Below are 56,391 nucleotides of genomic sequence, written 5' to 3'. Positions count from 1 at the left end.
GCTCGCCGATCAGCCGGCGGTCGGTTTCGAGCTGGGTTTCACCGGGGCCGCGCAGGCCGATACCGCCCTTTTGCCGCTCCAGGTGAGTCCACGCGCGAATCAGGCGGGTCGACAGGTATTGCAGCTGCGCAAGCTCGACCTGCAGCTTGCCTTCGTGGCTGCGGGCGCGCTGCGCAAAGATATCGAGGATGAGACTCGTGCGATCGACCACCCGCCTGTTAAGCGCCTGCTCCAGGTTGCGTTGCTGAGCCGGTGCCAGTGCGTGGTTGAAGATGACGATTTCGACGTTGTGTGCGTCGCAGGCAAGCCGGAGTTCTTCGGCTTTGCCGCTGCCGATGAACATCTTGGCATCGGGACTGGCGCGACGACCCGTGAGGGTGACGGCGGGACGGGCCCCCGCACTGGAGGCGAGAAGACTGAGTTCTTCGAGACTGGCTTCGAAATCGGTCTTGCCGAAGTCGATGCCGACGAGCGCTGCGTTGATCAAATTATCGGGTGTCAAGATGAGGCGGCTGGCATCGGTCGCTCGCGGCGACCGGATGCCGGCCGCTGCGATAGGTTAGGACGTGGTCGCTTCCGCGTCCGGGTGGAAATTCACCGGGCGCGCCGGCACGACCGTCGAGATGGCGTGCTTGTAGACCATCTGGGTCACCGTATTACGGAGCAACACGACGTACTGGTCGAACGATTCGATGTTCCCTTGGAGCTTGATGCCGTTGACGAGATAGATCGAAACGGGAACGTGCTCTTTGCGCAGTGCGTTCAAAAACGGGTCTTGTAACAATTGCCCTTTGTTGCTCATGGCGTACTCCATCTTTTTTTGCAGGTTGATCTGAATTGGCACCGAAGAAAAAGAGATCCGGCGCCAATCGCTACACTATAGCTGATTTTGCCTGCCCCGCCCGGCAGCAGGCCATGCGGCCTATGCCTTGCGGGACGTGCGTGGCAGGCATGTTCAGCCCTTGTCCGCGTACGGATTGTTCGACGAACGGAACTCTATGCGCAATGGAGTCCCGGTCAGGGAGAAAGTTTCGCGGAATCGGTTTTCGAGGTAGCGCTTGTACGTTTCGGTCACCGCGTCGAGCGCGTTGCCGTGGATCACGATCAGCGGCGGATTCTGCCCGCCCTGGTGCGCGTAGCGCAGCTTCGGACGCACCGGACCGCGGCGGCGCGGCTGCTGGAACTCGACGGCCTCGATCAGCGCGCGCGTGAGCTTCGGCGTCGGCAGTTTCGCCATGGCCGCCGCGTACGCGTCGTCGACCGAGCGCATCAGCGCGCCGATGCCCGTCTTCTTCGCGGCCGAAATGTAGTGCGATTTCGCGAAGTCGAGGAATTTCAGCTTGCGGGTCAAATCGGCTTTCGCACGATCGCGCGCGTGGTCGTCGAGACCGTCCCACTTGTTGACGCCGATCACGAGCGCGCGGCCCTGTTCGACGACGAAGCCGGCGATGTGCGCGTCCTGGTCGGAAATGTCCTGCTGCGCATCCAGCAGAAGAATGACGACGTTCGCGTCGGAAATCGATTGCAGCGTCTTCACGACCGAGAATTTCTCGATCGCCTCGAACACCTTGCCGCGGCGCCGCAAGCCCGCCGTGTCGATCAGCGTGTATTTCTTGCCGTTACGCTCGAAGTCGACGTAGATCGAATCGCGCGTCGTGCCCGGCATGTCGAACGCGATCACGCGGTCCTCGCCGATCAGCGCGTTCACGAGCGTCGACTTGCCGACGTTCGGGCGGCCCACGATCGCGATCTTGATGCCGCGCGACGGATCGTCTTCGTCCGCTTCCTCGGGCTGGCCCGCATACGCGACTTCCAGCGCCTCGTTGATCATGTCGGTCACACCGTCGCCGTGCGCGGCCGAGATCGCGCGCGGATCGCCGAGACCGAGCTCGTAGAAGTCCGTCGCGACCGCCGTGTACTTCATCCCCTCGGCCTTGTTGACGACCAGGAAGATCGGCCGGCCGGTCTTGCGCAGGTAGTCGGCGATCGACTTGTCCTGCGGCGCGAGCCCGTTACGGCCGTCGACGATGAACACAACGACGTCGGCTTCCTCGACGGCCTGCCGCGTCTGGCGCGCCATCTGGTGCAGGATGCCGTCCTTCGCGACGGGCTCGAAGCCGCCGGTATCGACGACCAGGTACGGCCGTTCGCCGACCCGCCCTTCGCCGTAATGGCGATCGCGCGTGAGGCCGGGCAAGTCGGCGACCAGCGCATCACGCGAGCGCGTGAGCCGGTTGAACAGCGTGGATTTCCCCACATTGGGGCGCCCAACAAGGGCAATGACCGGTTTCATCTGTGTTTTCTACGGTGATGCGCAGCAGCGGGAGGCCCGCTGCTGCGGGCGGCTGCGCTGAATGAAAATATCACGAATTCGCGCCGCGCCGGATGCGCGCGCCGGGCGCGCGTTGCACGCCGTGGTCTTTCGTTTCGAACTGCCTTTCAAATACCGAGCGGCCGGGGACACCGGCCGCCTTCGTGTCGCGCGACCGCGGCGCGCGGGACCAGCCCGCCGCGCCGCGATTGCGCCTGTTGCGTGCGCGTCAGCGCGGACGGAACCCGTACAGGCCGCCGTCCTTCGTCTGCACGACGAGCGTATTGCCCGCCAGCACCGGCGCCGCGGTAATCGCGCTGCCGTCCGTCTTCATCCGGGCGATGAAGCTGCCGTCCTCGCGCGACAGGAAGTGCACGAAACCCTTGTAGTCGCCCATCACGACCGCATGGCCAAGCAGGTAAGGCACGCCGACGTCGCGGCTCTTCAGCTTGTCGTTGCGCCAGAGCTGGTTGCCGCTCGCCACGTCGTAGGCCGTCACGACCGACCAGTCGTCGCCGCCGGCGACGACCGAATCGTCCTGCGCGAGGCCGCTGCGGCTCGAGAACGACTTTTCCCACAGCGGGCGGCCCGAGTTCGCGTCGAAGCAGCCGATCTGCCCCTGGAACGTGACCGCGCACGCTTCGGCACCCACGAGCGTCGGCGGACCGCTGACGTCGTTGATGCGCTCCACTTCGGTCACACCCTTCGGGAACGACACGGGCGTCTGCCAGAACGGCTCGCCCGTCTGCAGGTTGATCGCAACGAGACCGCCGCCGGGGAAGCCCGCCAGCACGGCCGCATCGCCCGCGAACGTCATGCCGGCCGACACGCGCAGGTTCAGCGGCACCGCGCGGTTGCGGTAGTTCCACTTCTGCTCGCCCGTCTGCGCGTTGAACGCGATCACCTGGCCGTCGATCGTGCGCACGATCACGAGGCCGTTGCCGACCAGCGGCGGCGAGAAGATCTCGCCCTGCACGCTCGTCTTCCACAGCAGCTTGCCGTCGGGGCCGAGGACGAACACGCCGCCCTTGAGCGCGCCGACCGCGGTCAGGTTGCCGTCGCTGCCGACACCGGCCGACAGGTCCGAACCGACCTTCGCGCGCCACAGCGTCTGGCCCGTCTTCGCGTCGATCTTCTCGACCGAACCGTTCTCACCCGCGGCATAGACGGCGTCGCCCACGGCCACCGGCGTGAACAGGTAGCGCCCGCCCTTGCCGACGCTCGCCTTCCAGACCTGTTGCACGTCCATGACGGGCTTGAACTCGGTGAGCGGCGTCGGCACGCGGCGCGCGTCCTTCGACGACGAGCAGGCCGCCAATGCCAGGACAGCCGCCGCGCAGGCAACGGGCACAGCGTAACGTTTCAGCAAATTCATCGGTTAGCGAAGCAGAGTTAAGAGGTTGAGGGGGCTGGAATCAGCCGCCGAGCGCGTCGAGCTTGAACTGCACGAGCTGGCGCGCGGACTGGTCGTCCTGCGACAGGCCGTCGAGCGCGAGCTTGTACGCAGCGCGCGCGCCGTCGGTCTTGCCTTGCGCGGCCAGCAGATCGCCGCGGCGATCCGCCACGACGCCCTTGAATGCATCGACCGGCGTGCCGGACAGCAGCGCGAGGCCCGCATCGTACGCCTTCTCGTCGAGCAGCAGCGACGCGAGACGCAGCTTCGCGATCTGCTTGTACTCGTCATCCCTGGCGTGATCGACAGCCCATTGCAGCTGGGCCTTCGCGCCGGCGGCGTCGCCTGCCGCGTAGAGCGTCTTCGCGGCCGACAGGGCCGTCATCTGCGCATACGGCGTGCGGGCGAACTTGTCTTCCATGTCGGCGGCCGCGCGGGCCATCGTCGCCTTGTCGTTCGCGGCGGCGGCCTTCTGGACCTGCTCGTACAACCCGGAAGCCTCGGCGGCCTGACGGCGCTGCCAGTAATTCCAGCCGTTGAAACCGGCCGCGACGACCAGCGCCGCGAGCACGATCCACGTGGTGAGGTTGCCCCAGCGGGCCCACCACGCCTTGAGACTTTCAATCGATTCTTGTTCGTCGTGATAACTCATCGGCGAGCGATTCCTTCCTGTTCAGGCTTTTTCTAGTCGAGCGAATGCCAGCGCGATCAGTCGTCGCCGTCTTCGGCGGATGCAACCATCGCATTGATTAGGAATTCGGTCAAGCTTTCGACCGGTACGGTCTGCTGAACGTTCTTTTCCCCTTCCTCGCCTGCACCACGCAGCGCTTTCACGCCCACCGTGCCGTTCGCGACCTCTTCTTCGCCGAAGATCACCGCGAACGCGGCGCCGCTTGCGTCGGCCCGCTTCATCTGCGACTTGAAGCTTGCCGGCGCGCCGTCGGCGCTGCAGTGGAAAATCACGTCGAGGCCCGTATCGCGCAGGCGCTCGGCCGCGATGAACGCCTGTTCGCGCGCCGTCTCGCCCTGGTGCACCACGTACACGTCGACACCTTCCTGCTCGGGCGCGAGATCCTCTTCCTTCAGCAGTTCGAGAATGCGCTCGATGCCCATCGCCCAGCCGCATGCGGCGGTCGGCTTGCCGCCGAGCTGCTCGATCAGCGGATCGTAGCGGCCGCCGGCCGCGACCGTGCCCTGCGCGCCGAGCTTGTCGGTCACCCACTCGAACACGGTCAGGTTGTAGTAGTCGAGGCCGCGCACGAGACGCGGGTTGATCTTGAACGGAATGTTGTTCGCGAGCAGCAGGCGCTGCAGCCCTTCGAAGTGCGCACGCGATTCGTCGCCGAGGAAGTCGATCAGCTTCGGCGCGTTCTGTGCGATTTCCTGCAGCGCGGGATTCTTCGTGTCGAGCACGCGCAGCGGGTTCGTATACAGGCGGCGCTTCGCGTCCTCGTCCAGTACGTCGGCGAACTGCTCGAGGTACTTGATCAGTTCGACGCGGTGCGCGGCCCGCTCTTCCGCGAGGCCCAGCGAGTTGATCTCGAGCTTGATGCCGGTCAGCCCGAGGTCGTCCCACAGGCGCTGGCACATCATGATGATCTCGGCGTCCGCATCCGGGCCCGCGAAGCCGAGCGCCTCGACGCCGACCTGGTGGAACTGGCGATAGCGGCCGCGCTGCGGACGCTCGTGACGGAACATCGGGCCGATGTACCACAGGCGCTTCGGGCCGTCGTACAGCATGTTGTGCTCGATCGACGCGCGCACGACGGCCGCGGTGTTCTCCGGGCGCATCGTCAGGTTCTCGCCGTTCAGCGCGTCGGTGAAGCTGTACATTTCCTTCTCGACGATGTCCGTGACTTCGCCGATGCCGCGCGTGAAGAGCTGCGTGTGTTCGACGATCGGCGTACGGATGTTCTGGTAGCCGTACGCGCGCAGCAACGATTTCACGGTGGCTTCGAAGAACTCCCACAGGCCGGCATCCTGCGGAAGGATGTCGTTCATGCCTTTGACGCCGGTGAGCTTCTCGATCTTGCGTTTCTGTTCAGTCATCGTGTGTGTGGACGAATTAATTCAGGGCCTCGGTGCGGCCGTAGTTGCGTGCGACGTAGTCGCTGACGATCTGCTGGAATTCCTCGGCGATCCGCTCGCCGCGCAGCGTCTTGACCTTCTCGCCGTCGATGAAGACGGGCGCGGCCGGATTCTCGCCCGAACCCGGCAGGCTGATGCCGATGTTCGCGTGCTTCGATTCGCCCGGGCCGTTGACGATGCAGCCCATCACCGCGACGTTCATCTTCTCGACACCCGGATATTCCTTGCGCCATACGGGCATCTGCGCGCGCAGGTACGTCTGGATCTGCATCGCGAGCTCCTGGAACAGCGTGCTCGTCGTGCGGCCGCAGCCCGGACACGCGATCACCATCGGCGCAAACGAGCGCAGGCCCATCGTCTGCAGGATTTCCTGGCCGACGATCACCTCGCCCGTGCGGGGCGCGCCCGGCTCCGGCGTCAGCGAGATGCGGATCGTGTCGCCGATCCCTTCCTGCAGCAGCACGCCGAGCGCGGCCGTCGACGCGACGATGCCCTTCGAGCCCATGCCGGCCTCGGTCAGACCGAGGTGCAGCGCGAAGCCGCAGCGGCGGCCGAGTTCGCGGTATACGGCGATCAGGTCCTGCACACCGCTGACCTTGCACGACAGCACGATGCGATCACGCCCGAGACCCAGTTCGACCGCACGCTCGGCCGAGCCGATCGCCGACTGGATCAGCGCCTCGTACATCACGCTTTGCGCGTCCCACGGCTGCGAACGCGCGCCGTTCTCGTCCATCATGCGCGCGAGCAGGTCCTGGTCGAGGCTGCCCCAGTTCACGCCGATCCGCACCGCCTTGTCGTACTTGGCCGCGGCTTCGATCATCAGCGCGAACTGCGTGTCGCGCTTCGCACCCTGGCCGACGTTGCCGGGATTGATCCGGTACTTCGACAGCGCCTCCGCGCAGCCCGGGTAGTCGCGCAGCAGCAGGTGGCCGTTGTAGTGGAAATCGCCGACCAGCGGCACGGTCACGCCCATCCGGTCGAGCTGCTCGCGAATCGCCGGCACGGCGGCCGCGGCCTCCGGCGTGTTGACGGTGATGCGGACCAGTTCGGAGCCCGCGTTCGCGAGTTCCTTGATCTGGATCGCCGTGCCGATCGCATCGGCCGTGTCGGTATTCGTCATCGACTGGACGCGCACCGGCGCATCGCCGCCGATCGTCACGAGCTGCCCGCCCCAACGAACATCCACCGCATGCGACACGCGACGCGGCTGATGCCCGCCGAACACCGGCTCGGTTGAACAAATCTGACTGCTGCGTGGGGATTGAGCTTCGGATTGCATCGATAGATCCATTTACGCGGAATGCGCCGCGAAGCGGCGCATGAATTGAAAAAGCGCCGTGCCCTCGCGGCCTGTCCCGGACAGGCCCTCGCCACGGCGCTTGACGTCAGGGCAACGTGAACCGCGCCACGTTACCCCGCGCTGCCGAATATTTTGCCGGATCGACGGGTTTTCCGTCGAACGCGACCGCGTCCATGCCTGCCTTGTTGCCGATCGTGACCTTGAACGGCCCGTCGCCGGCGACCTGCTTCGTCTCGCCGGCCCGCACCAGCGCCGAGAACAGCTCCTTGCCGTTCTTGTCGCGCACGCTGAACCAGCAATCCTGCTTGACCTTCAGTTCGACCATCGACTGGCCTGCCGCCACCACGACGCTCGCGGGCTGGGCCGGCACGGCCGCGCCGCTCGCCGCGGCCGTCACGACGGGTTGCGACGCAGGCGCCGCGACCGCGGGGGCCGGAGCCGGAGCCGGCGCCGGCGCAGCCGATGCAACGACCTGCGGCGCCACGGCGGATGCCGCGACCTGCGCCGGGGCATCGTTGCCGGCTGCCGCCGACGCGCCGCCGCCCGCGGCCGTTTCTTCGACCGAAGACGCCACCGGCGCGCTGGCCGCCGACGCAGGGCCGGTGTCACCGCCCTTGAAACGCGCGAGCCAGCTCGACGAATCGCCGCCAGTGTGCCACATGAGCACCGCGACTACCGCGACGACGACGATCGCCGTCCCCCACAGCCACGGATGGTGGCGCGACGAACCGCCGAGCGGAATCGACACGCGGCCGCGCGGCAGATCTTTCCCCGACGACGCGGGCATCGACAGATCGACTTCCGGCACGCCGCGCTCGCGGCGCAACGCCTGCGCAAACGGCTCCGGATCGACGCCGAGCATCTTCGCGTAGCTGCGCACGACGCCGAGCGCGAACGTCACGCCGGGCAAATGACTGATGTCGCCTGCCTCGAGCGCACGCAGCTTCTGCGGGGCGACCTTGAGCCGCGCCGACACGTCATCGACCGTCCAGCCCTTTGCTTCCCGGAACTGCGCCAGCCGGCTGCCGACGGCCGCCAGCGTTTCCAACCCCGCCGGTGCCGGCTTCGCGGCATCCGTCTCTGCGCCGTTTGTCGGCTGCGGCTCACTCATCCTTGTCCTCGCGTCGATTCTTCTTCACTGGCGAGCGCCGCCGGCTTGCGCCGGCCGGCACCCGCAACTGTCCATATCATGCGCGGCGCCAGGGCGCCGCGACCGATCGCTATTCGCGTGTTGTACCGCCAAGAGGCTCGGGCATCCGGGCCAGGCCGCCCCGACCTGGCACCCCGTCAAATTGCCCGAACTTCGATGATTTTTGCTGCTGCGCCCGTTCGCTCCGCCAGGCGCGTGCGGTCCTTCACGGCGCCGGCCAGCTGGCCGCACGCGGCGTCGATGTCGTCGCCGCGCGTCTTGCGCACGGTCGTGACGACACCCGCGTCGATGAGGACCTGTGCAAAGCGCTTGATCTGCTCCGGCTTCGAGCGGATGAGCCCCGATTCCGGAAACGGATTGAACGGGATCAGATTGAACTTGCATGGAACGTCACGCGTGACGGCCAGCAGTTCGCGCGCATGCGCTTCGGTGTCGTTGACGCCGTCGAGCATGCAGTATTCGAAAGTAATGAAGTCGCGCGGCGCGACTTTCAGATAGCGCTGGCACGCGGCCATGAGCTCGCGAAGCGGATGCTTCTTGTTGAGCGGCACCAGCTCGTCGCGCAGCGCATCGTTCGGCGCGTGCAGCGAAACGGCGAGCGCGACCGGCAATTCGGTGCCGAGGCGGTCCATCATCGGCACCACGCCAGACGTCGACAGCGTGACGCGGCGGCGCGACAGGCCGTACGCGTTGTCGTCGAGCATCAGTCGCATCGCGGGCACGACCGCACTGTAGTTCAGCAGCGGCTCGCCCATGCCCATCATCACCACATTGGTGACGACCCGTTCGGCCTTGCCGTTCGGGCCAGGCGCGCGACCCAGTGACGCACGCAGTGCAAATTCGGCCATCCGGAGCTGACCGATGATTTCGGCTGTCGACAGGTTGCGGGAGAAGCCCTGCTTGCCCGTCGAGCAGAAGCGGCAGTTGACCGCGCACCCGGCCTGCGACGACACGCACAGCGTGCCGCGCGTCTCTTCCGGGATGAACACGGTCTCGACCGCATTGCCGTTTCCGACGTCGATCAGCCACTTGCGCGTGCCGTCGGTGGAAACGTGATCGCTGGCGATCTCGGGCATCACGATCGACGCACGGCCCTTGAGCTTTTCTCTCAGGGACTTCGCGAGATCGGTCATGCCGTCGAAATCGCCGGCGTTGTACTGGTGGATCCAGCGCTGCAACTGCTTGGCGCGGAACGGCTTCTCGCCAAGGCTGCCGCAGTACGCGACAAGACCCTCGGCATCGAAGTCGAGAAGATTGACGGAAGTTTCGCTCGTCATGATGTGCTGCCTTGCCGCTTGCGCTGAATCCTGCCTACTTGTTGCCAGCCAGGGCTTAGCGCGAGTAGACGTTCATTTCCGGGAAGAAGAACGCGATTTCGACCGCGGCCGTTTCGGCAGCGTCCGAGCCGTGCACGGCGTTCGCGTCGATGCTGTCGGCGAAGTCGGCGCGGATCGTGCCCTTTTCCGCCTTCTTCGGATCCGTTGCGCCCATCAGGTCGCGGTTCTTCAGGATTGCGCCTTCACCTTCCAGAACCTGGATCATCACCGGGCCCGAGATCATGAAATCGACGAGGTCCTTGAAGAACGGACGTGCTGCGTGAACCGCATAGAACTTCTCTGCGTCGGCACGCGACAGGTGAGCCATGCGCGATGCGACGATCTTCAGGCCGGCGCCTTCGAAACGGCTGTAGATCTGACCGATCACGTTCTTTGCCACCGCATCCGGCTTGATGATCGACAGGGTGCGCTCGATTGCCATAAAAACTCCAAAAAATTAAGAAGTTACAGGTTCAAATGAATCCGCTATTGTAGCACGATCCCGTGTATCATTGCGATTGAACCCTTACACGAATGAAAGGTTTCGAATCCATATGTTTTTTGCGCCGCACGCATTGAAACCTGGCGGCGCGGAACGTATCTTAGCCATAGCTGCCCCGGTTTGCTGCGCCGCACCTCGCGCGCGCCGAACCGGCCCCGGACGCCCACGCGTTCAATGTTAGGAGAAACCATGAACGACTATCCGTACAATTTCGGCCGCGGCGGTTCCGTCAGCACCGCCGAAGTTCGCAACCGCGTGCTGCGGAACACGTACTGGCTGCTCGCGCTGTCGATGGTGCCGACCGTGCTGGGCGCCTGGGTCGGCGTCGCGACGGGCTTCTCGCTGTTCGCGGCCACGAGCCCGATGATGAGCCTGCTCGCGTTCTTCGCGATCGCGTTCGGCTTCATGTTCGCGATCGAGCGGACGAAAAACAGCGCGGCCGGCGTGTTCGTGCTGCTCGGCTTCACGTTCTTCATGGGCCTGATGCTGTCGCGGCTGCTGAGCTTCATCCTCGGCTTCTCGAACGGCCCGTCGCTGATCATGCTCGCGTTCGGCGGCACCGGCATCATCTTCGCCGCGATGGCGACGATCGCCACCGTCAGCAAGCGCGATTTCTCGGGGCTCGGCAAGTGGCTGTTCATGGGCGTGATCGTGATCCTGCTGGCCTCGGTCGCGAATATCTTCCTGCAACTGCCGGCGCTGATGCTCACCGTGTCGGTGCTCGCGATCGCGATCTTCTCGGCCTACATGCTGTTCGACGTCCAGCGCGTCGTGAACGGCGGCGAGACGAACTACATCTCGGCCACGCTTGCGATCTACCTCGACCTGTACAACGTGTTCACGAACCTGCTCGCGCTGCTCGGCATCTTCGGTGGCAACCGCAACTGACGTTCGCCGCACCCGATGAAAAACCGGCCCGCGGGCCGGTTTTTTTACGTCCGACGCCCGCCCGCTCAGTCGCGCTCGAACAGCGCGATCGATTCGACGTGCGACGTATTCGGGAACATGTTCACGACCCCTGCGCCCTTCAGGCGGTAACCGGCCTCGTGCACGAGCAGGCCGGCGTCGCGCGCGAGCGTCGACGGGTTGCACGACACGTAGACGATCCGCTTCGGCAGCGGGCCTTCGCCGCTCTGCGCGATTTCGGCCAGCGCCTTCGACACCGCAAGCGCGCCTTCACGTGGCGGGTCGACCAGGAACTTGTCGAATGCGCCGAGCGCACGGAGGTCGTCGCCCGTCACTTCGAACAGGTTCCGGCACGCGAACGTCGTGTGGCCATCGACACCGTTTTCGCGCGCATTCGCCAGCGCGCGCGTCGTCAGCGTTTCGCTGCCTTCGATGCCCATCACCTCGCGCGACAGTCGCGCGAGCGGCAGCGTGAAGTTGCCGATCCCGCAGAACAGGTCGAGCACGCGATCGTCGCGCGACGGCGCGAGCAGGCGCAGCGCGCGGCCCACCAGCACGCGGTTGATCTGATGGTTGACCTGCGTGAAGTCGGTCGGCTTGAACGGCATGCGGATACCGAACTCCGGCAGCGTGTAGTCGAGCGGTACGTCGAGCGGATAGAACGGCGTCACCGTGTCCGGGCCCTTCGGCTGCAGCCAGAACTGCACCTTGTGCTCGTCCGCGAACGCGCGCAGCAGCGCTTCGTCGTCCGCATTGATCGGCTCCAGCACGCGCAGCACCAACGCCGTGACTTGCGAACCGACCGCGAGTTCGATCTGCGGCATCCGGTCGCGGATCGACAGCCCCTCGACCAGCCGGCGCAGCGGCACGAGCATTGCGGACACATGCGGCGGCAGCACTTCGCAGCTCGTCATGTCGGCGACATAGCTGCTCTTCTTTTCGTGGAACCCGACCAGCACGCCGCCCTTCTTCGCGACGTTGCGCACGGTCAGGCGCGCACGGTAGCGGTAGCCCCACGACGGGCCATGGATCGGCGCGAACACCGTCTCGGGGCGCAGCTTCGACAGGTGCCACAGGTTGTCCTCCAGCACCCGCTGCTTGATCGCCACTTGCGCGCGCATGTCGAGGTGCTGCATCGAGCAGCCGCCGCAGGTGCCGAAGAACGCGCATTTCGGCTGCGTGCGCAGCACGCTCGGGCGCAGGATGTCGACCACGGTCGCCTGCTCGTAGCTCGGCTTGCGACGGTAGCTCGAATACGTCACGCGCTCGCCGGGCAGCGCGCCTTCGACGAAGATGACCTTGCCCGGCGTGCCGTCCTCGGTCACCGTGCGGCCGACACCGCGCGCTTCCATGTCGAGCGATTCGATCTCGAGAACCGGGGCAGGCCCGGGCGCGACGGGCGCATTTTTCGATTTGCGCGCAGAAGTGGGGACGGCTTCGGACACCAGCTTTTCCTGACAAACGTTGAAGAAGGCGAGATTGTAGACGACGACAGCCCGCATCGCCCGCTTTCATGGCGCCCGTGTCGATACGAATGCATCCACCGCGCCGCATGATGCACAAAGGGCCCGCGGCGCGGCGTCTTGCCAGCCAACCGGCGGCACAAGTTCTGCTCGCAAGAGGCTCTCTGCTCGCAGGAGATTCGACCATGCGACTGATCGACTGGAACGTTCAATGGGGTCGGGACGCGGACGGCGTCGTCGACCTCGCGGGCACCATTGCCGCCGGCCGCCGGCTCGGCGACTTCGACGTGCTGTGCCTGCAGGAAGTCACGCGCGGCTTCGGCGCGCTGCCCGGCCAGCCGGGCCCCGACCAGTTCATCGAATTGGCGGCGTTGCTGCCCGGCTATACGATCGTCGAGGCGATCGGCGCCGACCTGCCGGCACTCGAACCCGGCGCGCCGCGCCGGCAGTTCGGCAATGCGATCGCGACACGGCTGCCGGTCGGACGCGTGCTGCGCCAGTTGCTGCCGTGGCCGGCCGACGCCGGCGGGCCGTCGATGCCGCGCGTCGCGCTGGACGTCGAGCTGACGACGCCATCAGGCGCGCTGCGGATCGTCACGACGCACCTCGAATTCTATTCGGCGCGCCAGCGACTCGCACAGGTCGATGCGATGCGCGCCCGGCACCGCGAAGCCTGCGCCCACGCCGACCAGCCCGCCCCGGCGGAGAACGCCACGGGACCGTTCACCGCGACCGGCCAGCCGCGCGACGCGATCATCTGCGGCGATTTCAATAGCGCGTTCGGCAGCGATGCGTACCGGCGCCTGCTGGAGCCGATCGCGGACGCGCCGTCGTTCGTCGATGCCTGGGTCGCCCGGCACCCGGGCCAGACGCCGCCGCCGACCGCCGGCGTCTACGACACGGCGCAATGGTCGGATGGGCCGCTCGCGTGCGATTTCGTGTTCGTGACCGACACGTTGCTGCCGCGCGTCACGCGCTGCGAGATCGATGGCGACGTGCGCGCGTCGGATCACCAGCCGGTCGTGCTCGAACTCGATTGATCGCGGCCGCGACGCGGGCCGCCCGCGTCACGCGTCGAAGCCGGCCAGGTATTCGGCCCAATGCGACGCGGGCTCCTGCGCAAGCGAATTCTTCACGAGCAGGATCTCGTCCGCATATTCGCTCGGTGTCAGGCCGCCGCGCATCAGCTGGAACCGGCAATACAGCAGGTAAGTGTTGACGACGTCGGTTTCGCAGTAGTTGCGGATTTCCTCGATCCGCCCTTCCTGGAACGCCGGCCACACCTGGCTGCCGTCCATCCCCAGCTTGCCCGGAAAGCCGCACAGCTTCGCGAGCGCGTCGAGCGGCGCGTTCGCGCGCGCCTGATACATCGCGAGTACGTCCATCAGATCGGTATGCCGCGAGTGATAGCGCGCGATGTAGTTGTTCCACTTGAATTCGCGGTCGTCCTCGCCCAGGTCCCAGTAGCGCGTCGCGGGAATCCCGTGCACGAGCGCACGGTAATGGAGCACCGGCAGATCGAAGCCGCCGCCGTTCCACGACACGAGCTGCGGCGTGTATTTCTCGATCACGCGGTAGAACGACTGGATCAGCGTCGCTTCGGTGTCCTGCGGCGTGCCCAGCGAGCGCACACGGAAACCGTTGTTGTCGCGGAACACGCAGGAAATCGCCGCGATGCGCTGCAGGTGATGCGGCAGGAAATCGCCGCCGGTCTTCTCGCGGCGCGCGGCGAACGCATGTTCGGCCACCGCGGCATCGTCGAGCGTCGCGGGCAGATCTTCAAGACGGCGAATGCCGTCGACATCGGGAATGGTCTCGATGTCAAAAACGAGAATCGGAGTCATCAGTTACAGAACGGCGTCCTTGCGCACGCCATTGGAGGCAAAGAACCGCTTGAGGCGCACCAGTGCTTCCTGCTGGATCTGCCGCACGCGCTCGCGCGTGAGCCCCATCTCGTCGGCCAGCTCCTCGAGCGTGGCCGGTTCGATGTGGTTCAGCCCGAAGCGGCGCTCGATCACATGGCGGTGCTTGTCGGACAGCCGTGACAGCCACGCGCGCGTGAGCGTCTCGAGTTCGCGGTGCTGCACCTCGGCGTCGGGCGACTGGCTCTGGTCGTCGGGCAGCAGGTCGAGCAGGCTGCTCGCGGGATCGAGGTCGAGCGGTGCGTCGAGCGATGCGGTGTGCTCGTTGAGCGCGAGGATGTCGGTGACTTCCTCGGCGGTCTTGCCGGTGAGATAGGCGATGTCGTCGATGCTGGCTTCGCGGCGCTCGGCCGCCTCGCCCGTCGACATCGAATTCTTTTCGAGGTGGCGCTTCGCGCGCAGCACCTGGTTCAGCTCGCGGATCACGTGCACGGGCAGGCGCACGGTGCGCGCCTGGTTCATGATCGCCCGCTCGATGCTCTGGCGGATCCACCACGTCGCATAGGTCGAGAAGCGAAAGCCGCGCGTCGGATCGAATTTCTCGATCGCGTGCATCAGGCCGAGGTTGCCTTCCTCGATCAGGTCGAGCAGCGGCACGCCGCGGTTCAGGTAACCCTTCGCGATACTGACGACGAGACGCAGGTTGCGCTCGATCATCACCTGCCGCGCCTCGAATTCGCCGGCCTTCGCGAGACGCGAATAGCGCTGCTCCTCCTCGACGGTCAGGAGCGGCTTCACGCTGATGCGGTTCAGGTAATGCTGGATCGTGTCGGCCGTGAGCTCGGCCTGCAGCAATGCGCGGAAATCGTCGACATCGGGAGCCGCTTCCGTACGGCCTTCGCGCTCGCCGTCGCCGTCCGCTTCGGCGTCGCTTGCCTCGATATCACGTTCGTTTTCCGCGACGTCGTCTTCGTCGTCCTTCGAAGCGCCAGCTCGCTCCACCGATGCTTGCGTGGCACGACTGATCTTCTCAGACTCGGCTTGCGGCTCGTGGCGCTTCGATTTCGGCATGGTCGTCTCGGTTATTGAGGCGGCAAATACTTCAGCGGATCGACAGGTTTACCCTGCCGGCGAACCTCGAAATGCAGCATCACGCGGTCGGCATCGCTGTTACCCATCTCGGCGATCTTCTGCCCCTTCGTCACCGCGTCCCCCTCTTTTACCATCAAAGCGCGATTATGTGCATACGCCGTGAGGTAAGTTGCATCGTGTTTGATGATAATGAGGTTGCCGTAGCCACGCAGGCCATTGCCCGAGTAGACGACGCGGCCATCGGCCGCCGCCTTCACGGGTTCACCCGACGTGCCGCCGATATTGACACCCTTGTTCTTCGCGTCGTCGAAACCGTTCAGCAGCGGGCCGCGCACGGGCCATGCAAACGTCACGGGGCCGCTCGGCGCTGCTGCCGCATCGCTCGATGCGGAGGCGGCAGCCGGCGGCGTGACCGCGGACGACGACGAGCCTGCGGCCGGCGTCGCGGGACCGCTGCTGAGCGGCGCGGTCGCGACGGCGGCGCCGCCGATCGGCGCGGCAACCTGCGAGCCGGCAACCGCGGCGCCGCCCGGCGGCGCGACGCGCAGCAGTTGATCGACTTCGATCTGGTTCGGGTTGGTCAGGTTGTTCCACGCGGCGATGTCGCGATAGTTCTGCCCGTTCTCGAGTGCGATCCGGTACAGCGTGTCACCCGGTTTCACCCGGTAGAAGCCGGGCGGCGGCGGGCCGAGCGGCACCGCCGGCTGCGCGGCAGCGGTCGTGCCGAGCGTTCCGGAGCGGTCGACGACGGGCGCGTTGTCGAGCCGCGTCGCACAGGCGGCCAGTAGCGTGGAGAATGCAGCCACACAGATCGCGCGCTGGGCGAACGTGAGCGGTTCCCTGGTTCGGTTGTTTTGCATCGCGCGCAACATACTCATCGGTTTCAAATCACTCCGGATTTTAAAGGGACAAAGAAAACGCGATCAAGCCGGGACTCTCGCCATTGCGCGGGCGCGACGCGCTCGACCAGCGTGAGCACCTGGTGCTGCCCGCTCTGCGCGCCGACCGGCGCGACGAGCCGCCCGCCGATCGCGAGCTGCTCGAGCAGCGCCTGCGGCACGTCGAGCCCCGCCGCCGCGATCACGATCGCGTCGAACGGGGCTGCGGACGGCAGGCCGACACGCCCGTCGCCATAATGCAAACGGATGTTCGGCACGCGCAGCGGCCGCAGGTTCAGCTTCGCGCGCTCGTAGAGCGGCTTGATGCGTTCAATCGAATACACGTCGCGCGCCACGTGACTCAGCACCGCGGCCTGGTAGCCGCACCCGGTGCCGATCTCGAGCACGCGCTCGAGCGTGCGGCCGGCCATCGCGAGCTCGATCATGCGCGCGACGACCGACGGCTTAGAGATCGTTTGCTGGTGGCCGATCGGCAACGCGGCATCCTCATAGGCCTGCGTCGCGAGCCCCGGATCCACGAACATGTGGCGCGGCACCGCGGCCATTGCATCCAGCACGCGCGCGTCGGTCACGCCGTTCGCGCGCAGGCGTTCGACCATGCGCTCGCGCACACGTTCCGAGGTCAGCGCGAACGCGCCGGCAGGCGCGACGCTCGGCGCGGCCGGCTTCGGCGAGGCCGGCTTCGGCATCGCGGGCTTCAGCACGGTCGGCTTCGGTGCGGTCGCAGGCTTGGCGGCGCCCGTGCCGGGCAGCGCGCGGGCGGCGCCCGTCTTCGCCACCGGCTTGAGCACGGCAGCGGGCTTGTCGGCGGCCTTCGGCACCGCGATCGCCGCATGGCGTTCACCGGACCCGGACCGGACTTCCGATTTGCGTGGCGCTCGCTTGAGATCTTCGAGCGCGAGCGGGAACCGCTTCGCGCGCTCGCCGCTCATGAAGCCCGCCCGCCTACGCGCGCCCATTCGCGCGTTGCAGGCAGCATTTGCGTATGCGTGAGATCGAGCTGCAGCGGTGTGATCGACACGAAACCGTTTGCGACGGCGTGGAAATCGGTACCTTCGCTCGCGTCCAGCGCCGCACCCGCGGCACCGATCCAGTAAACCGGCTCGCCGCGCGGGTCGGTCTGGCGAATCACCGGCTGCGACGGGTGACGCTTGCCGAGGCGCGTGACCTTCCAGCCCTTCAGTTCGTCGTACGGCAGATTCGGAATATTGACGTTCAGCAGCGGCTGACCGGGTAGCGGATGCGCGAGGTAATGCTCGACGATTTCCGCGGCGACGCGCGCGGCGTCGGCCAGATGCGCCCAGCCCTTGTCGGCCAGCGAGAACGCGATGGCCGGCACGCCGAACATGATGCCTTCGGTGGCGGCCGCAACTGTCCCTGAATAGAGGGTGTCTTCGCCCATGTTCTGGCCGTTGTTGATCCCCGACACGACGAGGTCCGGACGCTCGTCGGCCATCCCCGTCAACGCGACGTGCACCGAGTCGGTCGGCGTGCCGTTCACGTAGAAGAAACCCGTATTCGTCGCGCGCTGCACCGACAGCGGCCGCGACAGCGTGAGGGAATTCGACGCGCCGCTGCAGTTCTGCTCGGGTGCGATCACGGTGAGGTCGGCCAACGGCCGCAGCGCGTCGCTGAGCGCGGCGAGACCGGGGGCGAGATAGCCGTCGTCGTTGCTGAGTAGGATTCGCATCCGGCGATTGTAACCGAGGAAAGATGGCGCGAGAGCGACAGTCCGGCGGCGTCTGACGGGCCCGCACGCAGCTCGCGCATGCGGTGCGCCGCCGCACTGCGCGGCGGCGTTCCGCACACTCGGGAAAACGCGCGGCCACCCGTAGTCAGCCACCCGGAAGAAAGTCCCGTCGGGAAAACCCGGCGCGCGTCGCCGGGCTCGGGACGCTCAGATCGCGCCGGCCTCGCGCAGCGCGGCGATCGCCTGCGCATCGTAGCCGAGGCCGCGCAGCACCTCGTCCGTGTGCTCGCCGAGTTCGGGCCCGAGCCAGCGCGTTTCGCCCGGCGTGCCGGACAGCTTCGGCGTGACGTTCGGCAGCGGAATGTCGGTGCCGTCGGCCAGCTTGAAACGCTGGATCATCTGTCGCGCGACGAACTGCGGATCGGTGAACATGTCGGCGGCGCTGTAGATGCGCCCTGCCGGCACGTCGGCCGCGTTGAGCACGGCCAGCGCGTCGTCGATCGTGCGCGGCGCGAGCCACGCGGCGATCGCGTCGTCGATTTCCTGCGTGCGCGGCACGCGTCCGTCGTTGCGTGCGAGTGCGGGATCGTCCGCGAGGTCGTCGCGCTCGATCGCCTTCATCAGCCGCTTGAAGATCGGGTCGCTGTTGCCGCCGATCACGATGCTGCCGTCGCGACACGCGTAGGTGTTCGACGGCACGATGCCCGGCAGCGACGCGCCGGTGCGCTCGCGCACCATCCCGTACACGCCGTATTCGGGCACCACGCTTTCCATCATGTTGAATACCGCTTCATACAGCGCAACGTCGACCACCTGCCCCGCGCCGCCATTCACGTTGCGGTGATGGAGCGCCATCAACGCGCCGATCACGCCGTGCAGCGCGGCGATCGAGTCGCCGATCGAGATGCCGATGCGCGGCGGCGGCAGATCCGGATAGCCGGTGATGTGACGCAATCCGCCCATCGATTCGGCGATCGCGCCGAAGCCGGGCCGGTCGCGGTACGGGCCCGTCTGCCCGTAGCCGGACAGGCGCACCATCACGAGACCGGGGTTGTCGGCCGACAGGATGTCGTAGCCGAGGCCGAGCTTCTCGAGCAGGCCGGGGCGAAAGTTTTCGACCACGATGTCGGCCTCGCGCGCGAGCTGCCGCGCGATCGCCCTGCCGGCATCGGATTTCAGGTTGAGGGTGACCGATTTCTTGTTGCGGGCCTGGACCGACCACCACAGCGACGTGCCGCCCTGCTCCGGATGCAGCTTGCGCCACTTGCGCAGCGGGTCGCCGCCGTTCGGATCCTCGATCTTGATCACTTCCGCGCCGAATTCGGCCAAGAGGCGCGACGCGAACGGCCCCGCGATCAGCGTCCCGAATTCGAGCACTTTGACGCCCGCGAGCGGGCCCTGACTGGTGCTCATGTGTCTCCCTGACATGAGGACGGCGCCGCTCGCCGGCGGCGCCCCGCTTACATCGTGCGGCGGTCGAGCATCGCGCGGGCGATGGTGCCCGCGTCGACGTATTCGAGCTCGCCGCCGACCGGCACGCCGCGCGCGAGGCGCGTGACCGCGAGCCCGCGCGCCTTCAGCGTCTGGCCGAGGTAGTGCGCGGTGGCTTCGCCCTCGTTCGTGAAGTTGGTCGCGAGCACGACCTCCTTGACGACGCCGTCGGACGCGCGCCGCACGAGGCGGTCGAAATGGATTTCCTTCGGGCCGATCCCGTCGAGCGGGCTCAGCCGCCCCATCAGCACGAAATACAGCCCGCGGTACGTCATGGTCTGTTCGAGCATGATCTGGTCGGCCGGCGTCTCGACGACGCACAGCAGCGTCGGATCACGCTCGTCGTCGCTGCACACCTCGCAGATCTGCGCTTCCGTGAACGTGTTGCACTTCTCGCAGTGCTGCAGGTGCTCGGTCGCGAACAGCAGCGACCGGCCGAGCCGCTCCGCGCCCTCCCGATCGTGCTGCATCAGGTGGTACGCCATGCGCTGCGCGGATTTCGGCCCGACGCCGGGCAGGACACGCAGCGCCTCGACGAGCGCGGACAGGGCGGACGGCTGTTTCATACGGCGGCTGGAGGCTGAACGGGCTGAACGGACGCTGCGCTCAGAACGGCAGCTTGAAACCCGGGGGCAGCGGCAGGCCCGACGTCATGCCGCTCATCTTCTCCTGCGACGTCGCTTCGGCCTTGCGGACGGCATCGTTGAACGCGGCCGCGACCAGATCCTCGAGCATGTCCTTGTCGTCCGCGAGCAGGCTCGGGTCGATCGCCACGCGACGCACTTCGTTGCGGCACGTCATCGTCACCTTGACGAGGCCGGCGCCCGACTGCCCTTCGACTTCGATCTGCGCAAGCTGCTCCTGCATCTTCTTCATGTTTTCCTGCATTTGCTGCGCTTGCTTCATCAGTCCGGCGAGGTTGCCTTTCAACATGGGAATACTCCTTCTTGATCGTGTGAAAACCGGCACGCGGCGCATGCCGGTCAATGTGTGCGGGCGTGATTGTGCCTGTCGCGGTGCGATTCGTTCAATGCAGCGTCGGCGGCGCGCCGTCCGGCGCCGAATCGGCGAGCGGCCGCACCGAGCCTTCGACGATACGCGCGCCGAAATCACGGACGAGTTGCTGGACGAACGGATCGCCGTGGATCTCCTGCTCGGCCTCGCGCTGGCGTGCCGCACGTGCAGCCGCATCGAGCGCTGCCGCGGTGCGCCGTGCGGGCCCGACCTCGACCGCGACCTCGACAGGCTTGCCGAGCGCGTCGGCCAGCGCGGCCTTCAGCTTCGCGACCTGTGCGGCGTCCGCATACTGCGGCACCGGGACGGACAGTTTCAACGTCGTCGCGTCGACCGCCGTCAGCTCGCTGTTGAACGCAAGCTGATACGCGACGCCCTTCAGCGGCAACCGTGCGGCCAGCGCCGGCCATTCGCCGTCGAAGCCGATCGGATCGAGCGCGATCGCGGGCGGCAGCGGGCGCGTGTCGACCGGTGCGGACGGACGGGCCTCCGCCGGCTTCGGCGCAATGCGCACGTCGTCGGGGCCGCTGTCGAATACCGGGACGAAACCGTCGTCGGCCGCACCGCCGAACATCTCGTCGGCGCTGAGCGGCACGTATTCGTCCGGCGGAATGTCTTCCCACGGCGGCGGCGCCTGGCGCGTGTCGGCTGCCTGCGGTGCGCGAGCCGCCGCACGCGGCGTCGGCACCTGCACGGCAGGACGCGACGGCGCCGGTTTGTCGACGGCCGGCTGGGCCGCGGCCGGCTTCGGCGCGGCGTCCGCCCGCGAGCGGTCGGACGACACGCGCATGCCGGCATTGCGCAGCACGTCGAGGGCGGCAGCTGCACCGCCGCGGGCCGACGGGCGCGCGGCCGGCGTGGCTGGCGTGGCTGGCGTGGCCGGTGTGGCCGGTGTGGCCAGCGTGGCCGGCGTGGCACGCGGCGCCGGTTCGGCAGGCGCTGCAGGTTCGTCGATGCGCTTGGCGGCGGCAGGCGGTTCAGGTTCGTCGCGCACGGTCGGCGGCGCATCGCTCGCCGGTGCCGCCTGAGGCGCCGGGTTCGCTTGCGGCTGCGGTGCGGCCGGCGCTTCGGCTGCAGCCGCTGCCGGTGTCGCGACAGGCGTCACGGCCGACGAAGCCGCCGCATCGCCGGACTGGACCGGCGACGGACGCGCGGCGGGCGCGACCGGAGCGGCAGCCTGCGGGCGTACGGCCTCCGCGGCGGCGGGCGGTGCGGCTGCCGCTGGCGGCTTGGGTGCCGGTGCCGCTACGGGTACCGCTGCCGACTTGGGCGCCGCAGCCGACACAGCAGCAGCGGTCGCACGCGGCGCGGGCGCGGCGACGGCACGCGGCACGGCCGGCTGCCCCCCCGGCGCGCTGCCGGCGCCGACGGCCGGCTCGAACGCGAGCATCCGCAGCAGCGTCATCGTGAAGCCGGCGTATTCGTCCGGCGCAAGGCCGAGCTCCGCGCGTCCGACCGTCGCGATCTGATAGAACAGCTGAACCTGCTCGGGACTCAGCGCCTCCGCGAAGCGGCGCAGGTCGGCCGCTTCCGGCCATTCCTCGAGCACCGAGCCCGGCGCGAACTGCGCCCATGCGATCCGGTGCAGCAGGCTCGCGAGATCCTGCAGCGCGGTGGAAAAGGACAAGCTGCGCAGCGACATCTCGTCGGCGATCGCGAGGATCTCCGGGCCGTTGCCGGCCGCGAGCGCATCGAGCAGGCGCACCATGTAGGTCTGGTCGAGTGCGCCGAGCATGCCGGACACCGCCGATTCGGTCACTTCGTTCGCCGAATAGGCGATCGCCTGGTCGGTCAGCGACAGCGCATCGCGCATGCTGCCCTGCGCAGCGCGCGCGAGCAGGCGCAGCGCCTGCTGCTCGAACGAGATCCGCTCTTCGCCGAGGATCCGCTCGAGATGCGACACGATGTGCCCGGCCGGCATCTGCTTCAGGTTGAACTGCAGACAGCGCGACAGCACGGTGACGGGAATCTTCTGCGGATCGGTCGTCGCGAGGATGAACTTGACGTGCGGCGGCGGCTCCTCGAGCGTCTTCAGCATCGCGTTGAACGCGTGGTTCGTCAGCATGTGCACTTCGTCGATCATGTAGACCTTGAAGCGCGCATCGACGGGCGCGTACACCGCGCGCTCGAGCAGCGCGGCCATCTCGTCGACGCCGCGGTTGCTCGCCGCGTCCATCTCGACGTAGTCGACGAAGCGGCCTTCGTCGATCTCGCGGCACGCGCGGCACACGCCGCACGGCTGCGACGTGACGCCGGTTTCACAGTTGAGCGCCTTCGCGAAGATCCGCGACAGCGTCGTCTTGCCGACGCCGCGGGTTCCGGTAAACAGATAGGCGTGATGGAGACGCCCGCCGTCGAGCGCGTGCGTGAGCGCCCTGACGACGTGCTCCTGGCCGACGAGCGAAGCGAAATCCTTCGGACGCCACTTGCGTGCGAGAACTTGATAGGTCATCAGGAAATTGTATCAGTAACGCTGCGTCGCGCCGACACGCGAAACGGTGCGGAAAACGAGCAACGCGCAGGAAAAACGGAGAATGACGCAGAAATAAAAAACGCCCAACGAACGGGGCGAGAAGAAAGGTGACGAGCCCAACCCTCGGCACTGGCAGAAAACGATTGTGGCTGCTTCGTTCCCGACCTGACCAGGTTCACCGCCCCACCATGCGAGGAGGCCCGTCACGGCATATTCTATCACCGCTTGCGGCCGAATGCGACCGTTTGTTCGCGACAATGCGAGCGATCGAGCAAACCGGCGCGTGCATGGGCGCGTGAAGCCGGGGCGAGCACGCAGTGAATGACCGCGGCTCTTGTATTTTGCATGCCGGCCTCCACCTTCGGAACACAACGGTCGAACGGCGCGTCGTACCCCTACTCGCGTAGCGGCTACTATCGCCGCCCGCAGCAGATAGCAATTTAGGCTAATATGACGCCCGAACGACCCGCGACCCGCGAGCCGCGCCATGCAGCGCCTGCGCCCTTCCTTCCGGAGAGCGGAGTGACCTGCCGCAGCGGCCGGCAGCCGTCAGGCCGCCGGAGCGCCGCAACGCGCCAAAGCAGGCAGTCCCCGAACCGTAAGAGGTATTGACCCAATGAGCGAACAGATCAAACACATCAGCGACGCATCGTTCGAACAGGACGTCGTCAAATCCGACAAGCCCGTGCTCGTCGACTTCTGGGCCGAATGGTGCGGCCCGTGCAAGATGATCGCCCCGATCCTCGACGAAGTCGCGAAGGACTACGGCGACAAGCTGCAGATCGCGAAGATCAACGTCGACGACAACCAGGCGACGCCCGCGAAGTTCGGCGTGCGCGGCATCCCGACGCTGATCCTGTTCAAGAACGGCGCGGCCGCTGCGCAGAAGGTCGGCGCGCTGTCGAAGTCGCAGCTCACCGCATTCCTGGACAGCCACCTGTAATACGGGCCGTTCCTCGGACGTGTTGTCAACCGACAACACGTCCGCCGCCAAGCCGCCGATCGGCCGCTCAGGCACGAATCAGCGTATGCTAGAATCAAAAAACGTCTACAAGACGCATTAAGTCTCAGAGCGCCTCCGCTCGCCCTCCTCCCATATTTCTTTTCGTCGCATCTCCTCCCTGGCGGGTTCTCCGTATGCATTTATCCGAGCTCAAGTCTTTGCACGTGTCCGAACTGATCGAAATGGCCAATGGCCTGGAGATCGAAAACGCGAACCGCCTGCGCAAGCAGGAGCTGATGTTCGCCATTCTCAAAAAGCGCGCCAAGACGGGAGAGACGATCTTCGGCGACGGCACGCTCGAAGTACTCCCGGACGGCTTCGGCTTCCTGCGCTCGCCGGAAATGTCGTACCTCGCGAGTACCGACGACATCTATATCAGCCCGTCGCAGATTCGCCGCTTCAACCTGCACACCGGCGACACGATCGAAGGTGAAGTCCGCACGCCGAAGGACGGCGAGCGCTACTTCGCGCTGGTGAAGGTCGACAAAGTCAACGGGCAGCCGCCCGAGGCCTCGAAACACAAGATCATGTTCGAGAACCTCACGCCGCTGCACCCGAACAAGCCGCTGGCGCTCGAACGCGAGATGCGCGGCGAAGAGAACGTCACGGGCCGCATCATCGACATGATCGCGCCGATCGGCAAGGGCCAGCGCGGCCTGCTGGTCGCGTCGCCGAAGTCGGGCAAGACCGTGATGCTCCAGCACATCGCACACGCGATCAAGCAGAACCACCCGGACGTCGTGCTGTTCGTGCTGCTGATCGACGAGCGCCCCGAAGAAGTGACCGAAATGCAGCGCTCGGTCGCCGGCGAAGTCATCGCGTCCACGTTCGACGAACCGGCCACGCGTCACGTGCAGGTCGCCGAAATGGTGATCGAGAAGGCCAAGCGCCTCGTCGAAATGAAGCACGACGTCGTGATTCTGCTCGACTCGATCACGCGTCTCGCACGCGCTTACAACACCGTGATCCCGGCGTCGGGCAAGGTGCTGACGGGCGGCGTCGACGCGAACGCACTGCAGCGCCCGAAGCGCTTCTTCGGCGCGGCGCGCAACATCGAGGAAGGCGGCTCGCTGACGATCATCGGCACCGCGCTGATCGAAACCGGCAGCCGCATGGACGACGTGATCTACGAAGAGTTCAAGGGCACCGGCAACATGGAAGTGCACCTGGAGCGCCGCCTCGCGGAAAAGCGCGTCTATCCGTCGATCAACCTGAACAAATCGGGCACGCGTCGCGAAGAAATGCTGATCAAGCCCGAGATCCTTCAAAAGATCTGGGTGCTGCGCAAGTTCATCCACGACATGGATGAAGTCGAGGCCATGGAATTCCTGCTCGACAAGATCCGTCAGACGAAGAGCAACTCCGAGTTCTTCGACCTGATGCGCCGCGGCGGCTGATCGCCCTCGCCCGCACGAACGGCCGCCCGCGCGTTTCGCCCGGCGGCCGTTTTTTCAGCCCAACCTGTACGTGAACGTACAGGTTGATCTATAATCGCGCCATCGCCCCGACCGACGCCCCCCACCCCCATGCCGAACGATGCCTCCACCTCACTGCTGACCGTGAGCGACGCCGCGTCGCGGCTCGGCGTCACGCCGCGCACGCTGAAGTATTACGAGGAGCGCGGACTCGTCACGCCGTCGCGCAGCGGCGGCCGCTATCGCCTTTACGATGAAGCCGATCTCGAGCGCTTCGCCCGCATCCTGCGGCTGCGCGCACTCGGCTTTTCGCTGCATGGCATCACCGAGATGCTCAAGCGTCCGCTGGAAGAAACGGGCGACGGCCGGCGCCGCTATTCGGACGCGTCGCTGCGCGACATCCGCACGGGCCTCGCCGAGCAGATCGACACGCTCGACCAGCGGATCGCGGCCGTCCAGCGCGAACTGAAGGAAGCCGTCGCGTTGCGCAAGGAACTGCAGCACGACATCGACTACATCGAGCGGCGGCTCGCGGGAGAAAATCCCGACGCGCTGATCGCGCAGCGGCAGGCCGAAGCCGGCACGCGCCGCGCGCGCAAGGACCGGGAATGAACGTCGCGCCCGGTCGCTCGCCGCTGTGGAGCCGCGCGAACCTGCGCGCCGACCTCTTCCCGTGGGCACTCGCGCTCGTCACCGGCATCGACTACTTCGACAACGCGGCCTTCTCGTTCTTCGCGAGCTACATCGCAGGCGGCATCAACGCGTCGCCCGACGAACTCGTGTGGTCATCCAGCGCCTATGCGGTCACGGCCGTGCTCGGCATCCTGCAGCAGCAATGGTGGGTCGACCGGCTCGGACATCGCCGCTACGTCGCCGGCTGCATGCTGATGTTCTCGTTCGGCGCGATCGCGGCGGCATTCGCCGACACGTCGCTCGAGCTCGCGTTCGCGCGCGGCTTCCAGGGCTACTTCATCGGCCCGATGATGGGTGCGTGCCGGATCCTGATCCAGATCAGCTTCAAGCCGCAGGAGCGGCCGCCCGCCACGCGCGCGTTCCTGATCATGATCCTGCTCGGCAGCGCGCTCGCGCCGATCGTCGGCGGGTTGCTCGTCGCGCATTCGACGTGGCGCGCGCTGTTCGCGTGCACGGCGCCCGCGGGTATCGCGTTCGCAATCCTCGCCCTCCTCACGCTGCCCGATTCGGGCAGGACGCCCGACGACGGGCGCGGCTCCGGACATTTCTGGCCGTACATCGTGTTCGCGCTCGCGCAAGGCGCGCTGCAGATCGTGCTGCAGCAGGTGCACTACCAGCTCTACAGCGGCTCGCCGATGCTGATCATGCTGACGTTCGCCGGTGTGGGCGCGCTCGCGTGGTTCGCCTATCACCAGTGGCACCATCCGACACCCCTCGTGCGGCTGCATGCGTTTCGCGAGCGCACGTTCCAGGTCGGATTGCTGCTGTACATGTTCTATTACTACGAGTCGACCGGCTTCAGCTACCTGACCTCCCGCCTGCTTGAAAGCGGGCTCGGCTATCCGGTCGAGAACGCCGGGCGCCTGGTCGGCACGATGTCGCTGATCTCGGCGACCGCGCTGTTCGCGTACCTGCGCTATGCGAAGCACGTCACGCGCAAGAAATGGTTCGTGGTGCCGGGTTTCGCGATCGCGATCGCCGCCGCGCTGTGGATGACGCGGATGACGCCGCAGGCCGGCGAGGCCGCCCTGATCGGCCCGCTGCTGCTGCGCGGGCTGCTGTTGCTGTTCATCGTGCTGCCGGTCGCGAACCTGACGTTCCGCATCTTCGCGATCGACGAATACACGCACGGCTACCGGCTGAAGAACATCGTGCGGCAACTGACGATCTCGTTCGCGACGTCGTCGGTGATCATCGTCGAGCAGCACCGGCTGGCCCTGCATCAGACGCGGCTCGTCGAGCGCGCGAACGTGTTCGATCCGCTGTTCCAGCAGACCGTCGACGCCCTCACGCGCAGCTATGCGGCAGCCGGCCCTGCACTGAACGACGCGCACGCCCTCGCGATCGCGTCGATCGCGCGGATGGTCGCGCAACAGGCGTCGTTCCTCGCGTCGCTCGACGGTTTCCATTTCCTCGCGGGCGTCGCGCTCGTCGGCGGCCTCTTCGCGGCATGGCAAAAAGAGATCGATTGAGTTAAAAGACAGGCTTTGGATATTCCGCCGCTGCCTCCATGCTCTCGAAACTGACCCGCTGGTTCGACGACCGCCGCCGCGACCGCGCGCTGCGCAGCCATCCGATTGCCGATGCGTTGTGGCAGGACACCGTGGCGCGCCTGCCGTTTCTCGACGCGCTGACGCCCGCCGACCTGGGCCGGCTGCGCGAACTCACGAGCCTGTTCATCGCGAAGAAATCGTTTTCGACCGCGCACGGGCTCGAGCTGACCGACGAGATGATCGTCGCGATCGCCACGCAGGCGTGCCTGCCCGTGCTGAATCTGGATTTGTCGCTGTACGACGGCTGGATCGGCGTCGTCGTGTATCCGGGGGAATTCGTGATCCGCAAGACCGTGCAGGACGAGGACGGCGTCGTCCATGAAGTCGAGCAGGACGCGAGCGGCGAAGCGTGGGAAGGCGGCCCGGTGATCCTGTCCTGGGAAGACGCGCAGATGACGGACGGCCGCGACGCATACAACGTCGTGATCCACGAGTTCGCGCACAAGATCGACATGGTCAACGGCGAGGCCGACGGCTATCCGCCCCTTTTTCGCCGCTGGCACGCGCCGCACCTCGACGCGCAGGCCTGGGCCGACGTGTTCGAGCATGCGTACGACCAGTTCTGCGCACGCGTCGATGCGGTGCCGGACCGTGCGTGGGCGCGCTTCGAGCGGGAATCGCTGATCGATCCGTATGCGGCCGACCACCCGTCGGAATTCTTCGCGGTGTGCAGCGAAGCGCTGTTCGTGCGGCCACGGGCATTCGAGTCAGAATTTCCGGAGCTGTACCGGCTGCTCGCGCGCTACTACCGGCAGGATCCGGCCCGCACGGGCGCCCTCGGCGCGGGATGAAAATTATTCGTCAACCATCTGATTTTCTGGCATAATCGCCGTTTTTCGACCTTAGGCAAGTGGCTCGCGCCGGGCTTGGCGTCGTCTGGCAGCGCAATTTTGCGCTCCGACACGGCAAGCGGCGGGTTGGCTACCGCTCTCACCAAGGAAAGACCATGAAAGAAGGCATTCACCCGAACTACCGCGAAGTCGTCTTCCAAGACATGTCGAACGGCTTCAAGTTCATCACGCGCTCGACGATCCAGACGCGTGAAAACATCGAGCTCGACGGCAAGACCTACCCGCTCGCCAAGATCGAAGTGTCGTCGGAATCGCACTCGTTCTACACCGGCCAGCAAAAGATCATGGACACGGCAGGCCGTGTCGAGAAGTTCAAGAACAAGTTCGGCGCACGCGCCAGCGGCAAACTCGCGAAGTAAGCTTCGCGCCGCATCCGGTGGTTGCAACGCACCGGTATCGCACAAAAGGGCAGCCCAGGCTGCCCTTTTTTGTCTCTGCTCGCCCGGCAACCGCCGGCCGGCGCCCCGAGGAACCCCCTGACGCGCAGCATCCGGCACGTCTACAATGCCGGATGCTAGAAACCGGCTCGACCGCGCGCGACCGCGCCGGCCGCCCATAACAAAACGCTCATCTGCATGAAGCCTGTCGTCCGTCTCACCGCCTCCGCCACGCGTGCGCTGCCGCGCTGGCTGCTGCTTACGCTCTGCCTCGTCTACGCGGCGTTCGGCCTGTTCGGCCGGGACCCGTGGAAGAACGAAGACGCGGCGGGCTTCGGCGTGATGTGGACGATGGCCACCGGCGGCTGGCACGACTGGCTGCTGCCGAACCTCGTCGGCAAGTTCATCACGACCGACGGGCCGCTCGGCTACTGGCTCGGCGCGCTGTCGATCCGCGCGCTGGCGCCGTGGGTCGACGCGAGCAACGCGTCGCGCGTCGACACGGGCCTGCTGTTCTGTGTCGCGTGCGCGTTCGTCTGGTACGCCGCCTACCTGCTCGGCCGGCGCGCCGAGGTCCAGCCGTTCAAATACGCATTCGGCGGCGAGCCGGAGCCGCGCGACTACGGTCGCACGCTCGCCGACGGCGCGCTGTTGATCCTCGTCGCATGCTTCGGGCTCGCGGAGCGCGGCCACGAAACGACGCCGCAGCTCGCCCAGTTCGCATGGATCGCGATGCTCGTGTACGGCATCGTGCGCGGCATCGACAAACCGATGCAGGGCGCGCTGTGGTGGGGGGTCGCGATGGGCCTCGTCGCCCTGTCCGGCAACCCCGTGCTCGTCGTCGCGCTGCTCGCCGGCACGGCCGCGCTGTGGCTCGTCACGCCGGAGATGCGCAACCTGCGCCTGCCGCTGATCGGCGTGCCGCTCGCGGCCGCGATCTCCGCGCTGTGGCCGCTCGCCGCCTTCAACGCGGCGCCCGACGACGCCGCGTGGTTCTTCAACCAGTGGATCCACGGCAGCCTGATGCGCTTCTCGGGCCCGCCGACCGCGGTGCTCGGTTATGCGGCGAAGAACCTGCCGCTCTTCACGTGGCCCGCGTGGCCGCTCGCGATCTGGGCCTGGTGGAGCTGGGCCGGCATGCGCCGCCGCGCGCACATCGCGATTCCGCTGTCGGTCGTCGTGCCGCTCGTCGCGCTCGTGATCCTGCAGAGCCAGCAGTCGAACCGCATGTACATGCTCCTGCTGCCGCCGCTCGCGGTGCTCGCCACCTTCGCGCTGCCCACGCTCAAACGCGGCGCGATCAACGCGATCGACTGGTTCGCGGTGCTGAGCTTCACGATCCTCGGCACCTTCGTGTGGCTCGTGTGGCTCGCGTCGCTCACCGGTTTCCCGCACCCGCTCGCGCGCAACCTCGCGCGCCTCGTGCCGGGCTACGAGCCGCACTTCAAGATCCTGTCGTTCATCTGCGCGGTGATCGTCACCGTGTGCTGGTGCCTGCTCGCACGCTGGCGCATCTCGCGCCAGCCAAAGGTGCTGTGGCGCAGCGTCGTGCTGTCGAGCGCGGGCACCACGCTGATGTGGGTGCTGCTGATGACGTTGTGGCTGCCGATCGTGAACTACGGCCGGACCTACAGCGACGTCGCGCAACAGATCGCATCGCATTTGCCGAAAGACTACGCGTGCATCTCGCCGGTGCGGCTCGGTGATGCGCAGATCGCGACCTTCGCGTACTTCGGCGACATGCACTTCGAATTCTCGGGCGAGTGCGACGTGATCCTGCGCCAGGACCGCGCGGACTTCGGCGAGCCGAGCGCGATGTCGCAATACGTGTGGCGTCTCGTGTGGGAAGGCCGCCGCGTGGCCGACCGCGACGAGCGCTTCCGCCTGTACGAGCGCATCGAGCGGCCGGCGACGCCCGTCAAGCGCCGTGGCCCGCGCCGCCGGACGGTCGATTGACGATGTTCGCCGACATCCGCCGGATCGTCGGTCTCGCATGGCCGGTGCTCGTCGGCCAGCTCGCGATCATCGCGTTCGGCGTGATCGACACGGCGATGGTCGGCCGCTACTCGGCCATCGACCTGGCCGCGCTCGGGCTCGGTTCGTCGATCTACGTGTCGATCTACATCGGGATGACGGGCATCCTGTCGGCGCTGCAGCCGATCACCGGGCAGCTGTATGGCGCCCGCCGCTACGCCGAGATCGGCGAGGAAGTCCGCCAGGCGCTGTGGCTCGCGCTGATGCTCGCGGTGCCCGGCTTCCTGCTGCTGCATTTTCCCGAACCGCTGCTGCACATCGCCCACGCGCCGCCCGCGCTGCACGAGCGCACCGTCGATTACCTGCGCATCCTGTCGTACGGGCTGCCGGCGAGCCTCGTGTTCCGGATCTACAACGCGCTGACCAACGCAGCCGGCAAGCCGCGCCTCGCGATGATCCTGCAGATCGGCGCGCTGCTGCTCAAGTTTCCGCTCAACGTATGGTTCATCTTCGGCGGGTTCGGCGTGCCGGCCCTCGGCGGCCCCGGTTGCGGGCTCGCGAGCACGCTGATCAACTGGGCGCTCGCGCTGATCGGCTTCACGCTGCTCGCGAAGCTCGACGTGTTCACGCCGCTCGCGATCTTCTCGCGCTTTTGCTGGCCCGTATGGGTGCGCCAGAAGGCGATCCTCAAGCTCGGCGTGCCGATGGGCCTGTCGTATCTGATCGAGGTCACGTCGTTCACCTGCATGGCGCTGTTCATCGCACAGTTCGGCACGACGACGCTCGCCGGCCATCAGATCGCCGGCAACATCAGCGCGGTGCTGTACATGACGCCGCTGTCGATCGGCGTCGCGGCATCGACGCTCGTCGCGCGTGCGCTCGGTGCCGGCCGTCCGGACGAAGCGCGCCTGCTCGGCCGGCACAGCGTGATGCTCGCGTGCGGGATCGCGGCCGCATACGGCGTGCTCGTGTTCACGCTGCGCCCGTTGATCGTCAGCGGCTACACGCCCAACCCGGCCGTGGTGGCCGCCGCGCTGCCGCTGGTCGCGATCGTCACCTGCTATCACTTCTTCGATGCGCTGCAGATCACGTCGGCATTCGTGCTGCGCGCGTACAAGGTCGCGGTCGTGCCGACCGTGATCTACGCGGTCGCGCTGTGGGGCGTCGGGCTCGGCGGCGGCTACGTGCTCGGCTTCGACATCGGCGGCATCGCACCGGCATGGCTGACCGGTGCGCGCGGCTTCTGGTTCGCGAACACGATCAGCCTGATGCTCGCCGGTGCGGGACTCGCCCTCTATCTGCGCCGCGTCAGCCGCGCGCAGCTGTCCGTCGGCGCCTGACCCACGGCGCGCGGCCTACGCGTCCTCCAGCACGTCGGCCGCGTGATACGACGACCGCACGAGCGGGCCGGCCACGACTTCCCTGAAACCGAGCGCCAGCCCCTCGGCGCGCCACGCCGCGAACGCGTCGGGGCTCACGTAGCGCCGCACCGGCAGATGGTGCGCGGACGGTGCGAGATACTGGCCGAGCGTCACTACGTCGACCTCGTGCGCACGCAGGTCGCGCAGGGTGTCGCGCACCTCGTCGTCGCGCTCGCCGAGCCCGAGCATCAATCCCGATTTCGTCACGAGCGTCGGCCGCGCGGCCTTCGCCCGTGCGAGCAGTTCGAGCGAGCCGCGATAGTCGGCGCCGGGCCGCGCCGCCCGGTACAGCGACGGCACCGTCTCGATGTTGTGATTGAACACGTCCGGCCATGCCGACGACAACGCATCGAGCGCACGGGGAACGCGGCCTCGGAAATCGGGCGTCAGCACCTCGACGCCGATGCCCGGCACGCTCGCGCGCACCGCCGCGATGCAGGCGGCGAAATGCGCGGCGCCGCCGTCGCGCAGGTCGTCGCGATCGACCGACGTGATCACCACGTAGCGCAGCCCGAGCGCCGCGACCGCGGCCGCGAGCCGCGCGGGCTCGCCGGGATCGAGCGGGTCGGGGCGGCCGTGCGCGACATCGCAGAACGGGCAGCGCCGCGTGCACAGCCCGCCCATGATCATGAAGGTCGCGGTGCGCTGCGCGAAGCATTCGCCGATGTTCGGGCACATTGCCTCCTCGCAGACGGAATGCAGCCGGTGATCGCGCAGCACGGCCGCCATGTCGGCGACCGCCCCGCTCATCATCGGCCGCGCCCGCAGCCACGGCGGCTTCGGCAGCGCCGCGCCGGCCGCGGGCTCGACGCGCACCGGAATGCGCGCGAGCTTGTCGCGGCTCCTCGCGCCCGGCTGGCCGAGCGCGGTGAGGCTGGGTCGTTCGAGCGCGGCGGCCATCGTCAGTCTCCGAGAAACGCGACGATCAGGCGGTTCACGTCGGCGGCCGCCTCCATCTGCACCATGTGACCGCTACCGGCAATCACCTCGGCCCGCACGCCATCCGGCAAGCCCTGCGCATGCTGCGCGGGAATCACCTGGTCGCGCTCGCCCCAGATCACCAGCGTGCGCGGCGCGAGCGACGCGACGCGGTCGCGGAACACGCGCCGCTGGGCCGCGCCGTCGAACGCGGCGTTCGCGATCTTCTCCAGTGCGGCCTGCACGCCTTCCAGGCGCTTGTACTTGACGAGGTCCTCGACCAGTTGCCGCGTGACGAGCGCGTGGTCCGCGAACAGCGCACCGAGGTGCGGCTTCAGCGTATTGCGGCTGTTGCCGGCGACGAAGCCGTCGATGTAGCCGCGGTTGATGTCGGCGCCGAGCCCGGCGCTCGCGATCAGCGTCAGGGACGCCACGCGTTGCGGCGCACGCTCGGCCGCCGCCATCGCGACCGCGCCGCCCATCGAATGGCCGATCAGGTGCGCGCGGTCGATATGCTGCGCGTCGAGCAGCGCGAGCACCGCATCGGCCAGTTCGTCGAGGCTGCCTGTGTCGACCGCCTTGCCCGATTCGCCGTGCCCGGGCAAATCGAGCGCCCACACGGGCCGGTGCGCGGCGAGTTCCGCATGGTTGAACAGCCAGTTGTTCAGGTCGCCGCCAAAGCCGTGGATCAGCACCGCGGGCGTGCCCGTGCCGTCGCCCAGCTTCAGGAACCGGATCGTGCGCCCGCCGATCTGCGCTTTCTCGGGCTGCGGGCCGCCGGCGTCGTCAGCGGCCGCGCTTGGCGTGAAATCGCGCTGGAATTCGGCGATCGCCGCATCGATGTCGGCATCGCTCGCGTCGGCCGCCGCCACCACGCCGAGCAGCGCACCGACCGGCAGCGTCTCGCCCTCCTGCGCGACCTGCCGGCGCAGCGTGCCGTCGAACGCGCACTCGACACCCGACGAGATCTTGTCGGTCTCGACGTCGAGCACTTCGTCGCCCTTCGTTACGCGCTCGCCGATTGCCTTGAGCCAGCCGTTGACCTGCCCCTGCTCCATCGACAGCCCCCACTTGGGCATCGTGATCATGTGAATCGACATCGTGTCAGCTCCTCGTCTTCAGTACCGCCTGCGCGATCGCGTCGGCGGACGGGATATACAGGTCTTCCAGCACACCGGCGAACGGCGCGGGCGTGTGCGGCGCGGTCACGAGCTCGATCGGCGCCTTGAGCGTCCGGAACGCGCGCTGTGCGACGAGCGCGGCGATGTCGGTCGCCATCGAGCAGCGCGGGTTCGCCTCGTCGACGACGACCACGCGGCCGGTGCGCGCCGCGCTTTCGAGGATCGTTTCCTCGTCGAGCGGCGACGTCGTGCGCAGGTCGATCACGTCGACCTGGATGCCGTCCTTCGCGAGCTTCGCGGCCGCGTCGGTCGCGAGATGCACCATGCGGCCGTACGTGACGATCGTCGCGTCGTCGCCTTCGCGCACGACGTTCGCCTCGCCGAACGGAATCGCATAGGATTCCTCAGGCACGTCGCCTTCACGCGTGTAGAGCAGCTTGTGTTCGAGGAAGATCACGGGATCGTCGTCGCGGATCGCCTGGATCAGCAGCCCCTTCGCGTCATAAGGCGTCGACGGGCACACGACCTTCAGCCCCGGGATGTGCGTAAACAGCGACGTGAGCATCTGCGAATGCTGCGCGGCCGCGCGCAGACCGGCGCCGTACATCGCGCGGATCACCACCGGCGTCACGGCCTTGCCGCCGAACATGTAGCGGAATTTCGCGGCCTGGTTGAAGATCTGGTCGAAGCACACGCCCATGAAATCGATGAACATCAGCTCCGCGACGGGCCGCATCCCGCATGCGGCCGCACCGACCGCCGCGCCGATGTAGCCACCCTCCGACAGCGGCGTGTCGAGCACGCGCCCCGGAAACTTGTGGAACAGCCCCTTCGTCACGCCGAGCACGCCGCCCCACGCGTCGTCCTCGCCCGGCGCACCCGCGCCGCCTGCATTGTCCTCGCCCATCACGATCACGCTGTCGTCGCGCGCCATCTCCTGCGCGAGCGCCTCGTTGATCGCCTGCGAATAAGTGATCTTCCTTGCCATGTCTGTCTCCTGGGATATTCGGTTCGCCGTGCCGGCCGCCAACTGAGGGCTGCCGTGTCACATCGCATTCACGGGTACGACACGTACACGTCGGCCAGCAAGTCGGCCGCGTCGGGCAGCGGCGCGGCCTTCGCCTGCGCGACCGCGTCGTCGATCAGCGTCTTCACCTGGGCATCGACGGCACGCAGCTCGTCGGTCGTCAGCGCTTCGGCGCGCACGACGCGCGTTTCGAAATGCTTCAGGCAGTCCTTCTCGTCGCGCAGCTTCTGCACTTCGCCCGGCGCGCGATAGGTCTGCGCATCGCCTTCGAAGTGGCCGAAGTAGCGCGTGAACTTCACCTCGACGAGCGTCGGGCCGCCGCCGCTGCGCGCACGTGCGACCGCCTCGCCGAGCGCCTCGTGGACCGCGAAGAAGTCGAAGCCGTCGACGATCACGCCGGGCATCCCGAAGCCGTTCGCGCGATCGGCGATGTTGTCGGTCGCGACCGACCAGCTCGACGCCGTCGCTTCCGCGTAGCCGTTGTTTTCGGCCACGAAGATCGCCGGCAGCCGCCACACCGACGCGAGGTTCATCGATTCGAAGATCACGCCCTGGTTCGACGCGCCGTCGCCGAAGAAGCACACGCCGACCCCGCCGGTCTTCTTGTGCCTGGCCGCGAGCGCCGCGCCGCACACGAGCGGGCCGCCCGCGCCAACGATCCCGTTCGCGCCGAGCATCCCCATCGACAGGTCGGCGATGTGCATCGAGCCGCCCTTGCCGTGGCAGACGCCCGTCTTCTTGCCGTAGATCTCGGCCATCATTCCGTGCACGTCGACGCCTTTCGCGATGCAGTGGCCGTGCCCGCGGTGCGTGGTCGCGACGTAGTCCTCGAGACCGAGGTGCAGCATCGTGCCGACCGCGGATGCCTCCTCGCCCGCATACAGGTGGACGAAGCCGGGGATTTCGCCGGTCGCGAACTCGACGTGCAGACGTTCCTCGAATTCGCGGATCGTGCGCATCAGCCGGTAGGCGTCCAGCAGCGTGTCCCTGCTGAGCTGTGTCGAAACGGTCATGTGTGTCTCCTGATAGGTCTGACTGCGAATGCCGCCGCGGCAACGCCCCGGCGACGGATTGCACGGCCTGCGGCCGTCGGTGAAACGTGAAGCTGCCGTCAGCCGCGCCACGCGCCGGCGTCGCGCAATACCTGACGCGACGACGCGTAACGCAGCGTGCGGGCCACATCGACGGTCAGCGGCCCGCGCCAGTCGAGCGCGATCTCGTAGCGATCGCCGCGCGCGACCTCGATCTCGCGCTCGCCGTCGAACGCGAGCGTGCCGCGCTCGAACGCGATCGTCTGCCACGCACCCGGCTCGAGCCGCTCGCAGCTGCGCATCACGACGCGATCGACGCGGCCGGGTGCGATCGGCGCGACGAGCGGCGTGCCGGCCGCCTGGCCGTCGGCGGCGAAGCGCATCGCGAGCCCGTGCGGCGCGCTGCGCTCGAGCGGCGCCCACGCGCCGCCGAGCGCGGACAGGCCGATGCCGTCCGGCTCCGCGAAGGTCAGGTACAGCGTGTCGATGTCGTCGGGCCCCGAGATCGCCCGCGCGCCGATGAAGCGCTGGCGTGCCGCGCACACGTCGACGAGCGCGATCTCCTCGCGCCCGGCGTTCGCGCCCGCCACGCCGCGCACGACGAGCCGCTTGTTGCGCACGAACGCAATCTCGGCCGGCACGGCGCCGGTCGCGGCGAGTCCTGCCGCGATGCCCGCGACGGTCGCCTCGCGATGTTCGGGAAACGCGTTGTTGGTGCCGGTGGACAGCGCGACGAGCGGCGTCGAGCCGCAGTGCGCGGCGACCGCGCGATGGGTGCCGTCGCCGCCGAGCACGACGATCAGCGCGACTTCCATCCGGCGCATGTAGGCCGCGCCCGCGTGCGTGTCGGCAACGGTGTCGGAGATCGGCAGGTCGACGAATTCGACGTCGGGCCAGCGTTCGTGCGGCGCGAGCGCGCGATGCGTATCGAGCGCTCGCATCAGCAGCGTCGCGATGCCCGTCTTGTCGCGCAGGGTCAGCACGCGCTCGACGCCCATCGCGCCGAGGCCGGCAAGCAGGCGCACGACCATGTTGGCTTTTTCCGCGGTCGGGAACACGGATGCATGCGTCGTCAGGCGGCGAATGTCGCGCCCCGATGCGGGGTTCGCGATCACGCCGACGGTCACGGGCGTCGTCACGGGCTTGTCTCCATCCAGTGGACCGGCGCTCGCGCACCGGCCCTTCATGTGTCGTCCGCCGCCATCGAGGGCAGCGGATCGTCGTCGCCGACGCGATTGCGCCGGCGTTGCCCGTCACATCTGCAAGCGGCGTGCCACCGCGTGTGCAATGTCCCCGGAACCCTTGTGGAGACTGGCTCCGCGGGGCGCGTACGTCACCGGCACCTGCGGCCGGCCAGCGCGAATCGGAGCGAAACAGGCCGCGCGTCTCACGTGGTGTATCTGTCGACACGCCGACTTCCACGCCGTGATCGTCATTGCCGTTGGGCCGGCAAGCCACGCGCATCGCGGCGTGGCACGCACCGCCGCGTTCCCCGCCGCCGTGTTGCCGGGTGTGTCTGCCCGTCTCAACTGCGCGAGACGGGCTGAGATGCCGGTGAGACGAACGTCTCATGCCGCGCGCGTGCTGCGATGCAATGTGATCCGCCGCCGCGGATGTGCTACAAGAGCATCGAAATCCCCGCCGTACGGAACCGGAGCCGACCATGCCCTATGCCGTCCCCCAGGCCCAGCACGCCGACCGTGTGCTCGGCGCGCTCGCCGGGCGCCTGCCCGCGCCGGCCGATTCCGCGCGTCTCGTGTCGTCGTGGCAGCGCTCGCTCGAGCGCTACGCGCTCGACCCCGCTTCGTCGATCGGCCCGCGCGTGCTGACCGCGGCCGAGTTGCGCGAGGTGCGCGACAAGGAGGAGGCCTTCCTGCGCGCATCGGGCCAATGCCTGACGCGCCTGCACGACATGATTCGGGTCGCCGACTATTGCGTGATGCTGACCGACGCGCATGGCGTGACGATCGACTACCGGATCGACCGCGAACGCCGCAACGACTTTCGCCATGCGGGGCTGCACATCGGCTCGTGCTGGTCGGAAAGCGAGGAAGGCACCTGCGGCGTCGCGAGCGTGCTGACCGATCTCGCGCCGATCACCGTGCACAAGACCGACCACTTCCGCGCGGCGTTCACCACGCTCACCTGCAGCGCGGCGCCGATCTTCTCGCCGGGCGGCGAACTGATCGGCGTGCTCGATGCGTCGGCCGTCCAGTCGCCCGACGGCCGCGACAGCCAGCGTCTCGTGTACCAGCTCGTGCGGCAGAGCGCGGCGCTGATCGAGGACGGCTATTTCGTGCACAGCACCGCGCAGCACTGGATATTGTTCGGGCATCCGAACCGTCATTACGTGGAGGCACAGCCCGAATGGCTGATCGCGTTCGACGAATGCGGCAATATCGTCGCCGCGAACCGGCACGCGCGCGACGCGCTGCCGGCGCTGCGCGAGCCGCGCCATATCGACGAGATCTTCGATGCCACCGAGATGCCGCTGCGCGATGCCGCGCGGCTCGATGCGATCGTCGCGCTGCGGCTGCGCGCGACCGGCGCGCCGCTCTATGCGCGACTGCGTGCCCCGCTACGGCGCGCCGCCCGCGAAACCGGCACGGCACGGGCCGCCTCGGCCTCGCGCCGCCCCGGCACCGCGCAACGCCACGTCGGCGCGCTGACGCCGTTCCTGCACAGCAGCGACGCGCGCGTCGCGCAGCAGGCCGAACTCGCGCTGCGTGTCGCGAGCAAGCGGCTGCCGATCCTCGTGCTGGGCGAAACCGGCGCGGGAAAGGAAGTGTTCGCCCGCGCGATCCACGACGCCGGCGCGCGGCGTGCGCGGCCGTTCGTCGCGGTCAACTGCGGCGCGCTGCCCGAGGCACTGATCGAAAGCGAGCTGTTCGGCTATGCGGCCGGTGCGTTCACCGGCGCGCGCAAGCACGGCGCGCGCGGCAAGATCGCGCTCGCCGACGGCGGCACGCTGTTCCTCGACGAAATCGGCGACATGCCGCTCACGCTGCAGACGCGCCTGCTGCGCGTGCTCGCCGACGGCGAGGTCGTGCCGCTCGGCAGCGACACGCCCGTGCGCGTCGATCTCGACGTGATCTGCGCGACCCACCGCGATCTCGCGCGGATGGTGGCCGACGGCACGTTCCGCGAGGACCTGTATTACCGGTTGAGCGGCGCGACGTTCGAACTGCCGCCGCTGCGCGAGCGCGCGGACGTATGCGACGTGATCGCCACGGTGTTCGCCGAGGAGGCGCAGGCGACCGGCCACGTGCTCACGCTCGACCCGACGCTCGCCGCGCAGCTCGCCGCGTATCCGTGGCCCGGTAACGTGCGCCAGCTGCGCAACGTGCTGCGCTATGCGTGCGCGGTATGCGACGCCGCGCGCGTGACGCGGCGCGACCTGCCGGCCGATCTCGCCGCGCAGCTCGGCGCCGGTCCGGCCGGCGCACTGCCGGACGACGAGCGCGGCCGCATCGTCGCGGCGCTCACCGCGCATCGCTGGCGGCCCGATGCGGCCGCGCAGGCGCTCGGCATCTCGCGCGCGACGCTGTACCGGCGAATCGCCAAGCATCGGATCGTCGCGCCGCACCGCATCTGATGCCGGCAACGCATCGGCACGCTTCGCCTCACGCCGTGTGCGCGGCCGCTTCGGTCGTGGCGCCGTCCCGCCCGAGCGCTTCATCGCGTCGCGTGAACACCTCGTGCGCGGCGAACAACGCGTTCAGGGCGGCCGGGAACCCCGCGTAGACGGCCATCTGCATGAACACCTCGACAATCTCGTCGCGCGTGCAGCCGACGTTCAGCGCGGCCTCGATATGCACCTTCAGTTGCGGCTGCGCATTGCCGAGCGCGGCCAGCGCGGCGATCGTCGCAATCTCGCGCGCTTTCAGATCGAGCTGCGGCCGGCTGTAGATGTCGCCGAAGCTGAACTCGACGAGCAGTCGCCCGAAGTCGGGCGCGATCGGCGCGAGCGCCGCGATCACGCGTTCGCCCACTTCGCCGTCGATTTCCTTCAGCTTGTTCCAGCCACGCGTATAGCGGTCTTCAACGAGTCGTTCCATGGTGTCCGTCCTGTTCAGAGGGTGAATGAGTAAGGTTCGCCCGTCGTTCCGTCTCGCGTTCCTGCGTCTCGTAGTACGCGATCTTGTCGCCGATCGCGTCGAGGCTCGCCTGCAGCTCCGCGATATGCGCGCGCACCGCATCGCGATGCGCGGCCAGCAACCGCCGCCGCTCACCGAACGTCGACTCGCCTTGTGCCCGCAGCGCCGCGAACTGCTGCATCTGCGCGATCGGCATGCCGGTCGCCTTCAGGCGCATCACGAAGGCAAGCCAGTCAAGGTCGGCCGGCGCATAGAGCCGGTGCCCGGCCGCCGTGCGCGAAATCGCGCGCAGCAGGCCGGCCTGCTCGTAATACCGCAACGTATGCGTCGACACGCCGATCAGTTCGGCGACTTGCCCGATCGTCAGCGGACCGGCGGAAGGTTTGGATACGGTTTTCGACATGGCAGGAACAAGGTTAGGAGTTAGAGTTCACTCTAAGTCAAGCATCGTCGTGCGGCCATATCAAATAATTTGCGGTCCGCGCCGCGGACCGCACCGCGCATACCGTAAAGAATGGTCAAAACCGCTGCCCGGCGCAGCTTTCGGTCTTTACAGCGGCGCAAGCCTTCAGCAAGATTCGGTCATTGCATGTCTTAAAAAGGGCACGCATTTGTCCTATGCTTAACGGCGACGCCCGGCCGGGTCTCGTCCAGTCGTCCGTTGCAACGCCCATTCATCCGTCAGAACCAGGGAGCCCTTGCCATGCTGAAAAAGCTGCTGATGCTGTTCGTCGCGCTGTCGCTGTCGCTTGCCGCCGGCCTCGCCGCGGCCGTCGAAGTCAACACGGCCGACCAGGCCGCGCTCGAATCGGTGAAGGGTCTCGGGCCCGTGAAGTCGAAGGCGATCATCGACGAACGCACCAAGAACGGCCCGTTCAAGGACGCGGACGATCTCGCGACCCGCGTGAAGGGTCTCGGCACGAAGTCGGTCGGGCATCTCGAGGAGAACGGCCTGACGATCGGCGGCGCGTCGACGCCGCCGAAGGGCGTGAAGCTGTCGAAGCCGGCCGCGACGACGTCGGCGACCACGTCGACCACGACGTCGGCAGGCACCGCATCGACGCCAACGACCCCGACGACCGGCACGACGGCGACCGCACCGGCGGCCAGCGCGCCGGAAGCGGCGGCCAAGCCGGCCAAGAGCAAGCGCGCGTCGAAGAAAGAGAAGGCGGCCGCAGCCGCGGCGGCATCCGCCGACGCGAGCGCGAGCGCGCCGGCCGCGGCGTCGTCCACGAAGGCGACCAAGGGTTCGAAGAAGAAGAGCAAGAAGGACAAGGCAGCCTCCGCCGCCGCGGCGTCGGGCGCCTGATGTGCGCCGCGCGCGCGACGGCGTGCGCGCGGCATTCGATCAACGGGCGCCGTTGCTGCGGCGTCCTTTTCAGTGAAGGTGAAGAACCATGGGTCTCCTCGACATCGTTGGCGGTCTGATCGGCGGCCAGGCCGGCGGCAACTCGCAAAGCGCGCTCATCACGACCGCGCTCGAATTCATCAACAACCAGCCGGGCGGCCTGAACGGCCTGATCGAAAAGTTCAAGGCCGGCGGCGCCGGCGACATCATCGGCTCGTGGGTCGGCACCGGCGAAAACCAGCCGATCTCGGGCGACACGCTGCAGAACGTGCTCGGCTCCGACGTCGTCGGCGCGCTCGCGACCAAGGTCGGCATCGATCCGTCGCAGGCATCGTCGATCCTCGCGCAGGTGCTGCCGCACGTCGTCAACGGCGCGACGCCGAACGGCGAAGTGCCGGCCGGCGGCCAGGTCGATACGTCGAACGTGCTTGGCGCGCTCACGCAGCTCGCCGGCATGTTCGGCGGCAACAAGCCGGCCTGAGCCCGCACCGCGCCGGCTGACGGCCCCGGCAGCGGTTTCGGCCGCTCCATATGCAAACACCCCGCCTGAGCGGGGTGTTTGTTTTTGCGCGCCCGGCGCAAACCGGGCGGGCGGCCGATCAACGGCGATCAGTGCACGACGCGGTCGAACACGAACTCGCCGTCGTTGACGTCGACCGGGATCACGTCCTTCGGGCCGAAGCGGCCCGCGAGGATCAGCTTCGCGACCGGGTTCTCGATCTCCTGCTGGATCGCGCGCTTCAGCGGCCGCGCGCCGAACACCGGATCGTAGCCGACCTTCGCGATCTGTTCGAGCGCCGCCGGCGACACGTCGAGCGCCATGTCGAGCTTCGCGAGCCGGTCGTGCAGGCGTGCGAGCTGGATCTTCGCGATCGATTCGATGTTGCTGCGATCGAGCGCATGGAACACGACGACGTCGTCGATACGGTTCAGGAACTCCGGACGGAAGTGCTGTTTCACCTCGATCCACACGGCGTCCTTGATCTCTTCCTGCGGCGCACCCGTCATCGCCTGGATCACCTGCGAGCCGAGGTTCGACGTCATTACGATCACCGTGTTCTTGAAGTCGACCGTACGCCCCTGCCCGTCGGTCATGCGACCGTCGTCGAGCACCTGCAGCAGCACGTTGAACACGTCCGGATGCGCCTTCTCGATCTCGTCGAGCAGGATCACGCTGTACGGCTTGCGGCGCACGGCTTCCGTCAGGTAGCCGCCTTCCTCGTAGCCGACATAGCCCGGCGGCGCGCCGATCAGCCGCGCGACGCTGTGCTTCTCCATGAACTCGCTCATGTCGATGCGGATCAGGTGCTCTTCCGAATCGAACAGGAACGACGCCAGCGCCTTGCACAGCTCGGTCTTGCCGACCCCTGTCGGGCCGAGGAACAGGAACGAGCCGTACGGACGGTTCGGATCGGCGAGACCCGCGCGCGAACGACGGATCGCATCCGCGACCGCGCTGATCGCCTCGTGCTGGCCGACCACGCGCTCGTGCAGCTTTTCCTCGATGTGCAGCAGCTTCTCGCGTTCGCCCTGCATCATCCGCGACACGGGAATCCCGGTTGCGCGCGATACGACTTCCGCGATTTCCTCGGCGCCGACCTGCGTGCGCAGCAGACGCGGACGCGTCGGGTTGTGCTGCTCCTGCTCTTCGGCCTGCGTGACCTGCTTCAGTTGCGACTCGAGTTGCGGCAGCTTGCCGTACTGCAGCTCGGCGACCTTCTCCAGCTTGCCTTCACGCTGCAGGCGCACGATATCGGCCCGCACCTTCTCGATCTCTTCCTTGAGCTGCGCGCTGCCCTGCACCGCGGCCTTCTCGGCGGTCCAGATCTCCTCGAGATCCGCATATTCGCGGCCGAGACGATCGATCTCCTCCTCGATCAGTTGCAGGCGCTTCTGCGACGCTTCGTCCTGCTCCTTCTTCACGGCTTCGCGCTCGATCTTCAGCTGGATCAGACGACGATCGAGCTTGTCCATCTCTTCGGGCTTCGAATCGATTTCCATCTTGATCTTCGACGCAGCCTCGTCGATCAAGTCGATCGCCTTGTCCGGCAGGAAACGGTCGGTGATGTAGCGGTGCGACAGCTCGGCCGCGGCGACGATCGCCGGGTCGGTGATGTCGACGCCGTGGTGCAGTTCGTACTTCTCCTGCAGCCCGCGCAGGATCGCGATCGTCGCCTCGACGCTCGGCTCGTCCACGAGCACCTTCTGGAAGCGGCGCTCGAGCGCGGCGTCCTTCTCGATGTACTTGCGGTATTCGTCGAGCGTGGTCGCGCCGATGCAGTGCAGCTCGCCGCGCGACAGCGCCGGCTTCAGCATGTTGCCCGCATCCATCGCGCCTTCGGCCTTGCCGGCGCCGACCATCGTATGGATCTCGTCGATGAACACGATCGTCTGGCCTTCGTCCTTCGCGATGTCGTTGAGCACGGCCTTCAGGCGCTCCTCGAACTCGCCGCGATACTTCGCGCCGGCAAGCAGCGCCGCCATGTCGAGCGACAGCACGCGCTTGCCCTTCAGCGTTTCGGGCACTTCGCCGTTGACGATCCGCTGCGCGAGCCCTTCGACGATCGCTGTCTTGCCGACGCCCGGCTCGCCGATCAGCACCGGGTTGTTCTTGGTGCGGCGCTGCAGGATCTGGATCGAGCGGCGGATTTCGTCGTCGCGGCCGATCACCGGGTCGAGCTTGCCCGCACGGGCGCGCTCGGTCAGGTCGACCGTGTATTTCTTCAGCGCCTCGCGCTGGCTTTCGGCGTCCTGGCTGTGCACCTGCGAGCCGCCGCGCACCGCGGCGATCGCGGCTTCGAGCGACTTGCGCGTGAGGCCGTGCTGACGCGCGAGCTTGCCGGCTTCACCCTTGTCGTCGGATACGGCGAGCAGGAACATCTCGCTCGCGATGAACGTGTCGTTGAGCTTCTGCGCTTCCCTGTCGGCCTGGTTCAGCAGCCCGGCCAACTCACGGCCGACCTGGATGTCGCCGCCCGTGCCCGTCACTTGCGGCAGGCGCGAAATGGCCTCGTTCAGCGCGCCTTGCAGCGCCTGCACGTGAACGCCCGCGCGCGACATCAGCGAGCGGGAGGAGCCGTCGTGCTGCGCGACCAGCGCCGCCAGCACGTGAACGGGTTCAATGTATTGATTGTCGCGGCCTGCCGCGAGGCTTTGCGCGTCTGCCAGTGCTTCCTGGAACTTGGTGGTGAGCTTGTCGATTCTCATTTAGTCGAGACCTCCAATTTTCGATTAACACCAAGATGAGGATGGTTATGCGGGTTTCAAGCGAAATTCGGGTTGATTCAGCGCAAAAAACACGAAGCGCACATGGAGCGGCCCGCGGGCGCAACGGCAGCAGGATGTGGGGGGCGCCGGCGTGTCAGCCGGCCTTCGACGGCGCTACCGCGGACGCCAGGGCGTCATCCCCGGCCAGCTCGGCACGCACCAGCGCGATCGGACGAATGCCCAGCAGCGCGACGAGCGGCGACGCGGGTTCCGTCAGCTCGCCGAGCGTGTGGCCGTCGAGTTCAGCGAAGAACGCATCACGCGCGGCCGCCAGCACGCCCTTCAGGCGGCACTGCGGCTCGATCACGCAGCCGCGCGCCGCGCCGCCGTCCGCCGAAAAGCAGCCGACCAGCGCGAAATCGCTCTCGGTCGCGCGCACCACCTGGCCGACCGTCAGCTTCAGCGAGTCGGGAAACAGTCGCAGCCCGCCGTTGCGGCCGCGAACGGTATCGACCCAGCCGAGCTCGCCGAGTTGCTGGACGACCTTCATCAGATGGTTCTTGGAGATGCCGTAGGCGTCCGAGATCTCCTGGATTGTCGCGAGCCCCTCGCCGCGCACGGCGAGATACAGCATGACGCGCAGCGAGTAGTCGGTGTAGTCGGTGAGTCTCATGAGCGGATACGGAAAATTATCGATCGTGCCCCGATCCCGCGGACCGGGTCGATCGGGGCGTGCCGGACCGGCTGGCGGGGGCGCCTGAAGGCGGCGGGTTGCCGGGACGGCCTGCGCGCAATAAGATGCATGGGATCCACGCATTTTTCAGGCATGGGTCGACGCTATTTTGCGTCAAAATCCGCTCGGCGTCCTGCGCATTACCTGCGCTGCCGCGCCGACTGGCCCCCCGCCAACGCCCCGATTTTCCGGCCCTTTTTGCGATGACCGCCCTGCCCGCCTCGCCCGATACCGCGCCGGCCCGCCCCCGCGACGCCGAACCGACCGAAGACAATATCCGCGACCTCGTGTACGCGTTCTACGACCGCGTGCGCGCCGATCCGCTGCTCGGGCCCGTGTTCGACGCGAAGCTGGACGGCCGCTGGGACGACCATCTGCCGAAAATGGTCAGCTTCTGGTCGAGCCTCGTGCTCGGCACCAAAGGCTATCGCGGCAACGTGCAGCAGGCGCACCAGCCGCTCGACGGGATCGAGCCCGCGCATTTCAGCCGCTGGCTGTCGCTGTTCCTGAAGACCGTCGAGGGGCGCTACACGCCGCCCGCGGCAATCCGCTTCATGGAACCCGCGCTGCGGATCGCGCAGAGCCTGCAGCTGAGCCGCTTCGGCTGGGACTATCAGATTCCGCCCGAGCAGCAGGCGCTGCTCGATGCGGTCGCGCCGCGCCGCCGGGACGCGGGTGATGATCCTCATGCGCTGCCGTCGCGCGGCCGAGGCGAGCCGTTTCCGACGAAGATCATCGGGCGCGGCGTCGATCCGGACGCCTGACACGGCAATTCGTGGCGCTTGAACGCCGGAGCGCTCGGGAGCGCCCGCGGCACAATGCCGCACAATGCCGCACGACGGGAACGCCGCGCTCAGCGCGGCGTGTTGCCCGACTCGACGCCCCAGCGCGCGAGCGCCGCATCGTCGGTGGTGCGGGCATCGACCCAGCGTTCGCCGTCCGGCGTCGTTTCCTTTTTCCAGAACGGCGCCTCGGTCTTCAGGTAATCCATCACGAATTCGCACGACGCGAACGCGTCGCCGCGGTGCGACGCGACGGTGGCGACCATCACGATCTGGTCGAGCGGCAGCAGCCGGCCGACGCGATGCACGATCGCGACGTCGATGCCGGGCCAGCGCCGGCCGGCCTCGGCGGCAATCTTCTCGAGCGCCTTCTCGGTCATGCCCGGATAGTGCTCGAGTTCCATCGCGGCGACCGATTCGCCTTCGTTCAGATCACGCACGGTACCGACGAAGCACGCGAGCGCACCGATTTTCGGGTTGCGCGCGCGCAATGCCGCCACTTCGGCGTTCAGGTCGAAATCGCCGGTCTGGATTCGTATCGTTGCCATGACAACCCCCTCATCCGCCTTCAACCGCCCGTCACCGGCGGAAAAAACGCGACCTCGCAGCCGTCGGTGAGCCGCGTGTCGGGGTCGGTCATCTCGTGATTGCACGCCATGCGCAACGCGCGCCCTTCGGCGAGCGTCTCGGCCCACGCGCCGCCGCGCAGGCGCAGCCATGCGCGCACGTCGCCGACGGTCGTCACGCCGTCCGGCACGTCGGCCTGCTCATCGGACACGCCCAGCGCCTCGCGGACGCTTGCAAAGAATTTCAGCTGAATCTTCATAGGTCGGGAAGCCGTCGCGTTACGACAGCAGTTCGGAAAACGGAATGAAACGCACGGTCTCGCCCGCGCTGATCGCGTGCTGCGGCGGATTGTCGATCAGGCCATCGCCCCAGACCGTCGACGTCATCACAGCCGAACTCTGGTTCGGGAACAGGTCGAGGCCGCCGGCCGCGTTCACGCGCGCGCGCAGGAATTCGTTGCGCCGGTCGCCCTTGCTTTGCGAGAAGTCCGCCCGCAGCGACAGCGCGCGCGGCGCGACGTCGCGCACGCCGGACAGGCGCAGCAGGAACGGCCGCACGAACAGCAGGAACGTGACGAAGCTCGACACGGGGTTGCCCGGCAGCCCGATGAAGTGCGCGTCGGGACGCTCGTCGCCGCGGCGCACCGCGCCGAACGCGAGCGGCTTGCCGGGCTTCATCGCGATCTGCCACAGCGAGAGCCGCCCTTCGGCCTCGACGGCCGGCTTAACGTGATCCTCGTCGCCGACCGATACGCCGCCGCTCGTCAGAATCACATCGTGATCGCGCGCGGCCTCGCGCAGCGTGTCGCGGGTCGCGGCGAGCGAGTCGGGCACGATCCCGTAGTCGGTCACGTGGCAGCCGAGCCGCTCGAGCAGCCCGCGCAGCGTGAAGCGGTTCGAGTTGTAGATCGCGCCGGGCTTCAGCGGCTCGCCGGGCATCGTCAGTTCGTCGCCGGTGAAGAACACCGCGACCCGCAGCCGCCGCGCGACCGACAGCCGCGCGCAGCCGACCGAGGCGGCCAGGCCGAGCGCCTGCGGCGTGAGCCGCGTGCCGGCCGGCAGGATCACCGAACCCTGGCGGATGTCCGCGCCCTGCGCGGTGATCCATTCGCCGGCCTTCGGCGTATGCAGGATCTCGACCGCGTCGCCGTCGGCCGACGCCTGTTCCTGCATCACGACGGCGTCGGCGCCGGGCGGCACCGTCGCACCGGTGAAGATCCGGGCGGCCGTGCCCGCCGCAAGCGGCGCGGCCGGATGGCCGGCCGGGATCCGCTGCGACACCGGCAGGCGCCGCTCGCCGTGCAGCAGGTCGGCGACCCGCACCGCATAGCCGTCCATCGCGCTCGTATGCATCGGCGGCACGTCGAGCGGCGAGCTCACGTCGGCCGCCAGCACGCGGCCGAGCGCGTCGAGCGTGGCGACGGTTTCGGCGCCGGGCAGCGGCTTCGCGGCTTCGAGCAGCGCGGCGAGCGCTTCCGCGGTCGACAGCATCGGCGCGCGCGGCGCCACGGAATTCGGGTTCGACATCGAGGGAATCGGGGATCGTTGGAGTCAATACGTCATTGTAGCGACGCCGTCGCGCGCACGTGCGATATGGCGGACATGCGACAACTGTGATCGGCGCGAACACGCGGCACTGATGCTTGTTCCGCGCGGCATCGGACGACCTCCGCGCGGCCGCCACCAAACGAAACGGCCGGAACCCCGATCCGTGCGACGAATCGGCATTCCGGCCGTCCTGCGCAGCCGGGGGTGAACCCGGCAGCCCGGCGCTGCGTTACGCGCCCGTATGCGCGGCGATGAAGTCCTTCACCTGTTGCGCGTCGGCCTTCACGACCTCGAAACGCTGCTGCAGCGCCTCGAGCCCGTCGAATGCGGCCGGCCGCTCGGCTTCGCGATCGAGCGCTTCGCGGATCGTCTCGCCGAACTTGATCGGCTGGGCCGTCTCGAGCACGACCATCGGCACGCCCGCGTCGAGATGCTCGCGCGCGACTTTCACGCCGTCGGCCGTGTGCGTATCGATCATCGTGTCGTAGCGCGAGAACACGTCGCGGATCGTCGCGATGCGGTCCGTGTGGCTGCTGCGGCCCGACACGAAGCCGAACTCGGCCACGCGCGCGAAATCGCCGCTCGCCGCGAGGTCGAAACCGCCCTTCTCCTCGACGTCGCGGAACAGCTGCATCACGCGTGCCGGATCGCGGCCGAGCAGGTCGAACACGAAGCGTTCGAAGTTCGACGCCTTCGAGATGTCCATGCTCGGGCTGCTCGTGTGATACGTGTTCTCCGCGCTGCGCACGCGATATGCGCCGGTGCGGAAGAATTCGTCGAGCACGTCGTTCTCGTTGGTCGCGACCACGAGCTTCGCGATCGGCAGGCCCATCATCCGCGCGATGTGACCCGCGCAGACATTGCCGAAGTTGCCCGACGGCACCGTGAACGACACCTGCTGGTCGTTGGACTGGGTCGCCGCGAAATAGCCCTTGAAGTAGTACACGACCTGCGCGACGACGCGCGCCCAGTTGATCGAGTTGACCGTACCGATCTTCTGCTGCGCCTTGAACGCGTGATCGTTCGACACGGCCTTCACGATGTCCTGGCAGTCGTCGAACACGCCTTCGACCGCGAGATTGAAGATGTTCGGATCCTGCAGGCTGAACATCTGGGCCGTCTGGAACGCGCTCATCTTCTTGTGCGGCGACAGCATGAACACGCGCACGCCGGCCTTGCCGCGCATCGCGTATTCGGCCGCGCTGCCCGTGTCGCCCGACGTCGCGCCGAGAATGTTCAGCGCCTCGCCGTGCTTCGCGAGCGTGTACTCGAACAGGTTGCCGAGCAACTGCATCGCCATGTCCTTGAACGCGAGCGTCGGGCCGTTCGACAGTTCGAGCAGCGACAGCGCCGTGCCGTTCTCGGTGCCGAGCGTCTTCAGCGGCGTGATGTCGGACGCGTTCTCGCCATGGCGCGTGTTGCTGTACACGGCGGCCGTATACGTGCGGCGCGTGATCGCGCGCAGGTCGTCGGCCGGCACGTCGTCGCAGAACTTCGACAGGATCTCGAACGCGAGATCCGCGTATGGCAGCGCGCGCCAGCGCGCGAGTTCGTCGGCCGACACCTTCGGATATTCGGCCGGCAGGTACAGCCCGCCGTCCTTCGCGAGACCGCCGAGCAGGATGTCGGAGAACGTATGGCGCTCGCCGATGCCGGCGCCGCGCGTGGAGATGTAGTTCATGTCGTTCCTGGTCCTCAGTTCAGCGCTTCCATGCGCAGCTTCGTCACCTTCGAGACCACCGTCGCGAGGCTTTCGATCTGCGCGATCGCCTTGTTGACGTGCTTCTCGAGCGTCTCGTGCGTGATCAGGACGATGTCGGTTTCGCCGTTCGCGTCGTCGACCTGCTCCGATTCCTTCTGCAGCAGCGCGTCGATCGAGATGCCCGTCTCGGCGAGCAGGCGCGTGATGTCCGCGAGCACGCCGGTCTGGTCGGCCACGCGCAGGCGCAGGTAATAGCCGCTCGTCACTTCCTCGATCGGCAGGATCGGCGTGTTCGACAGGCTGTCCGGCTGGAACGCGAGATGCGGCACGCGATGCTCGGGGTCGGCCGTATGCAGCCGCGTGACGTCGACGAGATCCGCGACGACCGCCGACGCGGTCGGCTCCGCGCCCGCGCCCTTGCCGTAGTACAGCGTCGTGCCGACCGCGTCGCCGTGCACGACGACCGCGTTCATCGCGCCTTCGACGTTCGCGAGCAGGCGCTTCTCGGGAATCAGCGTCGGGTGCACGCGCAGCTCGATGCCGTTTTCGGCGCGGCGCGTGATGCCGAGCAGCTTGATCCGGTAGCCGAGCTCTTCCGCGTAGCGGATGTCGGTCGCGTCGAGCTTGCTGATGCCTTCGACGTACGCGCGGTCGAACTGGACCGGCACGCCGAACGCGATCGCGCTCATGATGGTCGCCTTGTGCGCGGCGTCGACGCCTTCGATGTCGAAGGTCGGATCGGCTTCCGCGTAGCCGAGCTCCTGCGCGGCCTTCAGCGCGGTCGCGAAGTCGAGCCCGCGGTCGCGCATTTCCGACAGGATGTAGTTCGTCGTGCCGTTGATGATGCCCGCGATGTACTGGATGCGGTTGGCGGTCAGGCCTTCGCGCAGCGCCTTGATGATCGGAATGCCGCCGGCCACGGCCGCCTCGAACGCGACCATCACGCCCTTCGCGCGCGCGGCTTCGAAGATCTCGGTGCCGTGCACCGCGAGCAGCGCCTTGTTCGCCGTCACGACGTGCTTGCCGTTCGCGATCGCGCGCAGCACGAGCTCGCGCGCGATGCCCGTGCCGCCGATCATCTCGGCGATGATCGCGATCGACGGATCGTCCACCACCGCGTTGAAATCATCGGTGATCTGCGCGCCGCCGGCGTCACCGCCGAGCGCGGCCTGCGCCTTGGCCGGGTTGCGCACGGCAATGCGCGCGACCTCGATGCCGCGCCCCGCGCGGCGCTTGATTTCTTCCTGGTTGCGGTTCAGCACCGTGAAGGTGCCGCTGCCGACGGTGCCGAAGCCCAACAGGCCAACTTTGATCGGTTCCATGCTGCGTGTGGTCGATGAGTAAGAATGAATGATTGAATGCCGGGGGACTCCGTCCGCTCAGACGGAATGGCGCTTGCGGTAGCCGTCGAGGAAGCGCGCGATCCGGTTGATCGAATCGGTCAGGTCGTCGAGGTTCGGCAGGAACACCACGCGGAAGTGATCCGGGGCCGCCCAGTTGAAGCCCGTTCCCTGCACGAGCAGCACACGCTCCTCGAGCAACAGGTCGAGGATGAACTGCTGGTCGTTCTGGATCGGATAGAGCTTGGGATCGAGGCGCGGGAACATGTACAGCGCGGCCTGCGGCTTCACGCAGGTCACGCCGGGAATCGACGTGAGCATGTCGTACGCGAGCTCGCGCTGCTTGTACAGGCGCCCGCTCGGCACGATCAGCTCGTTGATGCTCTGGTAGCCGCCGAGCGCGGTCTGGATCGCGAACTGCCCGGGTACGTTCGCGCACAGGCGCATCGACGACAGGATCCCGAGGCCTTCCAGGTAATCGTTCGCGCGCCGGCGATTGTCGCCGCCCAGGCCCGACACGGCCATCCAGCCCGCGCGGTAGCCGCACGAGCGATAGCTCTTCGACAGGCTGTTGAACGTGACGGTGATCACGTCTTCCGACAGCGAACCCAGCGCGGTGTGCTCCAACCCGTCATAGACGATCTTGTCGTAGACCTCGTCGGCGAACACGATCAGCCCGTACTCGCGCGCGATCTCGAGCAGTTCGAGCAGCAATTCGTCGGAATAAAGGGCGCCCGTCGGGTTGTTCGGGTTGATCACGACGATCGCCTTGGTGTTCGGCGTGATCTTGCGGCGGATGTCGTCGGGGTCGGGCATCCACGCGTTCTGCTCGTCGCACACGTAATGCACCGGCGTGCCGCCCGACAGGCTCACGGCGGCCGTCCACAGCGGATAGTCGGGCGCCGGCAGCAGCACCTCGTCGCCGTCGTTCAGGAGCGCCTGGGTCGCCATCACGATCAGTTCGGACGCGCCGTTGCCGATGTAGATGTCGTCGAGGCCGACGCCGACGACGCCCTTTTGCTGCGTGTAGTGCATCACGGCCTTGCGGGCCGAGAACACGCCCTTCGAATCCGAATAGCCGGACGACGCCGGCAGGTTGCGGATCATGTCCTGGATGATCTCGTCCGGCGCGTCGAACCCGAACGGCGCGAGGTTGCCGATGTTCAGCTTGATGATGCGGTGGCCTTCTTCCTCGAGGCGCTTCGCGTGCTCGAGCACCGGGCCACGGATGTCGTAGCAGACGTTGAGCAGCTTGTTCGACTTCTGAATCGGTTTCACGACGACACGGTTCCTGGGTTGGCCTTGCGGCCGGGGGGACGGGATCAAAACTGGAGAGCGGACGGTCTGTGCGCGCTGTCTAGACTGGGGAAAAAGCGGGCGGTCGGACGGCGCTTGTGACGACGCACGACGCAAGTGGCGCCCGGGGGCGACCAAAAAGTTATAATTTAGCGGATTTTGGCCGACTTTCGCAATGCACCATGGCCGCTGCGGGCCCGCGCCGTCAGGCGTCCCCGTGTGCGCCGGTCGCGAAACCGGCCGTCCGGGCCCGTGCGGCCCGTGCCAGACACTCCCCTACGGAAACCGCGGATTACCGATTTGAAACTGCACCAGGACGCGAGCGGCGCGCTCAACACCGTCACCGGCTACGGCCCCGATTATGTCGACGTCAACCTCCAACGCCACGAAGGGAGCGTCATCGTACTGCCCGGCGCACCGGTGCGGGAATGGCCGGTGTCGTCGTTCGACGCACTCGCCCCCGAGCATTTCGCGATGCTGCTCGACCCGGCGCCCGAGCTCGTGATATTCGGCAGCGGCGCGCGGCTGCGCTTCCCGCACCCGCGGCTCGTGGCCGCGCTCACGGCCCAGCGGATCGGCGTCGAGACGATGGATTTCCAGGCCGCCTGCCGCACCTACAACATCCTGATGGCCGAGGGCCGCAAAGTTGCCGCCGCGCTCTTAATTGAACGTTAATCCCCGATGCGGTAAAACACGGGCCGGCGCGCCGGATCGATCCCCGGATCATCACCCGGATCGCTACCGGCAGGCCGCCCGCCCCCGGCGCAACCCGCCGGCGGCCCATCACAACAACCAACAGGCTGAAAATCCATGAACGATACGCCGTCGAGGCTACCGCTCAATCGCATCACGCTCGCCCTTCTGTTCATCGCGCTCGCGATCGTCTGGTTCGCGCCGCTCGGGCTGCGCCACCTGATCCCGAGCGACGAAGGCCGCTACGCGGAGATGGCCCGGGAAATGTTCGTCACCGGCGACTGGATCACGCCGCGCTACAACGGCTACAAGTACTTCGAGAAGCCGCCGCTGCAGACCTGGCTGAACGCGCTCACGTTCGCGTGGTTCGGCATCGGCGAGTGGCAGGCGCGCCTCTACACGGGCCTCGCCAGCTTCGCCGGCGTGCTGCTGGTCGGCTTCACCGGCGCGCGCCTGTTCAACCCGTTGTCGGGCTTCCTCGCGGCCGTCGTGCTCGCGTGCTCGCCGTACTGGAACCTGATGGGCCACTTCAACGCGCTCGACATGGGGCTCGCGTTCTGGATGGCGCTGTCGCTCTGCTCGCTGCTGCTCGCGCAGCGCCCCGGGCTGCGCGCGGGCGCGGTGCGCGGCTGGATGTGGGCCTGCTGGGCCGCGATGGCGTTCGCCGTGCTGTCGAAAGGCCTCGTCGGCCTGATCCTGCCCGGCGCCGTGCTGGTGCTCTATACGCTGGTCGCCCGCGACTGGGCGCTGTGGAAGCGGCTCTATCTGGTGAGCGGCCTCGTGATTTTCTTCGCGATCGTCACGCCGTGGTTCGTGCTCGTCCAGCAGCGCAACCCCGAGTTCTTCAACTTCTTCTTCATCGTCCAGCAGTTCCGCCGCTACCTGACCCCGGAACAGAACCGCCCGGGCCCGCTCTACTACTTCGTGCCGGTGCTGCTGGTCGGCTTCCTGCCGTGGCTGTCGGTCGCGTGGCAGAGCGTCCGCCACGCGCTGCGCATGCCGCGCCAGCCGAACGGCTTCTCCCCGATGCTCGTGCTGCTGATCTGGAGCGCGTTCATCTTCCTGTTCTTCAGCGTGTCGCATTCGAAGCTGATCTCGTATGTGCTGCCGGTCGCGCCGGCGCTCGCGCTGATGATCGGCGCGTATCTGCCGCTGATGACCGCGGAGCGGTTCCGCCGCCACCTGCTCGGCTATCTCGTGTTCTTCATCGTCGCGGCGTTCGGGATCATCTTCCTCGCGTACCAGGGCGACGCCCGCACGCCGAACGCGCTGTACCGCACGTTCCAGATCTGGCTGTACGCGGGCCTCGCGGTGGCGGCCGCGCTGACGTTCGCCGCCGCCTGGCTGAACCGCCGCGTGGGCGTCGCGGCCGCGATCACCGCGTTCGGCGCCGCGTGGCTCGCGTTCGGCACGATCGGCGGCACCGGTCACGACGAGTTCGGCCGCTACAGCTCGGGCGCGCTGCTCGCGCCCGCCGTGCGCGCCGAACTGGCGAAGCTGCCGCCCGACACGCCGTTCTACTCGATCGAGATGCTCGATCACACGTTCCCGTTCTATATGGGCCACACGACGATCATGGTCCAGCGCCAGGACGAGCTCGCATTCGGCATCTCGGTCGAGCCGAACAAATGGATCCCGACCGTCGACCAATGGATCGAACGCTGGAAGCAGGAAACCCATGCGCTCGCGATCATGCCGCCCGGCCAGTACGACACGCTGCTCAAGCAGGGCGTGCCGATGCGCGTGATCGCGCGCGACAACCGCCGCGTGATCGTCGAGAAACCGCAATCGTAAGGACGTCCACCGCATGAATCCCGTTTCGCTCGTCTGCATCGTCACTGGCGTGATGCTCAATGCCTGTGCGCAACTTCTGCTGAAAGCAGGCGTCAACGCAGTTGGACACTTCGAATTCAGCCGCGCGAACATCATCCCGGTCGGCCTGAAGATCGCGACCCAGGTGCCGATCATCGGCGGCCTCGCCTGCTACGTGCTGAGCGTCGTCGTCTGGATTCTCGGGCTGTCGCGGGTCGACGTGTCGATCGCGTATCCGATGCTGTCGCTCGGTTATGTGGTCAACGCGTTCGCAGCATGGTACCTGTTCGGCGAAGTGCTGTCGGTCCAGCGGCTCGTCGGCATCGGCATCATCCTGATCGGCGTGCTCGTGCTCGCGCGCAGTTGAGCGTGCCGGGCGGGCCCAGGTGCACCCACGCGCATTAAGCGTCCGCCTACAAAAAATCACGGTACGAATCCGCCAACCGGTGTTTAATGCCGGTTTCGGGCCGGACCGCCCGACCCCTTTATTACACGCCATTACAGGCTAACGTGTTCATGAGCCAGACTACCGCTCCGTTTCTGCCGTTCACCCGCCCCGAGATCGATGAGGAAACCATCCAGGGCGTCGTCGAAGTGCTGCGCTCGGGCTGGATCACCACCGGCCCGCAAAGCCAGAAATTCGAAGCCGCGCTGTCCGAGTATTGCGGCGGCCGTCCGGTCCGCGCGTTCAATTCGGGCACCTGCACGCTCGAGATCGGCCTGCGCATCGCAGGCGTCGGCCCCGGCGACGAGGTGATCACGACGCCGGCGACGTGGGTGTCGACCAGCAACGTGATTCTCGAGACCGGCGCGACGCCCGTGTTCGCCGACATCGACCCGGTCACGCGCAACATCGACCTCGACAAGCTCGAGCAGGCGATCACGCCGCGCACCAAGGCGATCATCCCGGTCTACCTGGCCGGCCTGCCG

Annotated in this window: 53 protein-coding genes and 1 other RNA gene (2 of these 54 cut by a window edge); 18 read left to right on the top strand and 36 right to left on the bottom strand. The window is 67.2% G+C overall.

What is annotated here, in order from left to right; translation table 11 throughout:
- The 10 genes from hflX to ndk form a co-directional block, all read right to left on the bottom strand.
- Positions 1-487, bottom strand: partial view of a GTPase HflX gene (hflX, locus tag SB786_RS22365; protein WP_174959440.1) — the start only. The gene continues 689 nt to the left of window position 1, outside the view; only the first 487 of its 1,176 coding nucleotides appear in the window; it begins with the start codon at positions 485-487; its stop codon lies off the left edge, out of view.
- A gap of 72 nt (positions 488-559) precedes the next feature.
- On the bottom strand, positions 560-802 hold the full coding sequence (gene hfq / locus SB786_RS22360; RefSeq protein WP_006754897.1) for an RNA chaperone Hfq: 243 nt from the start codon (positions 800-802) through the stop codon (positions 560-562).
- A gap of 153 nt (positions 803-955) precedes the next feature.
- A complete protein-coding gene (gene der, locus SB786_RS22355) occupies positions 956-2,293 on the bottom strand; it encodes a ribosome biogenesis GTPase Der (protein ID WP_006754898.1) in 1,338 nt (445 codons plus the stop codon).
- A gap of 247 nt (positions 2,294-2,540) precedes the next feature.
- The gene (gene bamB, locus SB786_RS22350) at positions 2,541-3,686 is read right to left on the bottom strand and encodes an outer membrane protein assembly factor BamB (RefSeq protein ID WP_410729385.1); all 1,146 of its coding nucleotides are present in this window, start codon (positions 3,684-3,686) and stop codon (positions 2,541-2,543) included.
- A gap of 40 nt (positions 3,687-3,726) precedes the next feature.
- A complete protein-coding gene (locus SB786_RS22345; protein ID WP_410729384.1) occupies positions 3,727-4,356 on the bottom strand; it encodes a tetratricopeptide repeat protein in 630 nt (209 codons plus the stop codon).
- Positions 4,357-4,412: 56 nt separating this feature from the next.
- A complete protein-coding gene (hisS, locus tag SB786_RS22340) occupies positions 4,413-5,753 on the bottom strand; it encodes a histidine--tRNA ligase (protein WP_006754903.1) in 1,341 nt (446 codons plus the stop codon).
- 16 nt (positions 5,754-5,769) lie between these two features.
- Positions 5,770-7,074, bottom strand: coding sequence for a flavodoxin-dependent (E)-4-hydroxy-3-methylbut-2-enyl-diphosphate synthase (gene ispG, locus SB786_RS22335; protein ID WP_410729383.1), 1,305 nt, complete (start codon positions 7,072-7,074; stop codon positions 5,770-5,772).
- 106 nt (positions 7,075-7,180) lie between these two features.
- On the bottom strand, positions 7,181-8,206 hold the full coding sequence (locus tag SB786_RS22330) for a helix-turn-helix domain-containing protein (protein WP_410729382.1): 1,026 nt from the start codon (positions 8,204-8,206) through the stop codon (positions 7,181-7,183).
- A 176-nt stretch (positions 8,207-8,382) separates the two neighbouring features.
- Entirely contained in the window at positions 8,383-9,522 is a 1,140-nt protein-coding gene (gene rlmN, locus SB786_RS22325) for a 23S rRNA (adenine(2503)-C(2))-methyltransferase RlmN (protein WP_410729380.1), read from the bottom strand.
- 55 nt (positions 9,523-9,577) lie between these two features.
- On the bottom strand, positions 9,578-10,003 hold the full coding sequence (gene ndk / locus SB786_RS22320) for a nucleoside-diphosphate kinase (protein WP_006478674.1): 426 nt from the start codon (positions 10,001-10,003) through the stop codon (positions 9,578-9,580).
- Between the two features lie 249 nt (positions 10,004-10,252).
- Here ndk and SB786_RS22315 point away from each other — a divergent pair, with 249 nt between their 5' ends.
- Positions 10,253-10,951: a Bax inhibitor-1/YccA family protein gene (locus SB786_RS22315; protein WP_006761414.1), complete on the top strand. Its 699-nt coding sequence runs from the start codon at positions 10,253-10,255 to the stop codon at positions 10,949-10,951.
- Positions 10,952-11,016: 65 nt separating this feature from the next.
- On the opposite strand, the gene rlmD is transcribed toward SB786_RS22315, so the two are convergent.
- The gene (gene rlmD / locus SB786_RS22310) at positions 11,017-12,471 is read right to left on the bottom strand and encodes a 23S rRNA (uracil(1939)-C(5))-methyltransferase RlmD (protein WP_410729379.1); all 1,455 of its coding nucleotides are present in this window, start codon (positions 12,469-12,471) and stop codon (positions 11,017-11,019) included.
- Between the two features lie 146 nt (positions 12,472-12,617).
- Between rlmD and SB786_RS22305 the strand changes: the two genes are divergently transcribed.
- Complete coding sequence (locus SB786_RS22305) at positions 12,618-13,472, top strand: endonuclease/exonuclease/phosphatase family protein (protein WP_410729378.1); 855 nt, start codon at positions 12,618-12,620, stop codon at positions 13,470-13,472.
- Positions 13,473-13,499: 27 nt separating this feature from the next.
- Here SB786_RS22305 and SB786_RS22300 read toward each other — a convergent pair whose 3' ends face one another.
- The 10 genes from SB786_RS22300 to ffs all read right to left on the bottom strand — a co-directional run bounded on the left by SB786_RS22300 (position 13,500) and on the right by ffs (position 23,158).
- On the bottom strand, positions 13,500-14,276 hold the full coding sequence (locus SB786_RS22300) for a 3'-5' exonuclease (protein ID WP_410729377.1): 777 nt from the start codon (positions 14,274-14,276) through the stop codon (positions 13,500-13,502).
- Between the two features lie 3 nt (positions 14,277-14,279).
- Positions 14,280-15,365 (bottom strand): RNA polymerase sigma factor RpoS, encoded by a 1,086-nt coding sequence (gene rpoS / locus SB786_RS22295; protein ID WP_006761418.1) that lies wholly within the window; start codon positions 15,363-15,365, stop codon positions 14,280-14,282.
- Positions 15,366-15,376: 11 nt separating this feature from the next.
- Positions 15,377-16,264: a peptidoglycan DD-metalloendopeptidase family protein gene (locus SB786_RS22290; RefSeq protein WP_410729376.1), complete on the bottom strand. Its 888-nt coding sequence runs from the start codon at positions 16,262-16,264 to the stop codon at positions 15,377-15,379.
- A gap of 5 nt (positions 16,265-16,269) precedes the next feature.
- The gene (locus SB786_RS22285) at positions 16,270-17,217 is read right to left on the bottom strand and encodes a protein-L-isoaspartate(D-aspartate) O-methyltransferase (protein WP_410729375.1); all 948 of its coding nucleotides are present in this window, start codon (positions 17,215-17,217) and stop codon (positions 16,270-16,272) included.
- Positions 17,214-17,975 carry a 5'/3'-nucleotidase SurE gene (gene surE / locus SB786_RS22280; RefSeq protein WP_410729374.1) on the bottom strand — a complete coding sequence of 254 codons (762 nt, stop codon included), beginning with the start codon at positions 17,973-17,975 and terminating at the stop codon, positions 17,214-17,216. Before surE ends, SB786_RS22285 begins: the two co-directional genes overlap by 4 nt.
- Positions 17,976-18,182: 207 nt before the next feature.
- The gene (locus SB786_RS22275; protein ID WP_410729373.1) at positions 18,183-19,388 is read right to left on the bottom strand and encodes a CaiB/BaiF CoA transferase family protein; all 1,206 of its coding nucleotides are present in this window, start codon (positions 19,386-19,388) and stop codon (positions 18,183-18,185) included.
- 47 nt (positions 19,389-19,435) lie between these two features.
- Positions 19,436-20,032 carry a recombination mediator RecR gene (gene recR / locus SB786_RS22270; protein ID WP_006755697.1) on the bottom strand — a complete coding sequence of 199 codons (597 nt, stop codon included), beginning with the start codon at positions 20,030-20,032 and terminating at the stop codon, positions 19,436-19,438.
- A gap of 40 nt (positions 20,033-20,072) precedes the next feature.
- A complete protein-coding gene (locus tag SB786_RS22265; protein WP_006755698.1) occupies positions 20,073-20,399 on the bottom strand; it encodes a YbaB/EbfC family nucleoid-associated protein in 327 nt (108 codons plus the stop codon).
- A gap of 94 nt (positions 20,400-20,493) precedes the next feature.
- Positions 20,494-22,932 carry a DNA polymerase III subunit gamma/tau gene (locus SB786_RS22260; RefSeq protein WP_410729372.1) on the bottom strand — a complete coding sequence of 813 codons (2,439 nt, stop codon included), beginning with the start codon at positions 22,930-22,932 and terminating at the stop codon, positions 20,494-20,496.
- 127 nt (positions 22,933-23,059) lie between these two features.
- An RNA gene (gene ffs, locus SB786_RS22255) (signal recognition particle sRNA small type) lies at positions 23,060-23,158 on the bottom strand.
- Positions 23,159-23,569: 411 nt separating this feature from the next.
- On the opposite strand from ffs, the gene trxA reads away from it, so the two are divergent.
- From trxA to SB786_RS22215, 8 genes are all read left to right on the top strand, one after another.
- Positions 23,570-23,896 carry a thioredoxin TrxA gene (gene trxA / locus SB786_RS22250; protein WP_006402348.1) on the top strand — a complete coding sequence of 109 codons (327 nt, stop codon included), beginning with the start codon at positions 23,570-23,572 and terminating at the stop codon, positions 23,894-23,896.
- Between the two features lie 194 nt (positions 23,897-24,090).
- Positions 24,091-25,353, top strand: a complete 1,263-nt coding sequence (gene rho / locus SB786_RS22245) for a transcription termination factor Rho (RefSeq protein WP_006753675.1) — start codon at positions 24,091-24,093, stop codon at positions 25,351-25,353.
- Positions 25,354-25,482: 129 nt separating this feature from the next.
- Complete coding sequence (locus tag SB786_RS22240) at positions 25,483-25,983, top strand: MerR family transcriptional regulator (protein WP_410729371.1); 501 nt, start codon at positions 25,483-25,485, stop codon at positions 25,981-25,983.
- A complete protein-coding gene (locus SB786_RS22235; protein WP_410729370.1) occupies positions 25,980-27,536 on the top strand; it encodes an MFS transporter in 1,557 nt (518 codons plus the stop codon). The genes SB786_RS22240 and SB786_RS22235 overlap by 4 nt, the downstream gene beginning before the upstream one ends.
- A gap of 38 nt (positions 27,537-27,574) precedes the next feature.
- Positions 27,575-28,408 (top strand): zinc-dependent peptidase, encoded by an 834-nt coding sequence (locus SB786_RS22230; RefSeq protein WP_410729369.1) that lies wholly within the window; start codon positions 27,575-27,577, stop codon positions 28,406-28,408.
- Positions 28,409-28,563: 155 nt separating this feature from the next.
- Positions 28,564-28,827 (top strand): type B 50S ribosomal protein L31, encoded by a 264-nt coding sequence (locus SB786_RS22225; RefSeq protein WP_006761151.1) that lies wholly within the window; start codon positions 28,564-28,566, stop codon positions 28,825-28,827.
- A 216-nt stretch (positions 28,828-29,043) separates the two neighbouring features.
- A complete protein-coding gene (locus SB786_RS22220) occupies positions 29,044-30,801 on the top strand; it encodes an ArnT family glycosyltransferase (protein ID WP_410729368.1) in 1,758 nt (585 codons plus the stop codon).
- 2 nt (positions 30,802-30,803) lie between these two features.
- Positions 30,804-32,159, top strand: coding sequence for an MATE family efflux transporter (locus tag SB786_RS22215; RefSeq protein ID WP_410729367.1), 1,356 nt, complete (start codon positions 30,804-30,806; stop codon positions 32,157-32,159).
- 15 nt (positions 32,160-32,174) lie between these two features.
- Here SB786_RS22215 and lipA read toward each other — a convergent pair whose 3' ends face one another.
- The 5 genes from lipA to SB786_RS22190 all read right to left on the bottom strand — a co-directional run bounded on the left by lipA (position 32,175) and on the right by SB786_RS22190 (position 37,476).
- Positions 32,175-33,140, bottom strand: a complete 966-nt coding sequence (lipA, locus tag SB786_RS22210; protein WP_410729366.1) for a lipoyl synthase — start codon at positions 33,138-33,140, stop codon at positions 32,175-32,177.
- 2 nt (positions 33,141-33,142) lie between these two features.
- A complete protein-coding gene (locus SB786_RS22205; protein ID WP_410729365.1) occupies positions 33,143-34,258 on the bottom strand; it encodes an acetoin dehydrogenase dihydrolipoyllysine-residue acetyltransferase subunit in 1,116 nt (371 codons plus the stop codon).
- 4 nt (positions 34,259-34,262) lie between these two features.
- Positions 34,263-35,267 (bottom strand): alpha-ketoacid dehydrogenase subunit beta, encoded by a 1,005-nt coding sequence (locus SB786_RS22200; protein ID WP_006758343.1) that lies wholly within the window; start codon positions 35,265-35,267, stop codon positions 34,263-34,265.
- Positions 35,268-35,335: 68 nt separating this feature from the next.
- On the bottom strand, positions 35,336-36,319 hold the full coding sequence (locus tag SB786_RS22195) for a thiamine pyrophosphate-dependent dehydrogenase E1 component subunit alpha (protein ID WP_006758344.1): 984 nt from the start codon (positions 36,317-36,319) through the stop codon (positions 35,336-35,338).
- A gap of 98 nt (positions 36,320-36,417) precedes the next feature.
- Entirely contained in the window at positions 36,418-37,476 is a 1,059-nt protein-coding gene (locus SB786_RS22190) for an ATP-NAD kinase family protein (protein ID WP_410729364.1), read from the bottom strand.
- 524 nt (positions 37,477-38,000) lie between these two features.
- Between SB786_RS22190 and SB786_RS22185 the strand changes: the two genes are divergently transcribed.
- The gene (locus SB786_RS22185; protein WP_410729362.1) at positions 38,001-39,932 is read left to right on the top strand and encodes a sigma-54-dependent Fis family transcriptional regulator; all 1,932 of its coding nucleotides are present in this window, start codon (positions 38,001-38,003) and stop codon (positions 39,930-39,932) included.
- 28 nt (positions 39,933-39,960) lie between these two features.
- On the opposite strand, the gene SB786_RS22180 is transcribed toward SB786_RS22185, so the two are convergent.
- Both SB786_RS22180 and SB786_RS22175 read right to left on the bottom strand, forming a co-directional pair.
- Positions 39,961-40,395 carry a carboxymuconolactone decarboxylase family protein gene (locus tag SB786_RS22180; protein WP_410729361.1) on the bottom strand — a complete coding sequence of 145 codons (435 nt, stop codon included), beginning with the start codon at positions 40,393-40,395 and terminating at the stop codon, positions 39,961-39,963.
- Complete coding sequence (locus SB786_RS22175; protein ID WP_410729360.1) at positions 40,379-40,837, bottom strand: MerR family transcriptional regulator; 459 nt, start codon at positions 40,835-40,837, stop codon at positions 40,379-40,381. The genes SB786_RS22180 and SB786_RS22175 overlap by 17 nt, the downstream gene beginning before the upstream one ends.
- Positions 40,838-41,137: 300 nt before the next feature.
- Here SB786_RS22175 and SB786_RS22170 point away from each other — a divergent pair, with 300 nt between their 5' ends.
- Both SB786_RS22170 and SB786_RS22165 read left to right on the top strand, forming a co-directional pair.
- Positions 41,138-41,743 (top strand): ComEA family DNA-binding protein, encoded by a 606-nt coding sequence (locus SB786_RS22170; protein WP_410729358.1) that lies wholly within the window; start codon positions 41,138-41,140, stop codon positions 41,741-41,743.
- Positions 41,744-41,831: 88 nt separating this feature from the next.
- On the top strand, positions 41,832-42,263 hold the full coding sequence (locus tag SB786_RS22165) for a YidB family protein (protein WP_006755892.1): 432 nt from the start codon (positions 41,832-41,834) through the stop codon (positions 42,261-42,263).
- A 128-nt stretch (positions 42,264-42,391) separates the two neighbouring features.
- Here the strand turns inward: SB786_RS22165 and clpB are convergent, their stop codons facing one another.
- Positions 42,392-44,989 carry an ATP-dependent chaperone ClpB gene (gene clpB / locus SB786_RS22160; RefSeq protein ID WP_410729357.1) on the bottom strand — a complete coding sequence of 866 codons (2,598 nt, stop codon included), beginning with the start codon at positions 44,987-44,989 and terminating at the stop codon, positions 42,392-42,394.
- 154 nt (positions 44,990-45,143) lie between these two features.
- Complete coding sequence (locus tag SB786_RS22155; RefSeq protein WP_410729356.1) at positions 45,144-45,662, bottom strand: Rrf2 family transcriptional regulator; 519 nt, start codon at positions 45,660-45,662, stop codon at positions 45,144-45,146.
- Between the two features lie 263 nt (positions 45,663-45,925).
- Between SB786_RS22155 and SB786_RS22150 the strand changes: the two genes are divergently transcribed.
- Positions 45,926-46,486 (top strand): group III truncated hemoglobin, encoded by a 561-nt coding sequence (locus tag SB786_RS22150; RefSeq protein ID WP_410729355.1) that lies wholly within the window; start codon positions 45,926-45,928, stop codon positions 46,484-46,486.
- An 89-nt stretch (positions 46,487-46,575) separates the two neighbouring features.
- On the opposite strand, the gene SB786_RS22145 is transcribed toward SB786_RS22150, so the two are convergent.
- The 6 genes from SB786_RS22145 to SB786_RS22120 form a co-directional block, all read right to left on the bottom strand.
- Positions 46,576-47,052, bottom strand: coding sequence for a molybdenum cofactor biosynthesis protein MoaE (locus tag SB786_RS22145; protein WP_410729354.1), 477 nt, complete (start codon positions 47,050-47,052; stop codon positions 46,576-46,578).
- Between the two features lie 20 nt (positions 47,053-47,072).
- The gene (gene moaD, locus SB786_RS22140) at positions 47,073-47,330 is read right to left on the bottom strand and encodes a molybdopterin converting factor subunit 1 (protein WP_006758354.1); all 258 of its coding nucleotides are present in this window, start codon (positions 47,328-47,330) and stop codon (positions 47,073-47,075) included.
- 19 nt (positions 47,331-47,349) lie between these two features.
- Positions 47,350-48,597, bottom strand: a complete 1,248-nt coding sequence (gene glp / locus SB786_RS22135) for a gephyrin-like molybdotransferase Glp (protein WP_410729353.1) — start codon at positions 48,595-48,597, stop codon at positions 47,350-47,352.
- Positions 48,598-48,847: 250 nt separating this feature from the next.
- Positions 48,848-50,299, bottom strand: coding sequence for a threonine synthase (gene thrC, locus SB786_RS22130; RefSeq protein WP_410729352.1), 1,452 nt, complete (start codon positions 50,297-50,299; stop codon positions 48,848-48,850).
- Between the two features lie 14 nt (positions 50,300-50,313).
- Complete coding sequence (locus SB786_RS22125) at positions 50,314-51,642, bottom strand: homoserine dehydrogenase (protein ID WP_175753787.1); 1,329 nt, start codon at positions 51,640-51,642, stop codon at positions 50,314-50,316.
- A gap of 57 nt (positions 51,643-51,699) precedes the next feature.
- Entirely contained in the window at positions 51,700-52,938 is a 1,239-nt protein-coding gene (locus SB786_RS22120) for a pyridoxal phosphate-dependent aminotransferase (RefSeq protein WP_410729351.1), read from the bottom strand.
- A 318-nt stretch (positions 52,939-53,256) separates the two neighbouring features.
- Between SB786_RS22120 and SB786_RS22115 the strand changes: the two genes are divergently transcribed.
- From SB786_RS22115 to SB786_RS22100, 4 genes are all read left to right on the top strand, one after another.
- Positions 53,257-53,631, top strand: coding sequence for an Mth938-like domain-containing protein (locus tag SB786_RS22115; protein WP_006758359.1), 375 nt, complete (start codon positions 53,257-53,259; stop codon positions 53,629-53,631).
- Between the two features lie 135 nt (positions 53,632-53,766).
- Positions 53,767-55,443, top strand: coding sequence for a glycosyltransferase family 39 protein (locus SB786_RS22110; protein ID WP_410729350.1), 1,677 nt, complete (start codon positions 53,767-53,769; stop codon positions 55,441-55,443).
- A gap of 13 nt (positions 55,444-55,456) precedes the next feature.
- Positions 55,457-55,828 carry an SMR family transporter gene (locus SB786_RS22105; RefSeq protein ID WP_410729349.1) on the top strand — a complete coding sequence of 124 codons (372 nt, stop codon included), beginning with the start codon at positions 55,457-55,459 and terminating at the stop codon, positions 55,826-55,828.
- 149 nt (positions 55,829-55,977) lie between these two features.
- Positions 55,978-56,391, top strand: partial view of a DegT/DnrJ/EryC1/StrS family aminotransferase gene (locus tag SB786_RS22100; protein ID WP_410729348.1) — the start only. Its footprint extends 738 nt past the window's final position; only the first 414 of its 1,152 coding nucleotides appear in the window; the start codon lies at positions 55,978-55,980; its stop codon lies off the right edge, out of view.

The sequence above is a fragment of the Burkholderia sp. SIMBA_062 genome, assembly GCF_046534765.1.
Classification (GTDB): domain Bacteria; phylum Pseudomonadota; class Gammaproteobacteria; order Burkholderiales; family Burkholderiaceae; genus Burkholderia; species Burkholderia ambifaria.
Note: the sequence above shows the minus strand (reverse complement) of the source record. Positions and strands in the feature narration are given on the sequence as shown.

Excerpts from the sequence above, each read along its gene's own strand:
- hfq (WP_006754897.1), bottom strand. The coding sequence starts at position 802 with ATGAGCAACAAAGGGCAATTGTTACAAGACCCGTTTTTGAACGCACTG.
- der (WP_006754898.1), bottom strand. The coding sequence starts at position 2,293 with ATGAAACCGGTCATTGCCCTTGTTGGGCGCCCCAATGTGGGGAAATCC.
- bamB (WP_410729385.1), bottom strand. The coding sequence starts at position 3,686 with ATGAATTTGCTGAAACGTTACGCTGTGCCCGTTGCCTGCGCGGCGGCT.
- SB786_RS22345 (WP_410729384.1), bottom strand. The coding sequence starts at position 4,356 with ATGAGTTATCACGACGAACAAGAATCGATTGAAAGTCTCAAGGCGTGG.
- hisS (WP_006754903.1), bottom strand. The coding sequence starts at position 5,753 with ATGACTGAACAGAAACGCAAGATCGAGAAGCTCACCGGCGTCAAAGGC.
- ispG (WP_410729383.1), bottom strand. The coding sequence starts at position 7,074 with ATGCAATCCGAAGCTCAATCCCCACGCAGCAGTCAGATTTGTTCAACC.
- SB786_RS22330 (WP_410729382.1), bottom strand. The coding sequence starts at position 8,206 with ATGAGTGAGCCGCAGCCGACAAACGGCGCAGAGACGGATGCCGCGAAG.
- rlmN (WP_410729380.1), bottom strand. The coding sequence starts at position 9,522 with ATGACGAGCGAAACTTCCGTCAATCTTCTCGACTTCGATGCCGAGGGT.
- ndk (WP_006478674.1), bottom strand. The coding sequence starts at position 10,003 with ATGGCAATCGAGCGCACCCTGTCGATCATCAAGCCGGATGCGGTGGCA.
- SB786_RS22315 (WP_006761414.1), top strand. The coding sequence starts at position 10,253 with ATGAACGACTATCCGTACAATTTCGGCCGCGGCGGTTCCGTCAGCACC.
- rlmD (WP_410729379.1), bottom strand. The coding sequence starts at position 12,471 with ATGCGGGCTGTCGTCGTCTACAATCTCGCCTTCTTCAACGTTTGTCAG.
- SB786_RS22305 (WP_410729378.1), top strand. The coding sequence starts at position 12,618 with ATGCGACTGATCGACTGGAACGTTCAATGGGGTCGGGACGCGGACGGC.
- SB786_RS22300 (WP_410729377.1), bottom strand. The coding sequence starts at position 14,276 with ATGACTCCGATTCTCGTTTTTGACATCGAGACCATTCCCGATGTCGAC.
- rpoS (WP_006761418.1), bottom strand. The coding sequence starts at position 15,365 with ATGCCGAAATCGAAGCGCCACGAGCCGCAAGCCGAGTCTGAGAAGATC.
- SB786_RS22290 (WP_410729376.1), bottom strand. The coding sequence starts at position 16,264 with ATGAGTATGTTGCGCGCGATGCAAAACAACCGAACCAGGGAACCGCTC.
- SB786_RS22285 (WP_410729375.1), bottom strand. The coding sequence starts at position 17,217 with ATGAGCGGCGAGCGCGCGAAGCGGTTCCCGCTCGCGCTCGAAGATCTC.
- surE (WP_410729374.1), bottom strand. The coding sequence starts at position 17,975 with ATGCGAATCCTACTCAGCAACGACGACGGCTATCTCGCCCCCGGTCTC.
- SB786_RS22275 (WP_410729373.1), bottom strand. The coding sequence starts at position 19,388 with ATGAGCACCAGTCAGGGCCCGCTCGCGGGCGTCAAAGTGCTCGAATTC.
- recR (WP_006755697.1), bottom strand. The coding sequence starts at position 20,032 with ATGAAACAGCCGTCCGCCCTGTCCGCGCTCGTCGAGGCGCTGCGTGTC.
- SB786_RS22265 (WP_006755698.1), bottom strand. The coding sequence starts at position 20,399 with ATGTTGAAAGGCAACCTCGCCGGACTGATGAAGCAAGCGCAGCAAATG.
- SB786_RS22260 (WP_410729372.1), bottom strand. The coding sequence starts at position 22,932 with ATGACCTATCAAGTTCTCGCACGCAAGTGGCGTCCGAAGGATTTCGCT.
- trxA (WP_006402348.1), top strand. The coding sequence starts at position 23,570 with ATGAGCGAACAGATCAAACACATCAGCGACGCATCGTTCGAACAGGAC.
- rho (WP_006753675.1), top strand. The coding sequence starts at position 24,091 with ATGCATTTATCCGAGCTCAAGTCTTTGCACGTGTCCGAACTGATCGAA.
- SB786_RS22240 (WP_410729371.1), top strand. The coding sequence starts at position 25,483 with ATGCCGAACGATGCCTCCACCTCACTGCTGACCGTGAGCGACGCCGCG.
- SB786_RS22235 (WP_410729370.1), top strand. The coding sequence starts at position 25,980 with ATGAACGTCGCGCCCGGTCGCTCGCCGCTGTGGAGCCGCGCGAACCTG.
- SB786_RS22230 (WP_410729369.1), top strand. The coding sequence starts at position 27,575 with ATGCTCTCGAAACTGACCCGCTGGTTCGACGACCGCCGCCGCGACCGC.
- SB786_RS22225 (WP_006761151.1), top strand. The coding sequence starts at position 28,564 with ATGAAAGAAGGCATTCACCCGAACTACCGCGAAGTCGTCTTCCAAGAC.
- SB786_RS22220 (WP_410729368.1), top strand. The coding sequence starts at position 29,044 with ATGAAGCCTGTCGTCCGTCTCACCGCCTCCGCCACGCGTGCGCTGCCG.
- SB786_RS22215 (WP_410729367.1), top strand. The coding sequence starts at position 30,804 with ATGTTCGCCGACATCCGCCGGATCGTCGGTCTCGCATGGCCGGTGCTC.
- lipA (WP_410729366.1), bottom strand. The coding sequence starts at position 33,140 with ATGGCCGCCGCGCTCGAACGACCCAGCCTCACCGCGCTCGGCCAGCCG.
- SB786_RS22205 (WP_410729365.1), bottom strand. The coding sequence starts at position 34,258 with ATGTCGATTCACATGATCACGATGCCCAAGTGGGGGCTGTCGATGGAG.
- SB786_RS22200 (WP_006758343.1), bottom strand. The coding sequence starts at position 35,267 with ATGGCAAGGAAGATCACTTATTCGCAGGCGATCAACGAGGCGCTCGCG.
- SB786_RS22195 (WP_006758344.1), bottom strand. The coding sequence starts at position 36,319 with ATGACCGTTTCGACACAGCTCAGCAGGGACACGCTGCTGGACGCCTAC.
- SB786_RS22185 (WP_410729362.1), top strand. The coding sequence starts at position 38,001 with ATGCCCTATGCCGTCCCCCAGGCCCAGCACGCCGACCGTGTGCTCGGC.
- SB786_RS22180 (WP_410729361.1), bottom strand. The coding sequence starts at position 40,395 with ATGGAACGACTCGTTGAAGACCGCTATACGCGTGGCTGGAACAAGCTG.
- SB786_RS22175 (WP_410729360.1), bottom strand. The coding sequence starts at position 40,837 with ATGTCGAAAACCGTATCCAAACCTTCCGCCGGTCCGCTGACGATCGGG.
- SB786_RS22170 (WP_410729358.1), top strand. The coding sequence starts at position 41,138 with ATGCTGAAAAAGCTGCTGATGCTGTTCGTCGCGCTGTCGCTGTCGCTT.
- SB786_RS22165 (WP_006755892.1), top strand. The coding sequence starts at position 41,832 with ATGGGTCTCCTCGACATCGTTGGCGGTCTGATCGGCGGCCAGGCCGGC.
- clpB (WP_410729357.1), bottom strand. The coding sequence starts at position 44,989 with ATGAGAATCGACAAGCTCACCACCAAGTTCCAGGAAGCACTGGCAGAC.
- SB786_RS22155 (WP_410729356.1), bottom strand. The coding sequence starts at position 45,662 with ATGAGACTCACCGACTACACCGACTACTCGCTGCGCGTCATGCTGTAT.
- SB786_RS22150 (WP_410729355.1), top strand. The coding sequence starts at position 45,926 with ATGACCGCCCTGCCCGCCTCGCCCGATACCGCGCCGGCCCGCCCCCGC.
- SB786_RS22145 (WP_410729354.1), bottom strand. The coding sequence starts at position 47,052 with ATGGCAACGATACGAATCCAGACCGGCGATTTCGACCTGAACGCCGAA.
- moaD (WP_006758354.1), bottom strand. The coding sequence starts at position 47,330 with ATGAAGATTCAGCTGAAATTCTTTGCAAGCGTCCGCGAGGCGCTGGGC.
- glp (WP_410729353.1), bottom strand. The coding sequence starts at position 48,597 with ATGTCGAACCCGAATTCCGTGGCGCCGCGCGCGCCGATGCTGTCGACC.
- thrC (WP_410729352.1), bottom strand. The coding sequence starts at position 50,299 with ATGAACTACATCTCCACGCGCGGCGCCGGCATCGGCGAGCGCCATACG.
- SB786_RS22125 (WP_175753787.1), bottom strand. The coding sequence starts at position 51,642 with ATGGAACCGATCAAAGTTGGCCTGTTGGGCTTCGGCACCGTCGGCAGC.
- SB786_RS22110 (WP_410729350.1), top strand. The coding sequence starts at position 53,767 with ATGAACGATACGCCGTCGAGGCTACCGCTCAATCGCATCACGCTCGCC.
- SB786_RS22105 (WP_410729349.1), top strand. The coding sequence starts at position 55,457 with ATGAATCCCGTTTCGCTCGTCTGCATCGTCACTGGCGTGATGCTCAAT.